We start from the raw sequence: 45,775 nt of genomic DNA, 5'->3' as shown, positions 1-45,775 counted from the left end.
GCCCGAAACAAACGTAGGAGCGAGCGCAGCTCGCGATGCGCCGCGCGGGCGGCGCTCGATCTCACAGGCGCTGCATACCTTGTGGCAAACACCTGTCAGCCCTGATGCAATCCCTGTGGGAGCTGGCTTGCCTGCGATGGGCTGAGCAGCAGCCCCGATCAGTGTGGCATCACCCTCAAGTAAGCAGCATCAGGCACCAAGAGCGGCCGTAGGGTGCGAAGGCACCGCCGCCAGCCTCAGGCCAACGCCCGCTGCACCTCGCCAACCGTGCTCGCCAGGCTGCTCAGGTGCAGGCTCAGTACCCGCTCGACAGGCGCCTGGTCCAACGGCCAGTGCAAGGCGATGCTCCCGGCCAGGCGGCCTTCGGCATGCACGGGCAAGGCAATGGCGCGAATCAGGTGCGGCAGGCGTACCGGGTACTCCCAGTGGCCCTCGGTGCGCTGGCCGAAACCTTTGTGTGCCTCTTTCTCGATATCGCGCAGCAACGCATCGTCCCCCAGCCGCGCATCGGCCGCCAGGCGTTGCACCTCCTCCAGCCCCAGCTCACCCAGGCAGGCGCGGCCCATCGCCGAATGGAACAAGCTGGCATGATGGCCGACGATCTGGCAGGTATGCGGGTAACGCTTGCGCAGGATCTGCGGAATGGCGCTTTCCATGACCTCCAGCCGCTGACCATCGAAACACGACAGGTCCACCACCAACCCGGTACGTTCGCTCAACTCCAGCAGCATCGGCGCGGCGCGTTCCACCAGGCGCCGCTTGAAGCGCAACTGGCGGTCACCGTACAAGCGCCGCGAGCACAGCCGATAGCGCCGGTCGCTGAGGCCGCGATAAACCCAGCCCTGCACCTGCAAAGTAGCAAGCATGCGCGACACCGTGGCCTTGGGCAGTGTGGTCAGGTAATGCAGTTCTTCAAGGCCCAGTGCCTGGTGCTCGCCCAGCAGGTCGACGATGGCCAGCGCCCGCTCCACCGAACGCACGCCGCCACCTTCTGCCGTGATGCCCATGGGGATGACCTCCTGGTTGCCAGATGGTCAGCATAGCCAGCAAAAAGCGCGCCTGGCCAGCACCTCATGGCGCCTGCAGGCTGGGCGGCGGGCAACGTTGCACCCAGCCGGTAAGTTGTTCATGGGCATAGGCCAACTGCAACACGGCATGGTCTGCCTGGGCCGGGCCAATGATCTGCAAGCCCATGGGCAAGCCGCCAGGGTTGAAACCGATCGGCACGCTCATGCTCGGCAAGCCGGCCAGGGTCGGCCCGATCACCACTTCCATCCAGCGGTGGTAGGTATCCATGGGCCGCCCGCCTACCCGCTGCGGCCATGGCAGGCCTGCATCGAAAGGGAACACCTGGGCCGATGGCAGCAGCAGGAAATCGTGATGCTCGAACAGCTCAGCCATGGCGCGGTACCAGTCACTGCGGTCCAGCGAAGCCTGGTACAGCGCTGCAGCACTCAACTGCAAGCCGCCTTCCACCTCCCACTGTGCTTCGGGCTTGAGCAGTGTGCGCCGGGCCGGGTCGGCATAGGCTGCGCTGAGGCTGCCATGCACCAGGAAGTGGCGGTGCGTGAGCCAGCACTGCCACAAGCGAGCCAGGTCGAATGCCGGTTGGCAGGCCTCGACCCGGCAGCCCAGCTCGGCGAAATCGGCCAAGGCCGATTCGCACAGGCTCATCACCCCGTCATCCATCGGCAGGTAGCCGTTGTAGTCCCCCAGCCAGCCCACCCGTACGCCGCGCAGATCACGTTGCAAGCCGGCGGCGAAATCGCGCCGGCCTTCGCTCAGCGCCAGCGGTGCCCGCGCATCTGCCCCGGCCTGAACCGATAACAGCCGGGCCACATCGGTCACGCTGCGGCCCATCGGCCCCTCGGTGGCCAACTGCTGCACGAACAATTCCGGCGCAGGGCCGTGGGGCACCCGCCCCTGCGAGGGGCGCAGGCCGAACACGTTGTTGAACGCCGCCGGGTTGCGCAACGAGCCCATCATGTCGCTGCCGTCGGCCACCGGCAGCAGGCGCATGGCCAGTGCCGCCGCCGCGCCACCGCTGCTGCCCCCCGCCACCCGTGTCGGGTCGTAGGCATTGGTGGTGGTGCCGAACAAGATGTTGTAGCTCTGCGACCCCAGGCCGAACTCGGGCACGTTGCTTTTGCCCACGATCAAGGCGCCACTGGCCCGCACCCGCGCCACACTGATCGCGTCGTGCTGGGGAACCTGGTCGGCGAACAGCGGCGAACCGAGTGTGGTACGCAGCCCGGCCGTGGCCGCCAGGTCCTTGATGGCCTGGGGCATGCCATGCATCCAGCCGCGTGAATGGCCGCGGGCCAGTTCGCGGTCACGTTGGTCGGCCTCGGCCAGCAGTGCCGCGGCCGGGCGCAACGAGACCAGCGCATTGACCCGTGGGTTGCACCGCTCGATGTGCACGAGGTAGGCCTGCATCACCTCGCGACACGACAGCTGGCGGGCGTGTATGGCGTGGGACAAGGCTTCGGCGCCGAGGGCGACAATGGGGTCGATGACAAGCGGCTTCACGGTTTCACTCCAAGGTTGAAGGCGGCCCGGTTGCCCGCCCGGGGTGCGTCTTTCAGGCAGTAGGTAGCCAACAAGGTCAGCAGGCAGGCAAACAGTACATAGAACGATGGCGCCACCGGGGTTCCCAGCGCCTGGGTCAGCCAGGTCACGATCAACGGGGCAAAGCCACCGAATACCATGACGGCCACGTTATAGGCCACCGACACGCCGGTGGAACGCACCTCGACCGGGAACTGCTCGGCCAGGGCAGTCGGCGCCGGGCCGAAGAGGCCGCCGATGGCCGTGCACAGCAGCAATTGCATGACCAGAAGGCGCCCCATTGATGCTGCGCGGCCTGTACTTCACCAGCGCCCTGCAGACCGGGCAACAACTGGGGCACGTGTACGAAGACGCCATCGCCGACGAATTCGCCTTGCAGGCGGCCGAAGATGGCCAGGCCGAACAGGCTGGCACGGCAGCGGGCAACCGCAGCTACTTCATTACCGACACCTTCCGCCGGGTCATTTTCCCCGACCGTGACCTGAGCCTTTATCACTCGCGCCAAGGCCGCCAAGCTGGGCTCAGCCCGCTGCTGCTGGGCCTGGCCGTTGCCGCCGGCGTGCTGCTTGTCAGCTGGCAGGCAGTGTCGTTCGTCAACAATCGCCAATGGCTAGACAATCTGCGCCTGCAGCTGGCACAGATAGGCCAGGCCGAAGACAGCCAGCAGCAAATGGCCGCGGGCAAAGGCCTGCAAGTGCTGCGCGAGCAGATGGCCACTGTCGAGTCGCATCGCACACAAGGCGTGCCGCTGCGCCTCAGCGCCGGCCTGTACCACGGTGAGGCGGTTGACCAGGTGACCCGCAGCGCGTATCTGGCGCAATTGCGCAGCCAGGCCCTGGAACCGATCGCCCGTAGCCTGCAAGTGCAAATGCGCGCGTTCAATACCTTCGCCGCGGGTATCAACCAGTCACTGGAGTTCACCCCGGCCCCGCCGAAAAAGCGCAACGCCAAGCCATTGGCCCCAGCGGTTGCAGCCAAAGCGCAGGCCGCGCTGGCCAACACCCGCGCAGGCGCCCATGCGGCCAAGGCCAACCTGGCCACAGCCAGCGATGCCGCCGAGCTGTCCGCGACAACCGGTGGTCTGTCGTTGTCCGAAGAGATGCTGGGGCGCCTCGACGAGCAGCAAGTCGCCTCGATCATCGACGCCTACAACACGCTCAAACTGTACCTGCTGCTGACGGCACCCGACGCCCACCCAGACCCGGCCTTCATTGCCGCAAGCCTGCCACAGGCCTGGGCCGCGGCGGCCGGCGAAGGCACCCCCGCCAGCGCCGACGTGATCGGCGCAAACACTCCGCTGTACGTGCAGTTGCTGGAACAGGGCCAGGCGCCCTCACTGCCACGCAACGACCAACTGATCAACGAAACCCGGCAGAACCTCAAGTCGTTCATGATTTCCAGTTCGCTGGTCGATCGCGAATACCTGCGCCTGCAACTCGAATCCAGCCGCCAATTCCCGGCGCTGAGCCTCAACGACCTTGTGCCTCAACCTGGGCGCGCACTGCTGTATGGGTCGGCCGGGGTACCTGCGATCTATACCCGCCAAGGCTGGGATACGTTCGTCAAGCCTGAACTGATCAAGCTGGTATCGAGCAACTTGCGCAACGAGTCCGATTGGGTACTGGACGGCGACGGCGGCGATGCCCTGGTGCAGAAGGCCAACTTCGTGCGCGAATTCATGAGCCGCTACAAGCGCGATTACACCCAAGCCTGGTACAAGATGGTCAGTAGCGTGGGCGTGCGCCACTTCGCCGACCTGGCATCGGCGACCCAGCAGTTGGGGCTTTTGAGCGACGTTCAGCACTCTCCCGTGAAGAACCTGCTGCAGGCTGTGAACGACAATACCCAGTGGGACCTGCCGGTCAAACGCGAAGTACCGTCGGCCGGCACTGGTCGTGATGACGGTTTCTGGAGCAAGGTTACCGGGCTGTTCGACGCCAACGACAGCCTGCCTGCCAACGTAGCCCCGGCCCTGCCGGCGGTGGACGATGGCAGCCTCGCCAAGCGCTTCGAACCGGTTGCCCGGGTATTCGCCCAGAACAACGCCGAAGGCGCCGACAGCACCATCATGGACCGCTATCTGGCGGCGCTGCGCAAGCTCAAGGTCCGCATGAACAACATCCAGCGGTCGCAGGATGTCGGCAAAAGCAGCAAGCAGCTGATCAGCGAAACCCTGGAAGGCCAGCCAAGCGAGGTCACCACGGTACGCAATTACGTGGAAACCAGCGTCGACACCAGCCAGGACAGCCTGTCGCGTTCGCTGCAAGGCTTGTTCAACCTGCCGATCCAGTACGCCTGGGCGACCTTGCGTGACCCGGCCGGCCAGCAGATCGCCAAAGCCTGGGCGCAGCAGATCGCCAAGCCCTGGCAGCAGGTCATGGCGCACCGCTACCCGATTGCCGGTGGTAGCCGCAACGAAGCCTCGGTCAAAGACCTGCAACGTTTCGTAGACCCGGACTCGGGGCTGCTGCCGGCCTTCAAACGCAACGAAATCGGCAACCTCGCCGGCGGCGAAGGTCTGGGCGTAGGTGATGGCAAGGCACCGGCGTTGGTCAACCCTGGCATGCTCAACAGCATCGACCGGGCCAGTTCGGTAGGCCAAGTGATCGCCAGCCTGTCAGACCGCGACAACGGCTTTGAAATCATGCTGGAGCCCTCGGCCAACTTCACCGACATCGTGTTCACCCTCGATGGGCAGGAACAGCACTACCGCAACGGCCGCAGCAGCTGGAGCCGCTTCGCCTGGCCAGGCACCAGCAACGCCCCGGGCGCTCGCCTGGATGTGGTAACGCTCAGTGGCGCACGGGTAACGGTGTTCGACTTCCCCGGGCGTTGGGGCCTGCTGCGCATGAACGAAAGCGCCCGCGTCGACGACCTCGACGGCATCCAGCAGCGCTTCAGCTGGAACACCGCCAATGGCCGTGTGAGCCTGGTGGTGCGCAACTTCGGTGGGGTAAAACTCACCGACCTGAGCCAGGTCAAGGCCCTAAGCGCACTCAACGACAGGAGTGCCCAATGATCGGCTGCTTCGGCAAACTGCCATCGAGCGCAGACTTCGTCAGCCTGCATGGCGCGGCGGAGGAAGTCTGCGAATTCGACAGTTGGCTGCAGACCTCGCTGGCGGCCATGCGCCACCGCGAAGACTGGCAGGCACTGTTCGATGGGTTGCCGATGTGCTTCTTCACATACCGCGCACGCAATGGCAACTGGCTGCTGGGCGGGCTGTTGAGCTCGCGTGACGCCAGTAACCGGCGCTATCCGTTCTTCATCTACCAACTGCTCAAGGGCAAGGAAGGCATGGCCCTGGGCAACCCATTCACCTTGGGCGAGCTGTTCTGCGCACAGATAAAGCCTTTGCTGCACCAGGCCGTGCAAGGTGCCGACGGCACCCGCCTGTTCGAACGGGTCAAGGCCTTGCGCCCCCTGCAAGCCCAGGACCTGGACCTGTTCCGCCGGGTGCACGCCAAGTTCCTGCGTGACTTCAGCTTCACCGATATCGCCCGTGCACTGCACGGCTCCTGGCCAGGTTTCGACAGCGCCGCCGCTTTGACACGGCTGCGCGCATGCCGGCCGGCGCTGCACAGTGACTTCGAGGGTGGCATTGAGTTGCCCCTCCCCGCTGAGCGCGGTTTGAAAAACCCTACAGCCGATCTGTGGCTGACTTGGCTGTGCCACATGAACGGGCAGCCAGATACGCCAGCCGTGAGCCTGCTGGCAGACGATTTCATGCACCCGCGCCTGTTCTGCTTCCCGTCACGCCACGCCAGCAGTGCCTATCGCCTGCTCTGCGGCTGTGCCGAAGCCCAGCAGCATCTGGCGCTACTGGGCCCTGCGGCATCGGCCCGCGGCCAACACGACTTCGATCTACCCCTTGAACGCGTTATCGAGCAATTCGTCGATGCGCTGGATGCGACGCCTGTATGAACAAGATCAAGTACTACTGCCTGCGTTACCAACCCTATCTGCTGGGGGTGGCGTTTTTCCTGGTGATCTTCCTGGTATGGGCGATCGGCAGCGCGTTGGGCTTCGCTTCGCTGCACAGCCTGTTGGCTGGCATCGGGGCTTTCCTGCTGCTGTCGGCGGGCTACGTCCTGCTGCTGTACCGTGGCGCCGGCCAGCATCACAACCTCGAAGGCTTGCTGCGCGACGACGCCGACCAGGCTGTACTCAATGCCACGCCGGCCGACCGCGAGGAGGTCAGCCTGTTGCGCGAGCGCCTGCTGCAGGGCATCGAGCGCCTGCACAAGAACACGCCACGCGGCACCTCTGCCAAAGACGCCCTGTACGCGCTGCCCTGGTACCTGGTGATCGGCCAGCCCGCCGCTGGCAAGAGCACCATGATCCTGCAGTCCGGCCTCAACTTCCCTTACGCCGAGCGCGAAGGTGCACGCGTCGCAGGGTTGGGTGGCACGCGCAACTGTGACTGGTTCTTCAGCTCTGAAGCGGTGCTGCTGGACACTGCCGGGCGCTACATGAACAGCCCGGAAGAGGCCGGCAAGTGGCGTGGCTTCCTGCAGTTGCTGCGCCAGCACCGGCAACGCCGCCCGCTCAACGGTCTGATCGTCAGTGTCAGCATCGCCGACGTTGTGCACGGCTCGGCCGAAGACCAGCAGCGGGTGGCCAAGCGTTTGCGCGAACGCATCCAGGAAAGCTGCGCCTTGCTGGAAGTGCGCCTGCCGATCTACCTGGTATTCACCAAGTGCGACCTGATACCCGGCTTCACGCCCTTCTATCGCCAGCTGGATGAGGCCGCGCGCGGCGAAGTGATGGGCAAGACCTTCGCGCACAAAGGCTACGAACAGGCGGACTGGGGCCAGCGTTTTGGCCAGGCGATGGACGACCTGACCCGCTACTGGCAGCAGGTTGCCAGCCAGCAACTGGTGCAGCAGGACATTCAGGTAACGCGGCAAAACGACGCCGCTTACCGCTTCCCGCTGGAGCTGGCCGCAATCAAGCCACGGCTGCAGGCGTTCGTCGACAGCCTGCTGCGGGCCAACCCCTACCAGAATGCCGAAATGCTGCGTGGCTTCTACTTCACTGCCGCCTTGCAGGCCGATGAAGCGCTGTGGGGCAGCCATGGCCAGCATGTTGCCGAGCGTTTTGCCCTGGAACACGGCGAGGGGGCGGTCAGCGCAGGCAGCCAGCCTGCGCCGCTGTTCATCAACAGCCTGTTCCGCAAGGTCATCATCCCCGACCAGCACCTGGTGGCGCTGTACACCAGCAACCACCGCGAGCGCCGGCGCAAGGCCGCCTGGGTGGCCTGTGCCAGCCTCGCCGGGTTGTTGCTGTGCAGCCTGTGGGGCTGGTCGTACCTGAACAACCGTGCGGTGCTGGGCAGCATCGCGAGCGAGCTGGCCGAGGCCAAGCGCCAGGACCAGGCTGCCGATGGCCAGTACGCCGCCTGGCGCAGCCTGGACCGCCTGCGCTTCTGGGCCGCCCATTACTACCGGCAGCACCGTGAGCAGGGTGTACCGTTCAGCCTGCGTCTGGGCCTGTACCAGGGCCATCAGGTTGAGCCGCTGCTGCGCGACCGTTACTTCACCACCCTGCAGCAGGTGATGCTCAAGCCCACCGCAGACAACCTCACCCGCACGCTCTACCTGCTGACCACGCTCAAGGTCTACCAACGCAATACCCGCGAATTGCAACCGGTGAGCGGCGTGGACAGTGTGGAGGCCGAAGCCCTGCCACATGACAACCGCGCCCAGTCGATCGCCGATTTCGGCAAGGCGACACTGGACACCTACGTGATGCTTTCGCCCGCCCAGCGGGAGCAGGCCGACCCGGCGTTTCTCAAGGCGCACCTGCCCGACTACTGGTACCCGGCCATCGCTCGGCATACCGGCCACAGCCTGTCCGAGGCCAACCAGGGCAAGGGCGACCAGGACTACCTGTACGCCAGCCGGCAGATCACCTTCTATGCCGACCAGATCCGCGAAACGGATGTGCCGCGCATTCTCGACAACGCCTTCCTGATTTCTAGCTCGCGCAACTACATCGACAGCCTGCGTGCCCAGTCGCTACGCGCGATAGAGACCATCACGCTGGAATCGGACACCTTGTTCGCCTTTGGCCGGGCAGATTTCCAGAGCCTGAAAAGCGAGGGCCAGAACCAACTCAGTGCCATCGCCAGCAAACTGTTGAACACGCCCAATATCGGCAAGATCGTCATCTCCGGCCACGCCGACCAGCTCGGTGACAGCCAGAGCAACCTGCAGGTATCGAAACAACGGGCGCAAACCATTCGGACTTATCTGGTCGGCAAGGGCGTCCCAGCCGAACTGGTGGTGGCCCAAGGCGAAGGCAGCCGTAAACCGTTGGTCAACTGTGACATGCAACAGGCACGGGCCCAGTTGATCAAATGCCTGGAGCCCAACCGCCGGGTAGAAATCGAAGTGCGCGGGCTCAACTGAGCGCGCGCCGCACCAACCGGCTACCCGGGCTCACAGGAGGAGCACCGGGTGGCGGCACGCTACCTCTGCCGCCCTGTTGGCGAGGTAAAAAACCAAGGGTCGCATGAGCAACCCTTTACCAGTTGTTAATGGAGAGTTTCACAATGGCATTTGACGCGTATATCCAAATCGACGGCATCCCAGGCGAAGTACTGGACGAAAAGCACAAGGACTGGATCGAAGTGCTGGGCTACGAGTACGGCGCCACCCAGGCGACCTCGGCGACTGCCAGCTCCTCGGGCGGCGCGTCGTCCGAGCGTGTTGCCCTGAGCGACTTCAAGATCCGCAAATCGGTCGACAAGGCATCGGCCAAACTGTTCGAGCACTGCTGCACCGGCAAACACATTGCCAAGCTGAAGCTCAACGTCAACCGCGCCGGTGGTGACAAGGTCACCTACCTGACCATCGACATGGAAGAAGTCGTGGTGTCGTCGGTCAGGTTCGTTGCCGGTGGCAACCAGGCCGGTGAAGACAAGGCGGTCAGCGACCTGCCGATCGAAGAAATCACCTTCAACTTCGCCCGCATCAAAACCACCTACACCCAGCAGAACCGTACCGACGGCCAGGCCGGCGGCAACATCGTCGGTGGCTGGGACCGCACCGCGAACAAAGTCTTCGCCTGATTACCTGCATGCCCAGGGCCGCTTCAGCGGCCCATCCTTCACAGTGTGCCAGCCAGCCTGGCACGCTGTTCACTAGCCAGAACCTGAGTGCTTTATGCCTGACATTCTCAATGACCTCTCGCTGGCCGCACTGGTCGCACCCATCGAAGGTGGCAGTGGCGAAGACTTGAGCTTCTCTGCGTTGTTCGACCAGATCAAGGAGGCGCGCCGGGCCGACCCGGACTACCTGACCCAGGGCGACTGGCAAACCGATTTGAAAACCGCCGACTGGGAGCAGGTGATCAACTTGTCTGCCCAGGGCCTCGCCCAACACAGCAAGGACCTGATGCTGGCAGCCTGGCTCAGCGAAGGCCTGGCCCAGCGCGCGCACTTCGAAGGCATCACCTTCGGCCTGGTACTGACTGAACAGTTGCTGCAGGCGTTCTGGGAAAACTTGTACCCAACCCTCGAAGAGGGCCTTGACGAGCGAGCGGCCCGGTTGTCCTGGCTCAAGAGCACACTCACCGACATCGCCGGTGGCTTGCCCATCACCCAAGGGCAGAATTTTGGCGTGTTGCGTTACGACGAATCACGTCTTGTGGAAAACCTGGCCCTGCGCGACACCAAGGCCATGCAGACCGCATTGAACGAAGGCAAGATCAACGCCGAGATATTCCAGCGCTCGGTGGCGCTGTCCGACACCGAATACCTGCGCAACAAGGCGCTGCAGATCAACGACAGTCTGCAAGCCTGCAAACGCCTGCAGGCCACTGCGGAGCAACTGTTCGGCCACGAGGCACCGAGCTTTGCCAGCCTCGCCGACATGCTGACCCGGGCCAGCCAGCTGGCTGAAAAACTGCTGAAAGACCGTGGTGTCGAGCTGCAGCCGCCAGCCCCCGTGGTCGACGAACCCGAAGCCAGCGTCGCGCCCGTCGAACAGGCAGGTGAAGCCATGAACACTCCCGCCCAGTCCACTGCGCCTGCGCCCATGCGTACCACCCCGCTGACCCGGGACGAAGCCTTCAGCATGCTGGCCGGCATCGCCCAGTTTTTCAAACAGACTGAACCGCAAAGCCCGGTGCCGTATCTGATAGAACGTGCCATCAAGTGGGGCAACATGCCGCTGGAAGGCTGGCTGAGCGATGTGATCAAAGACAGCAATGTGGTGGACAACATTCGCGACGTACTTGGCACCCGCGAACCGAAACCCTGACCCACGTCAGCGACAATGCTGCTACCGTGAGCTTCCCGTACCGCCAAGGAAAGCGCCATGCCGCCACGTTCCACTCCCCCCACCGGTTTCGTTCGTGTCCGTGGTGCCCGCGAGCACAACCTGAAAAATATCGACGTGGATATTCCGCGCGATGCGCTGGTGGTGTTCACCGGAGTGTCCGGCTCGGGGAAATCCTCACTGGCGTTCTCCACCCTGTACGCCGAAGCCCAGCGCCGCTATTTCGAATCGGTGGCACCCTACGCGCGGCGCCTGATCGACCAGGTGGGTGTGCCGGATGTGGACGCCATCGAAGGCCTGCCCCCGGCAGTTGCCTTGCAGCAGCAACGGGGCACGCCAAGCGCCCGTTCTTCGGTAGGCAGCGTGACCACATTGTCCAGCTCCATCCGCATGCTCTATTCACGCGCGGGGCAGTACCCGGCAGGCCAGGCCATGCTGTACGCCGAGGACTTTTCGCCGAACACCCCGCAGGGTGCCTGCCCGCAGTGCCACGGCCTGGGCCGCGTCTACGAGGTGAGCGAGGCGACCATGGTGCCCGACCCGTCACTGACCATCCGCGAACGCGCGATCGCGGCCTGGCCAATGGCCTGGCAAGGGCAAAACCTGCGCGACATCCTGGTCACGTTGGGGTATGACGTGGACATACCCTGGCGCGACCTGCCCCAGGCCCAGCGCGACTGGATCCTGTTCACTGAAGAAACGCCCACCGCACCGGTCTATGCCGGCCTGACCCCGGCGCAAACCCGCCAGGCCCTCAAGCGCAAGCTGGAGCCCAGCTACCAGGGCACTTTCACGGGTGCCCGGCGCTATGTCATGCATACCTTCATGCATTCGCAAAGTGCACAGATGCGCAAGCGCGTCGCCCGGTACATGCGCCCCAGCGCCTGCCCGCTGTGCCACGGCAAACGCCTGAAGCGTGAAGCGCTGGGCGTGACCTTTGCCGGGCTGGACATCGCCGAGCTGTCGCAGTTGCCGCTGCAAGCGCTGGCCGAGGTGCTGCGCAAGGTCGCGGCAGCGGGCTACCTGGAGCCACAGCAAAGCCAGCTGACCCTGGAAAAGCGCCTGGCCGCGCAGCGCATCGCCCATGAACTGCTGGAGCGCATCGACACCCTGCTCGAACTGGGCCTGGGCTACCTGGCCCTGGAGCGCAGCACGCCCACCTTGTCATCTGGCGAACTGCAACGTCTGCGCCTGGCCACCCAGCTGAATTCGCAGCTTTTCGGCGTGATCTACGTACTCGACGAACCCTCGGCCGGGCTGCACCCGGCCGACAGTGAAGCGCTGTTCCAGGCACTGCAACGGCTGAAGCAGGCGGGCAACTCGGTGTATGTGGTGGAGCACGACCTGGACACCATGCGCCGGGCCGACTGGCTGGTGGATGTAGGCCCCGCCGCCGGCGAGCACGGGGGTAGCATCCTGTACAGCGGGCCCCCGGCGGGGCTGGCCAAGGTCGAGCAGTCCTGCACCCGCGCCTACCTGTTCGGCGCCCAGGCCCAGGCCCCGCGTGCGCCACGCCAGCCCCGTGGCTGGCTGAAGCTGGAAGGCATCAGCCGCAACAACCTCGACAACCTCAGCGCAGCATTTGCGCTGGGCTGCTTCACGGCGGTAACGGGTATTTCCGGTTCGGGCAAGTCGAGCCTGGTCAGCCAGGCCCTGCTGGAGCTGGTGGGCGCGCACCTGGGCCATGCCGAACAAGGCGACGAGCCTGAGGAGCAGAGCCTGGAAGACGAACCGCAACAGACCAGCAGCGGCCATGTCAGCGCCGGGCTCGAGGCTATCAAGCGCCTGGTGCAGGTAGACCAGAAGCCGATCGGGCGCACGCCGCGCTCCAACCTGGCGACCTACACCGGGTTGTTCGACCATGTACGCAAGCTGTTTGCCGCCACCGAACAAGCCAAGGCGCAGGGCTTTGACGCCGGGCGCTTTTCCTTCAACGTGGCCAAGGGCCGCTGCGCCAATTGCGAAGGCGAGGGTTTTGTCAGCGTCGAGTTGCTGTTCATGCCCAGCGTGTACGCACCCTGCCCGACCTGCCACGGTGCGCGCTACAACCCCGAAACCCTGGCGGTCAGCTGGCAAGGCATGAACATTGCGCAAGTGCTGCAACTGACCGTCGACCAGGCCCTGCAGGTGTTTGCCGAACAGCCTCCGGCCCGGCGGTGCCTGCAGGTGCTGCAAGACATCGGCCTGGGTTACCTGCGCCTGGGCCAGCCGGCCACCGAGCTGTCCGGGGGTGAGGCGCAACGCATCAAGCTGGCGACCGAACTGCAACGCATGGCCCGGGGCGCGACCCTGTACGTGCTGGATGAGCCGACCAATGGCCTGCACCCACAAGACATCGACCGGCTGCTGGTGCAACTGAACCGCTTGGTCGAGGCTGGGCACAGCGTGGTGGTGGTGGAACATGACATGCGGGTGGTGGCGCAGAGTGACTGGGTGATCGATATTGGGCCAGGTGCCGGGGCTGCCGGGGGCAAGGAGGTGGTCAGCGGAACGCCGCAAGTGGTGGCCAACTGCAAGGAAAGCCGCACGGCGGCGTTTCTGGCCAAGGCATTGTAAGGGCATGTACCCGCACTTTTGTACATTGCCAGTTCTGCAACCCGGGGCATAGAATGCGATCAATTCCTAATTGCACCTATTTCCCGGAAACCCGCGCCCCATGCCGCCCGCCGACCCCACCCTCAACCTGCACGTTCAGACGCTGTACACCGAGCACCACGGCTGGCTGCAGGGCTGGCTGGGGCGCAGGCTGGGTAATGCCTGCGATGCGGCTGATCTGGCCCATGACACCTTCCTGCGCCTGCTCAGCCGTCAGGGCAACAGCTATTTCGGCGGTGAGCCTCGGGCATTGCTGACGCACATTGCCAAGGGCCTGGTGATAGACCGCTGGCGTCGCCAGGATGTCGAACGGGCGTATCTGCAGGCCATCGCGCATCTGCCCGAACCAGAAGTGCCGTCGGCCGAGACCCGCTGGATGATCCTCGAAACGCTGTACCGCATCGACGCCATGCTGCGCGAGTTGCCGGCGCGGGTTCGCCACGTATTCCTGCTGTCGCAACTGGACGGGCTGACCTACGCGCAAATCGCCGAACAACTGCAGGTTTCGCTGGTGACCATCAAGCGCGACATGCGCACCGCCTTCCTCGCCTGCCTGAGCATGGACGAATGAGGCCACCTATCGACCCACTGATCCTCGGCGAGGCCGCTGACTGGCTGGTGCAGCTGCAGTCGGGCGCAGCCACCGACGATGACCATCGCGCCGTCCAGGCCTGGTGCCAGCGCAGTAGCCAGCATGCCCTGGCCTGGCAGCGCGCCGAGGCCATCCTCGGTGAGTTTCGCCGCCTGCCTGCGCCGGTTACCGGGGAAACCTTGCGCCGGCTCAGCCGCCAGGGTGCGGTCAGCCGCCGCCAGGCCCTGCAGCGTCTGGGGATGTGGCTGCTGGCGGCACCAGCAGCCTGGATGGCCTGGCGCGAGGCACCCTGGCAGCAATGGGCCGCCGATGCCCGCACGGCGGTTGGCGAACAACGCTCACTGACACTGGCCGACGGCAGCCACGTACTGTTGAACACCCACACCGCCATCGATATCCGCTTCGATGCCCGGCAACGCCGTATCGCCTTGCTGGCAGGCGAAGTGCTCGTGACCAGCGCCAACGACCCGGCAACCCCGCCGCGCCCGCTGGTGGTGACCACCCCGCAGGGCCATGCGCGGGCGCTGGGCTCGCGCTTCAGCGTACGTATCGACGGCGCACTGACCCGGGTAGCGGTGTTGCAGGGCACCGTCGCCAACCGCCCGCTGCACGCCGCCGCCAGCGTGCAACTCAAGGCGGGCGAGCGCACCGCGTTCGGTGCCGACCGGGTACTGCCCGCCACCCCGCTGGAAAACGGCGACCTGGCCTGGGAACACGGCATGCTGCTGGCGCGCGACATGCGCCTGGCCGACCTGTTGCAGGAGCTGGGCCGCTACCGCCCGGGCGTGCTGCGCTGCCACCCGGCGGTGCGCGGCCTGAAAGTGTCTGGCGCCTTTCCGGTGACCGATACCGATGCCAGCCTGCGGCTGCTGGCCGACACCTTGCCGGTAACTGTCCAGGGCCTGACTCGCTATTGGGTGACGGTCGAGCCCCTGAGCTGACCCGGGCTCAGCGCACACGGGAATCAACGACAGGCTTTTTGATACCTTTTCCGGCGTCGTCCGGTGATCAGTGCAGAACCTCCCTTTTCTGCACCTACAGGACCCTCGCCCAATGCCCCATTTGCCTTTCAAGGCACTGAGCCTTGCCATCGCCATGGCCGCCCTGGCACCAGCGGCGATCGCTGCCGACGCCACCACCCGCGACTATCACCTGGCCGCTGGCCCACTGGCCGATGTGCTGGCACGCTTCGCCGCCAATGCCGGGGTGCCCTTGTCATTCGACCCGGCGCTGCTTCAGGGCAGGCAAAGCCAGGGCCTGCAGGGCAGTTTCAGTGTGCCGGAGGGTTTTGCTCGCCTGCTGGCCGGCAGTGGCTACAGCGTGATCAGCACCGGCAGCGGGGGCTACACCCTGGCGCCGGCAGTGGACCTGGGCAGTGCCCTGGAGCTGGGCGCCACCACCATCAACAGCAACCTGGCCGCCAGCGGCGATACCTGGCAAGGCGGCCAGGTGGCGCGTAGCGCACGCCTGGGTGTGCTTGGTGAACAGTCGACCAGTGATGTACCGTTCAGCGTCACCAGCTACACCGCCAAGACCATTGCCGATCAACAGGCGCGTACCCTGGGTGATGTGTTGCTCAATGACGCGGCAGTGCGCCAGTCGGCAGGCTTTGGCAATTTCTCGCAGGTGTTCACCATCCGCGGGCTGCCACTGAGCACTGACGACATCAGCTACAACGGCCTGTACGGCGTGCTACCGCGGCAGATCATCACCACCGAAGCACTCGAGCGCGTTGAGGTGTTCAAGGGCCCGAACGCCTTTCTGAACGGCGTCGCCCCCCAGGGCAGCGGTATTGGCGGTGCGGTCAACCTGGTTCCCAAGCGTGCCGCAGACACGCCAACCCGCCACGTCAGCCTCGATTATGCCACCGGCGCCAATGTCGGCGGCCACCTGGACCTGGGCCAACGGTTTGGTGAAGACAACCGCTTCGGCGCCCGTATCAACCTGGCCCAGCATGACGGCGGCACGGGTGTGCACGACGAAGCGCAGCACGCCACCTTGGTAGCTGTAGCCCTGGACTACCGGGGCGAACGCCTGCGCCTGTCCACCGACCTGGGTTACCAGAAAGAACGCATCAACCAGGGCCGGGCGGTGATCTACCCAACCGGCAGCAAAGTGCCCCATGCCCCCTCGGCACGCGACAATTACGCCCAACCGTGGACCTGGTCACAGCTGGAAGACACCTACGGCATGCTCAACGCCGAATACGACCTCAACGATAACTGGGTGCTTTATGCCGGTGCCGGGGCCAAGCACACTCGCGAAAACGGCGAATACTCCTCGTTGTACGTCAGCGACGCCAACGGTACTGCGCGGGGTGGCTACCTCTATTCACCACACGATGAAGACAACAAGAGCGCCATGGCCGGCATCAATGGCCAGTTCGCCACGGGGGCGGTCAGCCATCGGCTCAACGTCGGGCTTTCGGGCATGTGGGGCGAACAACGTTCGGCTTACGCCGCAGTTGCTGCTGCAAACCGCTATGCCACCGACCTGTACCACCCGGTCAAGGTGCCGCGCCCGACCAATACGTACACGGGCAGTGACCTGCACGACCCGCGTATCGTGGGCAAGAACCGGGTCAAGAGCGTGGCGCTGTCCGACACCCTTGGCTTTGTGGATGACCGTGTGCTGCTGACCCTGGGCGTGCGCCGGCAATCGATCGGTGTCGACGGCTGGTCTACCGCTAGCGGTGAGCGCAACGCCAACTATGACGAGTCGGTGACCACGCCGGTCTATGGCCTGGTGCTCAAGCCGTGGGAGCATGTGTCGTTCTACGCCAACCGCATCGAGGGCCTGGCACAAGGCCCCACTGCCCCGTCGAGCGTGACCAATGCCAATGAAGTGTTCCCGCCCAGGCGCAGCAAGCAGGTCGAGGCCGGGGTCAAGCTGGACTGGGACAGCTTTGGTGCAACGCTTGGCCTGTACCGCATCGAGCAGCCCAACAGCACCACGTTCCGCAGCGCCGGTGCCGAGCGCGACACCTTCAGCATGGACGGCGAGCAGGTCAACAAAGGGGTGGAATTGAATGTGTTCGGCGAGCCGGTGCACGGCTTGCGCCTGCTGACCGGTGCAGTGTTCATGCACACCGAGCTCAAGAACACTGCCAATGGCGCCAACGACGGCAACCGTGCGCCGGGCGTGCCGCGCTTCCAGTACAACCTGGGCGCGGACTGGGACGTTCCAGGCATCGCCGGCGCGGCATTGAATGCGCGGGTGTTGCGTACCGGCGGCCAGTACGTCAATGCCAGCAACAGCCTGAACATCCCGGCCTGGACCCGGGTCGACCTCGGCGCACGTTACCGTTTCAAGGTGGATGAGCAGTGGGTGACCTTGCGGACCAACCTGGAGAACGTCGCCAACAAGGCCTATTGGGCGTCGGCCTCGACCACCAACAACTACCTGACCCAAGGCACACCACGGGTGCTGCGCTTGTCCGCCAGCGTAGACTTCTGACGCCCCCGTCAGCCAGCAGCCCCGGCCCTTTAGCGGGTAAACCCGCTCCCTTGTGGGAGCGGGCGTGCCCGCGAACACCGGCGCAGCCGGTGCCAGCCACCGCGTCGGGTTCGGTGCCACCCGCGAATACAGTGCTACCGGCAACGCACAATATGCTCAAAACCAAAGCCTGCACCTAGCAGCACCAAGCGCCGCTCAAGTACAGTCTGCCCCATGGACAAATACGCCCCACACGCGTGGCTACCCCACGAAAAACCCACCCTGCCAGGCTCCCCTTCCACGCCTTTGCATTCGCCAGCCAAACGCCTGGCGTATGGCGTGGTCGGCCTGCTGGTAGCCATTACCGGTGGCTTGGGCAACGCGCTGGTCACCGCCAACCTGATGTTCCTGCAAGGCGCGCTAGGTGCAACCACGGCGGAAATGGCCTGGCTGCCAGCGGCCTACGTGATGACCAACGTGTCCATGAACCTGCTGTTGGTGAAATTCCGCCAACAATTCGGCTTGCGCGCCTTCACCGAGGTGTTCCTGGTCCTATACGTCCTGGTCACCTTCGCCCACCTGCTGGTCAACGACCTCAACTCGGCCATCGCCGTGCGCGCGGCCCACGGCATGGTGGGGGCGGCGCTCAGCTCGCTGGGGCTGTACTACATGATCCAGGCCTTCCCCGCCCAGTGGCGGTTGAAGGCCATGGTACTGGGCCTGGGCGCTTCGCAGCTGGCATTACCCCTGGCGCGGATCTTTTCCGAAGACTTGCTGCAGATAGCCGAATGGCGCGGGCTGTACCTGTTCGAGCTCGGCCTGGCCCTGGCGGCACTGGGCTGTGTCCTGCTGCTCAAGCTACCGCCCGGTGACCGCTTCAAAACCTTCGAGCCACTGGATTTCCTGACCTTCACCCTGATGGCCAGCGGTACCGCCCTGCTTTGTGCCGTGCTGTCGCTGGGGCGCATCGACTGGTGGCTGGAGGCCCCATGGCTCGGCGTGGCGCTGGCGGCATCGATTGCGCTGATGCTCAGCGGCCTGGCCATCGAACACAACCGCCGCAACCCGTTGCTGATGACCCGCTGGCTTGGCAGTGGCGCCATCATCCGTCTGGCCCTGTGCGTGGTGCTGATCCGCATGGTCACCTCGGAGCAATCCACAGGCGCGGTAGGCTTCCTGCAGGCCTTGAACATGAGCAGCGAGCAGATGCGCAGCCTGTACTGGATCATGCTGCTGGGTGCCGTGGCGGGCCTGGCCAGCAGTGCCCTGACCATAAACCCCAACCACCTGATCATCCCGCTGTTCGTGTCCTTGCTGGCCATGGCCGTCGGTGCATTCATCGACAGCGGTTCCAGCAACCTCACGCGCCCGGCACAAATGTACTTCAGCCAGTTTCTGCTGGCCTTTGGCAGTACCTTCTTCCTGGGGCCGTCGATGGCCCTGGGTATCAGCCATGTGCGCGCCAACCCCCGTAACCTGGTCAGCTTTTCGGTGCTGTTCGGCATCTGCAACAACGTTGGCGGCCTGGTTGGCGCGGCACTGCTCGGCACCTTCCAGACCTGGCGGGAGAAGTTCCACTCCAGCCACCTGATGGACCACCTGAGTTATTTGGAACCACTGGTCAATGCCCGCGTACAAAGCGGTGCAGCAGCCTACAGTGGCATCCTTGCCGACCCGGCCCTGCGCACCGAAGCCGGCATGCGCCTGCTGGCCACGGCCGCCAGCCGCGAAGCCAATGTCATGGCCTACAACGATGTGTTCGTACTGATCGGCAGCATCGCCATACTGACCATGATCTGGATCTGCATCCGTAGCACCTGGCTCTGGTACTCGAAACGCCAGGCCACCACCACCGACTCCACCCCCGGCGTGCCCACCCGATGACCGACGACACCCGTACCACGACCACCACCGCCATCGCCGAAACCCCGGAAGGCACAACGCCGCCCAGCGAGCCGGGTAGCCCGGTACGCACGCGGCGGGTGCGGTTGCTGTCCTCGATCTGCTTTGCCGCCGTGGCCCTGGCAGGTGTTCTGCTGGTGCTGTATGCCTGGCGCCTGCCGCCCTTCAGCAGTGCCATCGAAAGCACCGAAAACGCCCTGGTGCGCGGACAGGTCACCCTGATCGGCCCCCAGCTCAGTGGTTACATCGTCGACGTGCCCGTGCACGATTTCCAGTTCGTCAAGGCCGGCGACCTGCTGGTGCAACTGGACGACCGTATCTACAAGCAGCGCCTGGCCCAGGCCCTCGCCCAGTTGCAGCAGCAACAGGCAGCCCTGGCCAACAACCTGCAACAGCGCAAGAGCGCCGAAGCCACCATTGCCCAGCGCCAGGCCGCCATTGGCGATGCCCAGGCCCAGGCGGCCAAAGCCAAGGCCGACCTGCGCCGTAATCAGGCGCTGGTCAGCGACGGCTCGGTTTCCCGCAGTGAACTGGACGTGACCCGCGCCAACGAGGCAGCTGCCGTCGCCAGCCTGGCCCAGGCCAAGGCCGCGCTGGAAATCGCCCGCCAGGACCGGGAGACCGTGGTGGTCAACCGGGCTGCGCTCGAAGCGGCCGTGGAAAACGCCAAGGCCGCCGTGGAGCTGGCGCGCATCGACCTCGACAACACCCGGGTTACCGCCCCGCGTGACGGCCAACTGGGGCAGATCGGCACGCGCCTGGGTGCTTATGTCAATTCAGGTGCACAGTTGATGGCGCTGGTGCCCGACACCCTGTGGGTCATCGCCAACATGAAGGAAACCCAGATGGCCAATGTGCGCATCGGCCAACCCGTGAGCTTTACCGTGGACGCGCTGAACCACCTGAAGCTGTACGGGCACGTGCAGCAGATTTCGCCGGCCACCGGTTCGGAGTTCGCCTTGCTGCAGGCCGACAATGCCACCGGCAACTTCGTCAAGATCGCCCAGCGGATACCGGTACGGATCACTGTGGATGCCGACCAGCCACCCGCCCGGCAGCTGCGGCCGGGGATGTCGGTGGTGGTCAGTATCGATACCCGGGTGCAGCCTTAGCTGCCGGGCGCAGTTGCCTGGCTGCCTGCGGCGTCTCGTCGCAGGGCCAGGCCCCTTGGGCAAACCCTCGCAACCCCGTAGAATCGCGCTTCCTTTTCGCCCGTCGCCGTCAACGGTGGCAACCAGCAGCAATGACAGAGTCCGTGCCTGAACACATGCCCACCATGTGAAATAGGCTCAACCCTCCCCGCCCGGCCCCATCCCCTCCGGCCCAGCGGTTGAGTCTTGCCCAGGTCGCATCCGTGCAGCTACTCGCCCCTTGCGGGGTCGAGCCGGTGTGCGCGTCCGAAAAGGCGCTCATTCCGCTCATCCAACCAGAGGTACCTATGTCTCCGCGTTTGCTGGCCATGGCGCTGGCGCCCCTGCTCGGGCTGTTCATCATCGCCCTGGGCAACGGCTTCATGTCTTCCCTCACCACCCTGCGCCTGGGCGCTGCCGGTGAGTCTGCCACCACCATTGGCATCGTTTCGTCGACCTACTTCATCGGCCTCACACTGGGCGCCATCTTCAACGACCGGCTGATCCTGCGCATCGGCCACATTCGCGCCTATACCAGCTTCGCCTCGCTGATTGCCGTGACCATCTTGCTGCAGGGCTTGTTCTACGACGTGACCTGGTGGTCGGTGCTGCGCCTGATCAACGGCTGGGCCGCCGTGGGCGTGTTCCTGGTGATCGAAAGCTGGCTGCTGCTGGCCGGCGACGCGAAAATCCGCGGCCGCCTGCTGGCGCTGTACATGATCGCCTTCTATGGCGCCGGGGTCATCGCCCAGGCCGGCCTGGGGGAGATCACCCAGTTGGGCGATACCGCGCCGTTCATGCTGGCCGGCGTGCTCGCCGCGCTGTCGGTGCTGCCCATCGTGATCCTGCCGCGGGTATCGCCCTTGCTGGAGCAGGTCGAACCCCTCAAGCCCCGGCAGTTGCTGGGCGTGGCCCCCTCGGGCCTGGTGGGTTGCTTCGGCTCGGGCGTCGCCATCGCCGGCATCTATGCCCTGCTGCCGCTGTACCTGCAACGCATCGGCCTGGAGGTGGGCGAAGTCGGCAACATGATGGCCTGGGTCATCCTTGGCGCCATGCTGTTGCAGTACCCGGTCGGGCGCTGGTCGGACCGCAAAGACCGCCTGGACGTACTGCTGGCGCTGGCCGCCTTGTGCGTTGTGCTGTCACTGGTCACGGTCTTCCTGCCCTCGGACTCGTTCCTGCTGCCGGCCATGCTGTTCCTGTTGGGCGGAGGCGTGTTCACCCTGTACCCGGTCGCGGTCAGCCATGCCGCCGACCGCGCACCGTCCGATGCGCTGGTGCCGATGATCCAGGGTTTGCTGCTGATCAACTCACTGGGCTCGGCCATGGCACCGGTGGCCATTTCGCCGATGATGACCGAGTTTGGCGAGGCCGGACTGTTCTGGGCGTTTGCCGTGGTCAACCTGGCGATGCTGTGCTTCTTCATGTGGCGCCGTGGCAAGCGCCCGGCGGCAGAACACCCGGCGCCCTTCGCCGCCTCGACCACGTTCTCGCCCACCGGTGCCGAACTGCGGGTAACCGAAGACCTGATGCATGCCGCGCAAGAGCATCCGCCGCTGGAGCCCGCCGACCCTGCACCGGCTGCCCAGAGCCAGGCCCACTGAGCCAACGGGCTGCCATGCAGCCCGGTTGTCTACCCCACCAACCCTCGCACACAGAAGTACAGGATCGACGGCCCCATCAGGCACCCCAAGCCGGTATGGAACGTGGCGGTCAGTGCCCCATAAGGCACCAGCCGCCGGTCCGTCGCCGCCAACCCGGCGGTCACACCCGACACAGTCCCCGCCAAACCGCCGAACACCATTGCCGAGCGTGGGTTGTCCAGCGCCAGCAAACGGGCCGATACCGGGGTGAATACCATCACCAGAATCGCCTTGATCAAACCGGTGGCGATCGACAGGGCCATCACGTCCGAACTGGCACCCAGCGCCGCGCCGGTCACCGGGCCGACGATGTACGTCACGGCGCCGGCACCAATAGTGGTCATGCTCACCGCGTCGCGGTAACCAAAGGCGTACGCCACGCCCGCCCCGACAATGAATGGCAAGACCGTGCCGAGCAGCAGCGCCACCGCGCCGATCATCCCGGCACGGCGAGCCTCGGTGGCCTGCACCTCGAACGCCGTGGCAACGATGGCGAAGTCGCGCAGCATGGCCCCGCCCATCAGGCCGATGCCGGAAAACAGCGCCATGTCGGCCAGGCCTTTCTGGCCGCCTGTGAGGGTGCCGCCCACCCAGGCCAACACCAGCCCGATGACAATGGCGATGGCCGAGCCGTGCACGCGGCCGAAGGTCAGGTACCTGGACAACAACACCGACAGCCACATGATGCCGCCCACCACCGCGAAGGCAGTGATCAGGCCGTTATGTTCCAGGGCATTATCAATGATCGGCCACATGTTCAGCGCCCTCCTGCAGGGGCAGCATGCCCATTGGCCTGGGGTGGCGCCTCGACCGCTGGGAGCGGTTCGCCGCGGTGGCTGCGGCTGATCAGTGCAATGGTCGCACCGCACACCAGCACCGCACCTATCGCAGCCAGCAGCGCCACCGGCCCGCCGTGCAGGGCAGTGACCACGTTCTGTTGCGCCGCCATGGCCACCACGACCGGAATGTACATGGCCCCCCAGAAGCCCACACCGAACTCGCACTCCTTGCTCATGCCACCGTGACGGTGCATGTAAAGGCGTGCGCAGATCAGCAGGATCATGGCGATGCCGACCCCGCCTACATTGGATTTGACGCCCAGCAGTACGCCCAGGAAGTCGCCGACGATAACCCCAGCCAGCGTACAGACTGCCAGCAGTGCCACACCATAGATGATCATTGTTGTTGTCCTCAGGTAGTGTCGAAGTTGCTTGTTGTTGTTCTTCGCCATCGGTAAATCCGCAAGCGCCGCACTGGCTTCGTTAACGGGCGTAGCCCGTGCCAGCTGGCGAGCTGCCCGCCATCATCGCCGGTCCGCCACCTCCTGGCGCAGCAGCGCATCCAGGCTGTCCCATCGGGTGCCTTCCACCGCCAGCACCCTGCCCTGTTCGAACACCGGCCGGGCCAGGCCGCTGAGCGTGCTGCCAGGCGGCATTTCCAGGTGCAGGCGCACGCCGCGTTCATAGGCATTGCGCAACGCTGCCCGCCAGTCCACCCGGCGCGCCATGTTGCCGGCCAGATCGTCGCGCAGGCGCTGCGGGTCGACTATCACCCGTGCGCTGCTGCCACTGAGGTAAGTGATACGTGGCCGCTGCAGTTCGACCGCAGCGAAGGCCGCAGCCAGCTCTGCTGCCGGGCCAGCCAGCAACGGGCAATGCGATGGCACGCTGACTGCCAGCCGGCGCGCGATGCCCCTGCCCAGGCTTCGCGCGCGGGCCGCCACCGCCGCCATCGCCGTTTCGCTGCCGGCAATGACGATCTGCTGCTCGCTGTTGAGGTTGGCGACATACACCTCGCCGCCCACCTCGCCCAGCAAGCGCTCGACACTGGCCAGCTCCAGGCCACTGAGCGCAGTCATGCCATAGCCACGCGGATAAGCCCGTTGCATCAGTTCGCCGCGCAGGGCAACCAGGCGCACAGCGTCGGCAAAGCCCAGAGCACCGGCCACCACTGCCGCCGGGTAGGCGCCGACCGACAAGCCCGCCACGCAATCCGGCCCTGGGCTGCGCTGCATCAACCAGCGCGCCCAGGCCACGCCACTGAGCAGCAGGCACAGCTGCACGGCGCGGGTCGACTGCAGGGCGTGCTCGCTGTCCAACGCCAGTGCGTTCTGGCCAAGGGCATCGCTGGCCTCTTCCAGCACCGGCGCGCTGCCTTCGGGCAGGCGCTGCAACATGCCGACCTGCTGGGCACCCTGGCCCGGGAACGCGAACAGAGTGCTCATGCGGCACGCTCCCGTACAGCCCACGGGTCTTCGCACAGGCATGGCCCCACGGGCGACTTGAGCAACACGCGCTGGGCGAAACCGGCCCACTCGCGCAACGCCACAGCACCGCCCGGGGTTTCCAGCTGCGCATCGATACGGCATGGCGCGCCGTCCAGCATCGCCAACAGCGTGCGGGCCTGTATACGCGCCAGCGGTTGCGGCGTGCGTACCAGTATGTCCAGGTCGCTGTCGGCGTGCAGCACGTCGATACCCGTTGCAATCTGGTAACCCACGCCACCTGTCGGCCCCCAGGCCAGGCCGCAGGCATCGAGCATTGGCGCTACCCAGGCCAGGGCCTGCAATGCTGGCCAGGCGCGCTGTGTTGGCCGCTGCAAGGCTTCGGGGGCCTGCTGGCGTTGAATGTCGCCAACCCGCATCAACGCTGCCAGGCGCTGCGCCCGCCCTTGGCCACGCACGCCCACGGCGACCCAGCCGGCGTCACACACCGCGCGGCGCACGACCACCGGCTGGCCGCCGGCCAACACTTCCCGTGCCCACAGCGGCGCGTCGGCCGGCAGGGCCGAAGTGGGCATGCCCCACAGCAGGTCATGGGGGCGTGGCGCGTTCACCTCAGGCACCCTGCCATTGGCGGCGCAGTTGCTCACGCACTTGCCGCGAGGCACTGCGGTGTTCGCCCGCCAGCCGCGACGACAGGTCGGTCGAGCTGCCAATATCGCGGACCGCGTCGGCAAGGCAGGCACGCACCCGGGCAATGTCGGCGCTGCCAGGCGCTTCGGCGTTGGCCACCGTCAACCGACGCCACAGCAGGCCCAGTGACGCATAGCTGGCCAGGTCATAGGCCATGGGCGGCACCTCGGCGGCCAACGCTTCCAGTTGCTCGACACTGCGCAGGGTAATCCGCGCGGCTGCCGCCTTGCCCATGGCATGCACCATTACCCCGGCATCGTCCAGGGCGATCAGGCGCTGGGCCTGGTAGCCGTGGGCAAGAAAAGCGCCAGACATGGCCTTGCCGACCAGCAGCCCGATTACCGGGTGACCGGCCAGCCGGGCCTGGGCGTAAGCCTGCACAGCGCCAGCCAAGGCCTGATGGATACCCAAGGCCTCCTCACGGCGACCGTAGGCCTGGCTGGGCACATCGATTACCGCGACAATTGCGCGCTTGTGCCCCTGGCTGTCAGCGTCGACCGCGTCGCTCACGGCCTTGGCCAGGCCCCAACCCTCCAGCAGGCCGACTTCGCCCCCGCGGGCGCGGGGGAACGGATTGGCGGGGTCGGGGACCACGGCGATAAAGCGCGCCAGGCGGTTGTCCAGTTCGCCATCGATAACCTGCAACGACGCCGGGTAGCCCGGCAAGGGTTGGCCGCCCGCCAGGCCCGGCAACCAGTTCATGGCACGGTTCATTGGGCTTCTCCTTGGTAAAGGGCACGCACAGCGGCAGCGTCCAGTTGCGGGCACTCGGCGCCCAGCCGGGCCAGGCGCTCGAGGTACCAGGCGTGTTGCCGGGCGCGGTCAGCGCCAGGCGAGTCGAGCAGTTGCAGCAGGCAGTCGCGCAGCGCCTGGATGTCATCGGCCACATAGCCATCGACCAGCCCGCTGGCATGGCGCTGTTCGCCGCCGCTCAGGCTCCAGATGAACGGCCGGTCCTTGGCGTCATACTCGGCAATGCCGGCTTCCTGTTCGATGACCTGAGGCCCGATGAGGCCCAGGCGGGCCTCGCGGGTGACCAGTAAATGGCTGCACAAGCCAGCGGCGATCGACATGCCGCCGAAGCACCCGACGGAACCTGCAATCAGCCCGATTACCGGCTGCCAGGCCCGCAGTTCGACAATCGCCGCCTGGATTTCGGCAATCGCTGCCAGGCCAAGGTTGGCTTCCTGCAACCGCACACCGCCGGTTTCGAGCAGCAGCACTGCACACGTGGGGATGCCATTGCGGTTGTCTTCGATGGCCAGCTCCAACGCCCCGGCAATCTTGGCGCCGCCCACCTCGCCCATGCTGCCGCCCTGGAAGCCGCCCTCGATAGCGGCGACCACCGCATTGCGCCCGTTCAGCGTGCCTTTGGCGATGACCACGCCGTCGTCAGCCTGCGGCACGATGCCCTGCAAGGGCAGCCAAGGCGACATCAGCCGGTCGAAGGGGCCGAGCAGCTCGCGGAAACTGCCCGGGTCGAGCACGGCGCGGGCGCGCTGCCGGGCACCCAGTTCTACGAAGCTGCGGCTTCGCAGCAGACGTGCGGTGTCAGTCATGGGCGATCTCCTCGAAGCCTTGTTCCAGGCGCAGGCGGACCACCCCCGGGGTGGCGCCGAAGTCATGAATGTCGATGTTCACGGCCGGCCAGGCGCGGCCCTCGAACAGGCGCTGGAACAGTTGCGCCCAGCGCGCGGCGCTGCCATCGACCGAAGTCACCACCTGGATCTGCAGGTGGCCGGCGGTGCCGGGTTCGATCAGTACTTCAAGGTCGCCGGAGCTGACACAGCCCACCAGCGTGCGGCCACGCCCCGGTTCGGCGGCGGGGAAATCGAAGGTCAGGGTTTCCATGTCACAGGCTCCCGGCTTTGTCGAGGAACAGGCAGGCGGCCAGTAGATCGGCGGCGCCGCCCGGTGAGGCGTTCAGCTGCAGCAGTTGCTGGTCCAGCGCACGCAGGTGGCGGCGCCCGGCCAGGGTGGCACTGCCCCCGGCACCCAGTACCGCGCGGGCGCCCTGCTGCACGGCGGCCAGCCCGGCAGGGCCGCTGCGCCACAGCACACAGGTATCGCTGAGCACGGCCATGATGGCGAGCAAGGCATCGAGCCGGGCGTTGGCCTCACTGGCACCGCTGGCACGGCTGCATTGCAGGTGTGGCAAGCCGTGGCCGATAACCGCAGGGAAGCCTTGTTGGGCCTGTTCGCGGGCACCGCTGCGGCCATAGCGCTGGCGCACCTGCAGGCCATGGCTGTGCTGCTGCGGCATGGCCGGGTCGTCGAACAGGGCGATGCGCCCGGCCCGAACGGCCACCGTGCTGGCGTCGGCATCGGGGTCGAGGGCCTTGGCGGCGACCAGCAGGCCCAGGGCCCAGATTGCGCCGCGGTGGGTGTTGACCCCATGGGTCGCGGCCAGCATCGCGGCTTCGCCTTCACGGCCGAGCTGGCCCAAGCTGGCGCGCAGGGGTTGGCCGATGGTGCCAATGGTTTGCGCGGCTGCAGCCATGTTGCGCAGGCAGGGCCACAGGGCCAGGGCCGAGGCGTGCATCAGGGCCAGGGTCATGTCGGTGTGAGCGCCGTTGCTGCGGCGGTCGACCAGGCCGGGTTTGGGGGACAGCTCGGCTTCGTCGATCAGGGCTTCCACGGCCAGGTCGGCCAGGTGGTCTGGCAGTTGAATCCGGGTTGTGTGGGCTGGCCTCTTCGCGGGTAAACCCGCGCCCACAGGGGCCGTAACAGGTTCAAGGCGCAAGTCGTGTGCTTTCATCACCAGCTCCTGAACCGTGCCGGCGGGTTGTACAGGCCGCCGGACCATTCAACCAGGTCGGCAACGCTGCGCGCTGCCAGCAGCTCGCGGCTGGCGTCGGTGCGGCGGATGCCCAGGTCTTCGGGCAATGCGACCAGGCCTTGCTGGCGCAGGCGCGCAGTGTCTTTCGGGTCATGCCGCAGGCCGATGGCGGTAACCCCGGCCACAGCGGCAATCATCTGCTGGCGCTCTTCCAGGCTGCGGGCCTTGTACAGGTAGGCAATGCCCTCTTCGGTCAACAGGTGGGTAACGTCGTCACCGTAGATCATCACCGGGGCCAGCGGCATGCCGGCCTTTTTCGCCACGGCCACCGCATCCAGGGTTTCCACGAAGGTCGGTTTGCCGCCTTCCTGGTAGGTTTCGACCATCTGCACCACCAGCTTGCGGCCGCGCTCCAGCAGGGTTTGCGGCACGGTCATGTCGAGCCAGGCCGGCGTTGCATGGCGCCGGCCCCGGGGGTCGTGGCCCATGTTCGGCGCCCCGCCAAAGCCGGCCAGGCGGCCGCGGGTGACTGTCGACGAATGGCCATCGCCGTCTACCTGCAGGGTCGCGCCAATGAACAGGTCCACGGCGTACTGCCCGGCCAGCTGGCACATCATGCGGTTGGAGCGCAGCGAACCGTCACGGCCGGTGAAGAACACATCGGGCCGCTGGGCGATGTAGTCCTCCATGCCCAGCTCGGTGCCAAAGCAATGCACGCTTTGCACCCAGCCGCTTTCGATAGCCGGGATCAGCGTAGGGTGCGGGTTGAGGGTCCAGTTGCGGCAGATCTTGCCCTTGAGCCCCAGCGACTCGCCGTAGGTGGGCAGGATCAGCTCGATGGCAGCGGTATTGAAGCCGATGCCATGGTTCAACGACTGCACCTGGTGTTTTTCGTAGATGCCGCGAATGGCCATCATCGCCATTAGCACATGCACTGGCTTGATGTGACGTGGGTCGCGGGTGAATAGCGGTTCGATGTAGAAAGGCTGGTCGGCAACCACCACGAAATCGACCCATGACGCCGGGATATCGACCCGCGGCAGGTCATCCACACGGTCGACCAGCTGGTTGACCTGGGCGATGACGATACCGTCGCTGAACGCGGCCGGCTCCACCAGCGCCGGGGTGTCTTCGGTGCTGGGCCCGGTGTACAGGTTGCCTTCACGGTCGGCCATGAAGCCTGCCACCAGGGTCACGTTGGGGATCAGATCGACCAGCAGCCGCGAGTACAACTCGATATAAGTGTGGATCGCGCCGACTTCGAGCAAGCCGTCTTCAAGCAACTGGCCAATGCGCAGGCTTTGTGGCCCGGCGAAGGAAAAATCCAGCTTGCGGGCGATGCCGCGCTCGAACAAGTCCAGGTGCTCTGCACGGCTGACGCTGGGCATGATCATGTGCAGGTCGTGCAGGCGCCCAGGGTCGACCTTGGCCAGCGAACGCGAGAGGAAGTCGGCCTGCTTCTGGTTGTTGCCTTCCAGCACCACCCGGTCGCCGGGGGCCAGCAACAGCTCCAGTGCTTCGACGATACGCTCGCTGGGCAGCACCGCACCGTCGGCAAGGTGGCAGACCTGATCGAGGCGGCGTTGCTTCTCGGCACGCCGTCGCGACCATTGCGGCGGTGGATTCTGTGTTGTTGTCATGGTGACTCCACGGGTTCGCTGTCGTGGGGTCACCTTAGGGCGGGGGCCAGCCGGGCATCAATCAAGCTCGGCGCTGGATCATTACGCTAAGGTTAATGATCGTGATTCTGGTGGACCAAAACACCAAGAACATCGGCGCCCATCCACCATGCCAGCCCGGTAAACCTCAAACCTTGCTAGAGTGGCAACACTGCCAGGCACGCAAAAATGCAGATTCCCCCTGCAGATTTGTCGATTGTACAAGGCAAATTCGCATGCAAGGATCGCCAGATCCTCCAGCGAAATCCAGACTTCACTTGGAAAATCAATAACAAAGCAGGGAGAAGGCAATGACTGCGCACGCTTATACCTCAGCCACCGACCATGTACTGGCCGAGGTCCGCAACCAGGTCGGCCACCTGACACTGAACCGCCCCGCCGGCCTCAATGCCCTTACCCTGGACATGGTCCGTAGCCTGCGCCACCACCTGGAACAGTGGGCCCGGGACCCGCACGTACGGGCGGTGGTGCTGCGCGGTGCAGGCCCCAAGGGTTTTTGCGCCGGTGGCGACATCCGTTCGCTGCACGACAGCTTCAAGGCCGGCGATACGCTGCATGAGACCTTTTTCGTCGAGGAGTATGCCCTCGACCTGGCCATCCACCGTTACCGCAAACCGGTGCTGGTGCTGATGGACGGCTTCACCCTCGGCGGTGGCATGGGCCTGGCTCAGGGCTGTGACCTGCGCGTGGTGACCGAGCGCAGCCGCCTGGGTATGCCTGAAGTCGGCATTGGCTATTTTCCCGACGTGGGCGGCAGTTATTTTCTGTCGCGCCTCCCTGGCGAGCTGGGCATCTACCTGGGTGTGAGCGGCGCACAGGTGCAGGCCGCCGACGCGCTGTATTGCGGCCTGGCCGACTGGTACCTGGCCAGCGACCAGCTCGCCGCCCTGGATCAAGGCCTGGACCAGCTGATTTTCGGCGACCACCCGCTCAAGGACCTGCAGGGCCTGCTGGCCAGGCTCGGTAGCCAGGTGCTGGAGGATGCCCCGCTGGAAAAACTGCGCCCGGTCATCGACCACTTCTTCGCCCTGCCCGACCTGCCGGCCATCGTCGAGCAATTGCGCACAGTCAGCATTGGCGACAGCCACGCCTGGGCCACGGCCACCGCCGATCAGCTGGAAAGCCGCTCACCGCTGGCCATGGCCGTTACGCTGGAGATGCTGCGCCGGGGCCGCCAACGGGACCTGGAGGCGTGCTTTGCCATGGAGCTGCACCTGGACCGCCAGTGGTTCCAGCATGGCGATATCATCGAAGGCGTACGCGCCCTGATCATCGACAAGGACAAGCAACCGCGCTGGAACCCACCTACCCTGGCTGCACTGCAACGCCAGCGGGTCGACCAATTCTTCGAAGGCCTGTGAGCCCGGGAGTACACCGATGCAAGACCTGGAACTGAGCGAAGAACAGATCATGATCCGCGACATGGCGCGCGATTTTGCCCGTGGCGAAATCGCCCCGCACGCCCAGGCCTGGGAAAAGGCCGGCTGGATCGATGACGACGTGGTACGCAAGATGGGCGAACTGGGCCTGCTGGGCATGGTCGTGCCCGAAGATTTTGGCGGCAGCTACACCGACTACGTCGCCTATGCCCTGGCGGTAGAGGAAATTTCCGCCGGTTGTGGCGCCACCGGGGCGATGATGAGCATTCACAACTCCGTGGGTTGCGGCCCGCTGTTGGCATATGGCACGGCCGACCAACAGCAGCAATGGCTGCCACGCCTGGCCACGGGTGAAGTGATCGGCTGCTTCTGCCTGACCGAGCCGCAAGCCGGCTCCGAGGCGCATAACCTGCGGACCCGCGCAGAGTTGGTAGACGGCCAATGGGTAATCAATGGCGCCAAGCAGTTCGTCAGCAATGCCCGGCGTGCCGGCCTGGCGATCGTGTTTGCGGTAACCGACCCGGACCTGGGCAAAAAGGGCCTGTCGGCCTTTCTGGTGCCTACCGACAACCCGGGCTTCAAAGTCGACCGCAGCGAACACAAGATGGGCATCCGCGCCTCTGATACCTGCGCGGTCACGTTCGACAACTGCCGTGTACCGGCCGCCAACCTGCTGGGCGAGCGCGGCAAGGGCCTGGCCATCGCCTTGTCCAACCTTGAAGGGGGCCGGATCGGTATCGCCGCGCAAGCGCTGGGCATCGCCCGTGCGGCGTTCGAAGCAGCGCTGGGTTATTCACGGGACCGTGTGCAATTCGGCAAGCCGATCAACGAGCACCAGAGCATCGCCAACCTGTTGGCCGACATGCAGGTGCAAGTAAACGCTGCGCGGCTGCTGATTTTGCATGCTGCGCGCCTGCGCAGCGCCGGCAGGCCGTGCCTGTCAGAGGCATCCCAGGCCAAGCTGTTCGCCTCGGAAATGGCCGAACGGGTGTGCTCGATGGCGATCCAGGTGCATGGCGGCTACGGCTACCTGGAAGACTACCCGGTAGAGCGTTACTACCGCGATGCCCGGATCACCCAGATCTACGAAGGGTCGAGCGAAATCCAGCGCATGCTGATTGCGCGGGAGCTGAAGCACTACACGCTTTAGTAGGTCGACGACCGGGCCCTGGCGCCAGGCTCTGCCCACCTAGCGCCAGTAGCGGGCGTCGTCCACCAGCTCGGCGTGCCTTTCGAACAGCGCTGGCAACTGCTCCTTGAGGTAGTCGATCCAGGTACGCACCTTGGCATCCAGGTAGTGCCGTGACGGGTAAATTGCATACAGCGCACTCTCGCGCAGCCGATACGGCGCCAACAGGCGGCACAGGCGCCCCTGCCCGATCGCCTGGCTGGCGGTGTAGAACGGCAACAGGCCTATGCCCATGCCCAACTCGCTGGCCACCAGCATGGCATCGGCAACATTGGTGGAGAAACCGTCCTTCGGTACGATCACACACTGGTCGACACCCTGCGGGAACACCCAGTCACCTTCGTACAGGGGGTACGACATGCGCAGGCAACGATGGCCGTGCAAGTCTTCGGGGCTTTCCGGTACGCCATTGGCTTCCAGGTAGGCCGGGGCCGCGCAGGGGATACTGAAGATATTGCCCAGCGGCACCGCGATCAGCTGCGAATCGGGCAACGCGCCGTCAACGGTAATCACCACATCATGCCCTTCGGCCAGCGGGTCGGGGTTGCGCTGTGACAGGGTCAGCTCGATCACCACCTCCGGGCACAACGCGTTGTAGCCGGCCACCAGCGGCATCAGCAACAGCCCCAGGCCATGGGGACAGTGCAGGCGTAACCGCCCACGCGGCGTCAGGTGCGCACCACGGGCCTCGCCCACCGCTTCTTCGGTCAGCAGCATGATCTGCCGCGCCCGCTCGAGAAACCGCTCGCCGGCCTCGCTCATGCGCAAGCGCCGGGTGGTGCGGTGCAACAGGCGGGTCTGCAACTGGTTTTCCAGCTCCGCCACGATGCGCGAAACCTGTGCCGCAGAGATGTCCAGGGCGTTGGCGGCCGCCGCGAAGCTGCCGCATTCCACCACACGGGCGAAGGTACGCATGGCATGCAGCATGTCCATGAAAGTGAGCTCCTTACTGGGTGTTATTGTTACGTTAAAGGCAGGAATCTATAACGACTTAGCCCATTTATTGTGTAAGGCCTTTGAATACATCCTTAGTCATACATTGTAAAAGGAGCCAGCCATGAAACCCTCCCTCGCTGTAATCGCCATTTCCGCTGCCTTGGCTTCGTGCGCAGCCCTCGCAGCCACGGACAACGATCAGCCAGCCAGTAGCAACTATGCATACGGCATGGACCTGGATGTGGCCAAAGTGATTTCCATCACCCCGCCCAGCAACGTTGGCGACTGCCAGATCGGCACCGCTCACATGGTGTACCTCGACCACCATGACCAGAAGCACGAAATCAGTTACCGCGAGATGAGCAACTGCCCACAACAGTGACTCACGCCAGCAGCTGCGTTATCCAGCCCACCTGCTGGTTGAAGTCGTCTATCTTCGCCTGCGGCACAGCGCCCCGGGCCCGCTGGAAATTGGCCAGGGTGTGCTGCTTCTGGCGCAGCATGCGCTGCCATTTACCCAGGAACGCCGCGCTTTTTTCCTGCATCAGCAACGGCCCGAAGTACAGCTGTTGAGCGGTGTACACCGCCCTACCCGGCTCGGCGACGATGATCTCGTAGTCGAAGCGGTTTTCCCGCAGCAGTTCCTCGTGGACGATCCGGTAGCCATTGCCGGCCAGCCACTGGCGTAGTTCGCGCTCACCGCCGTTGGGCTGCATTACCAGGCGGGTGACGCCGGCCAGGCGCTGCGGGCCTGCCTGCAGGATGGCGCACATGGTGTCGCCGCCCATGCCGCACAGGCTGACCACCGTGATACGGTCCTGTGGCTCGATGGCTGCCAGGCCATCGGCCAGGCGCACGGCCACAGAGGCCTCCAGGCCGTTGCGGCTCACCGTGCGCTGGGCCGAGGCGAACGGCACCTGCGCCACCTCACCGGCCACCCCGGCCTCGATCACCCCGCGCAGCATCAACGCCACCGGCAGGAAGCCGTGGTCCGAGCCAATGTCGGCCAGGCGCGCGCCCTGCGGCACATAGGCAGCCACGCGCTCCAGGCGCCGGGACAAAGTCTGTTCGTTCAACGTAAACCTCTGGTCTGGCAATCGGCCGCGATTTTGCCGGTGAACGCCGCGCTTTACAAACGCCGGGGTGCGCTCGACCGGTGCGTTGCGCTCGCGTAGGCTTGCCGTTTCCTTCCGTTGCAAGGCAAACCACACCATGGCTCAAGCTGACATCATCTATACCCCCGACCCGGACGCCGACTCGATTTCTTCCGACGTCGCCGAGTACAACGGCGTGCTGGTCACCACCCAGATCCCGACCCGTGCCGACGGCAGCCTGGAGCTGGGTAACATCGTCGCGCAAAGCGAGTGCACCCTGCAGGCCTTGAAAGTGGCGCTGGAAAAAGCCGGCAGCGGCATGGACCGCGTGCTGCATCTGACCATCTACCTGACCGACATGGCCGACCGCGCGGCATTCAACGAAGTGTACCAGCGCTTCTTCAGCAAACCCTGGCCGGTACGTGCCGCCGTTGGGGTGGCCGCCCTGGCGTTCGACGGCATGCGCGTCGAAGTGACGGCGATGGCCGCCAAGCGCTGACCGACCGACGTTGCCGCCCCCTCGCACCCTGGCTGCACACCTTCGGGCAGCCCAAGGGTGCCGCCAGCCCGTTTCGCCGCTACAATGCGCGCCTAACCCGTGACAGCCCGAAAATACAACGACATGTCCCTTCCAAAGAACCAGCTGGAACTGCTCAGCCCTGCGCGTGACGTGGCCATCGCCCGTGAGGCGATCCTGCACGGCGCTGATGCCATCTACATCGGCGGCCCAAGCTTCGGCGCGCGCCACAATGCCTGCAACGAAGTCAGCGACATTGCCGAACTGGTCGAGTTCGCCCATCGGTACCATGCGCGCGTGTTCACCACCATTAACACCATCTTGCACGACAACGAGCTGGAGCCGGCGCGCAAGCTGATCCACCAGTTGCATGACGCCGGTGTCGATGCACTGATCGTGCAGGACCTGGGGGTGATGGAGCTGGACATCCCGCCGATCGAGCTGCACGCCAGCACCCAGACCGACATTCGCACCCTGGAGCGGGCGAAATTCCTCGACCAGGCCGGTTTCTCGCAACTGGTGCTGGCCCGCGAGCTGAATTTGCAGCAAATCCGCAGCATCGCCGCCGAAACCGACGCGGCCATCGAGTTCTTCATCCATGGTGCACTGTGCGTGGCATTTTCCGGCCAGTGCAACATCTCCCACGCGCAAACCGGGCGCAGCGCCAACCGTGGCGACTGCTCGCAGGCCTGCCGCCTGCCCTATACCCTCAAGGACGACCAGGGCCGCGTGGTCGCGTTCGAGAAACACCTGCTGTCGATGAAAGACAACAACCAGACCGCCAACCTGGCCGACCTGGTCGATGCCGGCGTGCGCTCGTTCAAGATCGAAGGGCGTTACAAGGACATGGGCTATGTGAAGAACATCACGGCCCACTACCGCAAGGAACTGGACGCCATCCTGGAAGGCCGCCCGCACTATGCCCGCGCTTCCAGCGGGCGCACCGAGCACTTCTTCCTGCCCGACCCGGACAAGACCTTCCACCGCGGCAGCACCGACTACTTCGTCACCGACCGCAAGGTCGATATCGGCGCGTTCGACTCGCCAACCTTCACCGGCCTGCCGGTGGGCGTGGTGGAAAAGGTCGGCAAGCGCGACCTGCACGTGGTGACCGACGTGCCGTTGACCAACGGCGACGGCCTGAATGTGCTGGTCAAACGCGAAGTGCTGGGTTTTCGCGCCAACATCGCCGAGCCCCGCGGCGAGTTTGAAGAAGACGGCCAAACACGCTACCGCTACCGCGTCGAGCCCAATGAAATGCCCGAAGGACTGCACAAGCTGCGCCCCAACCACCCGTTGTCGCGCAACCTGGACCACAACTGGCAACAGGCCCTGCAGCGCACGTCCTCCGAACGCCGGGTGGGCGTGGAGTGGCACGCGGTGCTGCGCGAGCAACGCCTGCTGCTGACCCTGAGCAGCGAGGAAGGGGTCAGTGTGCAGGTAGCCCTGGAGGGCCCGTTCGGCGTCGCCAACAAGCCCCAGCAGGCACTGGAGCAACTGCACGACCTGCTCGGCCAGCTGGGTACCACTATGTACCACGCCGACCGTATCGAGCTGGACGCCCCGCAGGCGTACTTCATCCCCAACTCGCAGCTCAAGGCCCTGCGCCGCGAGGCCATCGAGGCACTGACCGCCGCGCGGGTACAGGCCCACCCACGCGGCGCGCGCAAGGCCGAGACCACGCCGCCGCCGGTGTACCCCGAGTCGCACCTGTCGTTCCTGGCCAACGTGTACAACCAGAAGGCTCGCGACTTCTACCACCGCCATGGCGTGCAACTGATCGACGCCGCCTACGAGGCCCATGAAGAGCACGGCGAGGTGCCGGTGATGATCACCAAGCACTGCCTGCGTTTCAGCTTCAACCTGTGCCCCAAGCAGGCCAAGGGTGTCACCGGCGTACGCACCAAGGTCGCGCCCATGCAGCTGATTCAGGGCGACGAGGTACTGACGCTGAAATTCGACTGCAAGCCGTGCGAGATGCATGTGATCGGCAAGATGAAGAGCCATATCATCGACCTGCCGACACCGGGCAGCGCGGTCGCACAAGTGGTTGGGCACATCAGCCCCGAAGACCTGCTCAAGACCATCCCGCGAGGGCCGCATTGAGGGGTTCGGCCCTGGGTGATGTTCGCCCAGGTGCCGTGGCGTAACGCTCAGCGTATCTGGTGCTTGTGCAACAAGCGGTAGAACGTCGGCCGCGAAACACCCAGCACCTTGGCAGCCATGCTCAGGTTGTCACTGTGCCGGTTGAGCACATCGCACAAGGCCTGGCGCTCGGCGCGGTGCTTGTATTCTTCCAGGGTGCCTAACGGCTGCTGTTCCTGGTCGTGCAACTGCAAGCCCAGGTCCTGCGCCTCGATCTGCCGCCCTTCGGCCAGCACCAGCCCGCGGCGTACGCGGTTGGCCAGCTCGCGAACGTTCCCCGGCCAGTCATGGTGGCCCATGGCTGCCAAGGCGTCTTCACTGAAGGAGCGCGGCCGGCGCCCGGTTTCCAGGCTGTAGAAATGGGCAAAATGGTTGGCTAGCATGGACAAGTCGCCGTGCCGGTCGCGCAGCGGTGCTGTCACCACCTGCAATACGTTCAGGCGGTAATACAGGTCTTCGCGAAAACGCCCCTGCTCAATGGCCCGTTCCAGGTCCACGTGGGTCGCCGCCAACACCCGCACATCCACCGGTATTGGCTGGCTGCCGCCTACCCGCTCGATGTGCTTCTCCTGCAAAAAGCGCAGCAGGTTGGCCTGCAGTTCCAGCGGCAAGTCGCCAATTTCGTCCAGGAACAAGGTGCCGCCGTGGGCCGCTTCGATACGGCCGACCTTGCGCTGGTGCGCCCCGGTAAAAGCGCCTTTCTCGTGGCCGAACAATTCGGACTGGATCAAATGCTCAGGGATGGCGCCACAGTTGATGGCGATGAACGGCTGATCACTGCGCTGCGACTGGCGGTGCAGCGTGCGCGCCACCAGCTCCTTGCCAGTGCCGCTTTCACCGCGGATGAGCACAGGTGATTCGGTAGGCGCCAGTTTGCCCAGCAGCTTGCGCAGTTCGCGAATCGGCCGGCTGTCACCGAGCAACTCGTCGTTCGCTTCATCGACCTTGACCGCACCCTTGCCGCGCAGGCGCGCCATGCCGAACGCCCGGCCCAGGGTGACCTGCACCCGCGAGACGTCGAACGGCAAGGTGTGGAAGTCGAAAAACCACTCACATACAAAGTCACCGAAGGCTGGCATGCGCAGTTGGTCGGCGCTCAGCACGGCGATCCACTCGGTGTTGCTGCGCTTGATCATGTCCTTGACCGCGTCCGGGTGCCGCAGGTGCGCGGCCTGCAAGCGCAGCAGGCCCACATCGCAGGGGTGGTCCAGTGCGGCGGCGAGCATGCAGCTGTCGACATCCCAGCCGGCGTTGCGCAGGCCCGGCAATAGGCGGTGGCAATCGTCGCAGGGGTCGACGATCAGCAAACGGCGTTGCGCGGCAGGCTGTTGCATGACCGATCCTTGGCGCCATTGTTTGATTTTTTTAAAGTAAAACAGCAAGTTGTGGCGCCCGTTTAACAGTAGCAACGAAGTTGACACTGCCCAGTACCGTCCGTCTGCCGACGCATTTTTTTACAAACGCCCACGGGAATTTTCGCACTTTAACGACATCACATGGCGGCGCAGGGAATAACGGAGATAGCCCTGGCAAAAAATTTATTCGCAATGTGTGACTTGCTACCGCACAGCGAGCATCAGTACACATAACCCCGCGCTGCACTTCGCGCACCTGAGGCGACTTTTAAGCAACGCGGACTTACTTCGCTGTTTGGGACCATAGAGAGACCGAACCATGAATGCCCCGCTCCGTGTCAACGAAGCACTGCTGATTGCCGACCACGCCTTCGAACCCTTCCAGTGCGTAGCCTGGGATGCCCCCAATGGCACTGGTGAACTCAGCCTGGCAGTGATCGACCGGACCAACACCCGCATTGGCGCCAAGCAGGTGTCTTCGCGCATCTACTCCGACCCCGCGCAGTGGGCCAGCCTGATCGAGGAAGTGCGCGCCGAATTGTGCGAAAAAGGTTACGACCTGCAACCGTGGTCGATGCCTAAATAATACCGGCGCCTATAACAAGTGCGTGCAGCGCCACGCACTTGTGCAACTTTCATCGTGCAGGCCTGACAACTTTGTCACTTGCGACATTGTGCCGCAGTGCCCCTCTTCAATACGCCAGCTTGAAGTGGTGCAAGTGCTGATAATCCGCGTGCAATTGCTCGGCCAGGCGCTGGGCACGCCCTAGCCGTACCGGTGCCAGTTCCATGTCCACCAACAGCGTGGCACAAGGCATGGGTTGGACCGTGTTGCTGTGCTGCACGCGCCCATCGGTAAACACCAGGCAGCGCAGCACTTCTTGCGGGTGTGCCCGCTGGCGTACCTGCAGCCAATGCCGGGCCTGCTCCAGGGCTGCGAACAGTGGCGTGCCCCCGCCAGCCCCCAACGCCTGTAGCCATGGCTGCAAGGCCGCCGACGCCTTGAGGCCATGGCGCTGCCACTGCGGCGTGCGCCCGCTGGCCGTGAGCAGCGCCAGGCGAGCACGCTGGCGATAAGCCTGATCGAACAGTGCTGCCAATACCCCCTTGGTTTGCGCCAGGGCCTGGTGGCGGCGGGTTGAAGCCGACGCATCGACGATCACCAGCCACAGTTCGGCAGGCCTGGCCCGGCGTTGCTGCCAGCACAGGTCCTGGCGCTGGCGTGGGCGCCCCTTGAGCAAGGTCGGCAGCCAGGCGACCCGACCTGCCAACGCGTCGCGTGCGCGCCCCCGGCTGGCACCGTGCTGCTTGCCTGCACCCGCCTTGGCATCCCCCCCTATGGCGTGTGGCTGGGGAGGGCTCAGGGCTTTTTTGCCCAGTTTGGCACCTCGCGACGGGCGCCACTGGCCACCGGCTGCGCGGGCAATGCACCCCAATCGCCCTGCCCGCCTTGTTCACCAGGGTTGCTGCCGGCCGGCTGTTCGGCCTGTTGCGGGGGGGCTGGCGGATTGGCCTGTGGCGCCACCCGGCGGCGATGGCGCAAGGCAAATTCGGCTACGGCCTCCACGTCGGTTTCTTCGATGGCTGCACCACCGCGCCAGGCACAGTGGGCGCGCGCCGCGCGCAGCCAGACCAGGTCGGCGCGCAAGCCATCCACGCCAGCAGCAAAACAGCGCTCGGTGATCCAGGCCAGTGCCTGGTCGTCCAGCGCAATGCCCGCCAGCACATGGCGCGCCGCCTGGCAGCGCTCGCGCAACTGCGCCTGCGCCTGCGCCCATTGCGCGCAAAAAGCCTGCGGGTCATGGTCGAAGGCCAGGCGCCGACGGATGATCTGCTGCCGGGCCGCAGGTTCGGGCAAACCTTGCAGGGCCACATTAAGGCCGAACCGGTCGAGCAACTGCGGGCGCAGTTCGCCTTCTTCCGGGTTCATGGTGCCGATCAGCACGAAGCGGGCGCTGTGGCGGTGCGAGATGCCGTCGCGCTCGACGCGGTTGGTACCGCTGGCGGCCACGTCAAGCAACAGGTCGACCAAAGTATCTGGCAGCAGGTTGACTTCATCCACATACAGCACGCCGCCATCGGCCTGGGCCAGCACCCCTGGGGAGAACTGAGCCTTGCCCTGGCCAAGCGCGGCGTCGAGGTCCAGGGTACCGACCAACCGTTCCTCACTGGCACCCAGCGGCAGGGTCACGAACGGGCCCTCACCCAGCAGGTCGGCCAGGCCACGGGCCAAGGTGCTCTTGGCCATGCCGCGCGGGCCTTCGATGAGCACGCCGCCGATTTTCGGGTCGATAGCCGTCAGGCACAGGGCCAGCTTCAGGTCCTCGGCACCCACCACGGCCGCCAGCGGAAATTGTACGGGTTCACTCATGTCAAGCCTGTTCCTCGCCGTCGAGCAGTTGCTCCTCAAGCGCTTCGCGGTAGTCACCAGGCGCTTGCCACAGGCCACGTTGCTGGGCCTCCAGCAGGCGCTCGGTAAGGTCACGCAAGGCCTCGGGGTTGTGCTCGCGCATGAAGTCGCGGGTGGCCGGGTCGAGCACATAGGCGTCGGCCAGCCCCTGGTAATGATGGTCGTCGATCAGGTGCGTGGTGGCGTCGAAGGCGAACAGGTTGTCCACCGTCGCCGCCATCTCGAAGGCGCCTTTGTAGCCATGTCGCTTGACCCCATCGATCCACTTGGGGTTCAGCGCACGGGCGCGGATCACCCGGTTCAGCTCTTCTTTCAAGGTGCGGATGCGCGGCCGGTCCACCTGGCTGTGGTCACCGTGGTAACTGGCCACGCCGGCCCCGCCCAGGGTTTCCGAAGCCGCCAGCATGCCACCCTGGAACTGGTAGTAGTCGTTGGAATCGAGCAGGTCGTGCTCGTGGTTGTCCTGGTTTTGCAACACCGCCTGGACCTTGGCCAGGCGCTGGGCGAACTGGGCGCGGGCCGGGGTGCCGTCATCGCTGCCGCCGTAGGCATAGCCGCCATAGTTGAGGTAGACCTCGGCCAGGTCTTCGCGGCTGTGCCACAAGCGGCCGTCGATGGCATTCTGCACCCCGGCACCGTAGGCGCCGGGTTTGGCCCCGAACACCCGCCAGCCAGCCTGCCGAGCGGCCTGTTCGGCGCTTGCACCCTGGGCCTGCAGCGCAGCGCGCTCGGTGCGTACACGGGCAGCCAGGGGGTTGAGGTCGTCGGGCTCGTCCAGCGCCGCCACCGCTTGCACCGCGGCATCGAACAGGCGGATCAGGTTGCCGAAGGCATCGCGGAAGAACCCGGAAACGCGTAAGGTCACGTCCACCCGTGGGCGGTCGAGCAAACTCAGCGGCAAGATCTCGAAGTCATCGACCCGTTGGCTACCGCTGGCCCACACCGGCCGCACGCCCATCAGCGCCATGGCCTGGGCGATGTCGTCGCCGCCGGTACGCATGGTAGCGGTACCCCACACCGAAAGGCCCAACTGGCGCAGGTGGTCGCCATGGTCCTGCAGGTGGCGTTCAAGAATCAGGTTGGCCGAGGCGAAGCCCAGGCGCCAGGCCGTGGTGGTAGGCAGGTTGCGCACGTCCACGGTGAAGAAGTTACGGCCGGTGGGCAGCACATCGAGGCGGCCACGGCTGGGCGCGCCACTGGGCCCGGCCGGCACGAAGCGCCCGGCCAGCGCCGCCAGCAAGCCCTGCATTTCTGCGCTGCCGCAGGCATCCAGGCCCGGCGTCACCTCCATGCACAGGGCTTGCAGCACCGCATGCACGGGGTGCCATGCGGCACTGTCAGGTAGCTGGGCAGTGCCGGCCAGCGCCTGCTCGATCAGGTGTAGCGCCAACAGTTCCAGGCGCTCCCGCGTATCGCCACAGGTGCGCCATGCCGCGCTGCTTACCGCTTGCAACGCCTCGGGGCGGGCGCCCTGCCACGGCTGGCCGAGTTCGCAATCCAGCGGGTCGAAGCCGGGTACCAGCGCCTTGGCCAAGGTGCGTAGCAGGCTGGCATTGCCGCCTCGGCCATCGCCGCGCTCGACCCTGAGCAACGCCAGCAGCGTATCCAGCCGCAGGCGCCCGGCAGGCGATTGGCCAAACACATGCAGGCCGTCGCGGATCTGCGACTCCTTGAGGTCGCACAGGTAAGTGTCCAGGCGCGGCAGCCATACGGCAGCATCGTCCAACTGCCCCTCCAGCTGCAGCTCGCGGTCGATATGGTTGGCCTTGACCAGTTCGAGGATGTCGCGCTGCAACTCGCGTGCCCGCCGAGGGTCGAGCAGTTGCGCCTCATAGAACTCGTCGGCCAGTTGCTCCAGGTGGCGCAACGGCCCGTAAGTCTCGGCACGGGTCAGCGGTGGCATGAGGTGATCGATGATCACCGCCTGGGTACGGCGCTTGGCCTGGGCGCCCTCACCGGGGTCGTTGACGATGAACGGGTAGATGTTCGGCAGCGGGCCGAGCAAGGCGTCCGGCCAGCACTGCGCCGACAGCCCTACGCCCTTGCCTGGTAGCCATTCGAGGTTGCCGTGCTTGCCAACGTGTATCACCGCGTCGGCAGCGAAGGCATGGCGCAGCCAGAAGTGAAACGCCAGGTAACCATGTGGCGGCACCAGGTCGGGGTCGTGGTAGACCGCGCTGGGGTCCACCTGGTAGCCACGTGCCGGCTGGATGCCGACAAAGGTCAGGCCAAACCGCAGGCCGGCGACCATCAGCCGGCCACTGCGGAACATCGGGTCCTGCTGGGGTGCCCCCCACCGTTCCAGTACCGCCTGGCGGTTGGCTTCGGGCAGGCGCGCGAACGCAGCCTGGTAGTCGGCCAGGCTCAAGCTCTGGGCGCAAGGGCGCTGGTCGAGGTGGTCGAGGTCGTTGGTCACGCCACCGAGCAACTGCTGGATCAGCTGCGTGCCACTGCCCGGCAGGTCGGCCACCGGGTAGCCTTCGGCCTGCAAGGCCTTGAGGATGTTCAGGGCCGCAGCGGGCGTATCCAGGCCAACACCGTTGCCAATACGGCCATCCCGGGTCGGGTAATTGGCCAGCACCAGGGCCACGCGCTTCTGCCCATTGGGCAGGCGCGCCAGCTCTACCCAACGGCGCGCCAGCTCGGCGACGAAGTCCATGCGTTCGGGGTGGGCGCGGTAGCACACCACGTCCGACTGGCTGCGCTCGCTGCGCCAGGCCATGTCCTTGAAACTGACCGGCCGGGTGATGATGCGCCCGTCCAGTTCGGGCAAGGCAATGTGCATGGCCAGGTCGCGCGCACCCAGGCCCTGCTCGCTGGCTTCCCAGCCGGGCTGGTTGTCCTGCGCGCAAATGGCCTGCAACACCGGGATATCACGGCGGAACGGGCGCAGGTTGGGGCGTTCGGGGCTGGACAGGGCAAAACCGGTGGTGTTGACCAGCACCTCGGCGCCGACCTCGTCCAGCCAGGCTTCGACCTGCTCCAGGCAGGCGCTTTCCTTCAGGCTGGCCACGGCGATCGGCAATGGATTCAGACCGGCCGCCTGCAGGCGCTGGCAGAACACGTCGATGAACGCGGTGTTGGCCGCTTGCAGGTGCGAGCGGTAGAACAGCAGCGGCGCTACCGGGTTTTCGGGGTGCCACTGCGGGTACCAGTCCTCCAGCGCCGCGCTGCCCTTTTGTGGGTGGTACACCGCCGTGCGCGGCAACGGCTGCGGCTCGTCCCAGGCATAGTCGCGGCCCAGCCACTGGCTGGCTAGGCAGTTGAACAGGTTGATGGCGTTGGCCTTGCCGCCTTGGCGCAGGTAGTGCCACAGGCGTTCGGCCTGCGCGCCGGTGACGTTGCCCAGGCTGGTCAGTTCCGGGTCCGGGCGGTCGTCGCCCGGCACCAGGATCAGTTGCACGCCACGGGCCGCCAGTTCGACCAGTTGTTCTATGCCATAGCGCCAATAACCGACGCCACCGTGCAGCGACACCAGGATGACCTTGGCATGGCGCAGCACCTGGTCAACGTACAGGTCGACCGAGGCGTGGTTCTGCACCTGCATCGGGTTGGCCAGGCGCAGACTGGGGAAGCCTGCGGGCAATTGCTCGGCCGTGTCGGCCAGCAATGCCAGGTGAGAATCGCCGCTGCAGAGTATCACCAGTTCGGCGGGTGTCTGGCCAAGGTCGGCGATGCTGTCATCCGGCACAAAGCCGCCGGGCTGGGTCCGCAGCAGGTGCATGGGTCAGGCGCCCAAGGCCTGGCGCAGGCGCGCTTCCAGCTGGGCCGCATCAAGGTCCTGGCCGATCAGCACCAGGCGGGTGATGCGCGGCTCGTCGGCACGCCAGGCACGATCGAAGTGCTTGTCGAAACGGGTACCCACGCCTTGCACCAGCAGGCGCATCGGCTTGCCCGGGATGGCAGCGAAGCCTTTGGCACGCAGGATGCCGAACTCCACCACCAGCTGGCTCAGGGCATCGAGCAGCAGGCTTTCGTCGGCTTCCGGCAGGTCGATGGAGATGGAGTCGAAGGCGTCGTGGTCATGATCGTCATGGTCGTCGCCGTCGTGGTGCGAGTCGTGGTGGGTACGGCGGCCATCGATGTGCGCCTCGGACTCGGCGCCCACGCCCAGCAGCACTTCCAGTGGCAGCTTGCCGCTGCTGGCTTCGACCACTTTCACTGCGGCGGGCAGTTCTTCGGCGACTTCGGCACGCACCTTGGCCAGGCCTTCGGCGTCGATCAAGTCAGCCTTGTTCAATACCACCAGGTCAGCGCTGGCGAGCTGGTCGGCGAACAGCTCATGCAGGGGCGACTCGTGGTCCAGGTTGGGGTCCAGCTTGCGCTGCGCATCGACCTGGTCCGGGTAGGCGGCAAAGGTGCCGGCAGCCACCGCCGGGCTGTCGACCACGGTGATCACGGCGTCGACGGTGCAGGCGTTGCGGATTTCCGGCCACTGGAAGGCCTGCACCAGCGGTTTGGGCAGGGCCAGGCCGCTGGTCTCGATCAGGATGTGGTCCAGGTCGCCACGGCGTGCCACCAGCTCGCGCATCACCGGGAAGAATTCTTCCTGCACGGTGCAGCACAAGCAGCCGTTGGCCAGCTCGTAAACGCGGCCGGTGGCCTCTTCTTCAGTGCAACCGATGCTGCATTGCTTGAGGATTTCGCCATCGATGCCCAGTTCGCCGAACTCGTTGACGATGACCGCGATGCGGCGGCCCTGGGCGTTGTCGAGCATGTGGCGCAGCAACGTGGTCTTGCCCGAGCCGAGAAAGCCGGTAACGATGGTAACGGGGAGCTTGGCCAGTGTTTTCATGTCGCAGTGCCCTTGGCAGTATGGCGCGGGCATGCAGGACGACAGCCACCGGCCAGGCCGGCCGGGCTTGTTCGCCACCGGATCACCCCGCCCGGTTGAAAGTCGAAAACGTGACGAGGCAGGTCTCCTGGCTTGCACCGTTCCAGTTGCCTGCCACGGCAGCAGTCTGGCGGGATGACGCCTTCCCGCGCGTTGGCGCAGTGGCTGTGTCGATCCGTTGTCGGCGCTTACAGTTGCGGGGGCAGCCGCGGCTTGTACCGCGTTCCCGTCTTAGCTTCGGCCTGGCCGAAGAACCTCGAAGTGGCAAGGCTACGCAGTGGTTGGCGGGTGGTCAACCGGTGGCTCGCCTCGATTCTTTCAGCGCCTGTGAGATCGAGCGCCGCCCGCGCGGCGCATCGCGAGCTGCGCTCGCTCCTACGTTTGTTTCGGGCCA

General features: G+C 65.4%; 35 protein-coding genes, 2 pseudogenes and 1 riboswitch. Of the genes and pseudogenes, 18 read left to right on the top strand and 19 right to left on the bottom strand.

What is annotated here, in order from left to right:
- Positions 1–236: 236 nt before the first annotated feature.
- The 3 genes and pseudogenes from EGJ22_RS17695 to EGJ22_RS17685 form a co-directional block, all read right to left on the bottom strand.
- Positions 237–1,007: an IclR family transcriptional regulator gene (locus tag EGJ22_RS17695; protein ID WP_029886042.1), complete on the bottom strand. Its 771-nt coding sequence runs from the start codon at positions 1,005–1,007 to the stop codon at positions 237–239.
- Between the two features lie 64 nt (positions 1,008–1,071).
- Positions 1,072–2,529, bottom strand: coding sequence for an amidase (locus EGJ22_RS17690; RefSeq protein ID WP_029886043.1), 1,458 nt, complete (start codon positions 2,527–2,529; stop codon positions 1,072–1,074).
- Positions 2,526–2,858, bottom strand: a pseudogene (locus EGJ22_RS17685) (MFS transporter); the annotation flags it as partial. The pseudogene EGJ22_RS17685 and the gene EGJ22_RS17690, both read right to left, overlap by 4 nt.
- Here EGJ22_RS17685 and EGJ22_RS17680 point away from each other — a divergent pair.
- The 12 genes and pseudogenes from EGJ22_RS17680 to EGJ22_RS17625 all read left to right on the top strand — a co-directional run.
- A pseudogene (locus EGJ22_RS17680) lies at positions 2,840–5,587 on the top strand (ImcF-related family protein); the annotation flags it as partial. The pseudogenes EGJ22_RS17685 and EGJ22_RS17680 overlap by 19 nt on opposite strands.
- A complete protein-coding gene (gene tagF, locus EGJ22_RS17675) occupies positions 5,584–6,492 on the top strand; it encodes a type VI secretion system-associated protein TagF (RefSeq protein ID WP_029887854.1) in 909 nt (302 codons plus the stop codon). The pseudogene EGJ22_RS17680 and the gene tagF, both read left to right, overlap by 4 nt.
- Complete coding sequence (gene tssM, locus EGJ22_RS17670) at positions 6,489–8,981, top strand: type VI secretion system membrane subunit TssM (RefSeq protein WP_029887855.1); 2,493 nt, start codon at positions 6,489–6,491, stop codon at positions 8,979–8,981. Before tagF ends, tssM begins: the two co-directional genes overlap by 4 nt.
- 143 nt (positions 8,982–9,124) lie before the next feature.
- Positions 9,125–9,643, top strand: a complete 519-nt coding sequence (locus EGJ22_RS17665) for a type VI secretion system tube protein Hcp (RefSeq protein WP_029887856.1) — start codon at positions 9,125–9,127, stop codon at positions 9,641–9,643.
- A 94-nt stretch (positions 9,644–9,737) separates the two neighbouring features.
- A complete protein-coding gene (gene tssA / locus EGJ22_RS17660; protein ID WP_029887857.1) occupies positions 9,738–10,835 on the top strand; it encodes a type VI secretion system protein TssA in 1,098 nt (365 codons plus the stop codon).
- A 57-nt stretch (positions 10,836–10,892) separates the two neighbouring features.
- Entirely contained in the window at positions 10,893–13,409 is a 2,517-nt protein-coding gene (locus EGJ22_RS17655) for an excinuclease ABC subunit UvrA (RefSeq protein ID WP_029887858.1), read from the top strand.
- 100 nt (positions 13,410–13,509) lie between these two features.
- Positions 13,510–14,019, top strand: a complete 510-nt coding sequence (locus EGJ22_RS17650; protein ID WP_029887859.1) for a sigma-70 family RNA polymerase sigma factor — start codon at positions 13,510–13,512, stop codon at positions 14,017–14,019.
- The gene (locus EGJ22_RS17645) at positions 14,016–14,981 is read left to right on the top strand and encodes a FecR domain-containing protein (protein WP_064314482.1); all 966 of its coding nucleotides are present in this window, start codon (positions 14,016–14,018) and stop codon (positions 14,979–14,981) included. Before EGJ22_RS17650 ends, EGJ22_RS17645 begins: the two co-directional genes overlap by 4 nt.
- A 112-nt stretch (positions 14,982–15,093) precedes the next feature.
- Positions 15,094–17,496 carry a TonB-dependent receptor gene (locus EGJ22_RS17640; RefSeq protein ID WP_125920319.1) on the top strand — a complete coding sequence of 801 codons (2,403 nt, stop codon included), beginning with the start codon at positions 15,094–15,096 and terminating at the stop codon, positions 17,494–17,496.
- 213 nt (positions 17,497–17,709) lie between these two features.
- Entirely contained in the window at positions 17,710–19,359 is a 1,650-nt protein-coding gene (locus EGJ22_RS17635) for an MFS transporter (RefSeq protein WP_029887240.1), read from the top strand.
- Entirely contained in the window at positions 19,356–20,489 is a 1,134-nt protein-coding gene (locus tag EGJ22_RS17630) for an HlyD family secretion protein (RefSeq protein ID WP_029887239.1), read from the top strand. Before EGJ22_RS17635 ends, EGJ22_RS17630 begins: the two co-directional genes overlap by 4 nt.
- A 326-nt stretch (positions 20,490–20,815) precedes the next feature.
- Positions 20,816–22,111 carry an MFS transporter gene (locus EGJ22_RS17625; RefSeq protein WP_009686723.1) on the top strand — a complete coding sequence of 432 codons (1,296 nt, stop codon included), beginning with the start codon at positions 20,816–20,818 and terminating at the stop codon, positions 22,109–22,111.
- A 29-nt stretch (positions 22,112–22,140) separates the two neighbouring features.
- On the opposite strand, the gene madM is transcribed toward EGJ22_RS17625, so the two are convergent.
- From madM to mdcA, 9 genes are all read right to left on the bottom strand, one after another.
- On the bottom strand, positions 22,141–22,905 hold the full coding sequence (madM, locus tag EGJ22_RS17620) for a malonate transporter subunit MadM (protein ID WP_009686722.1): 765 nt from the start codon (positions 22,903–22,905) through the stop codon (positions 22,141–22,143).
- Positions 22,906–22,907: 2 nt separating this feature from the next.
- Positions 22,908–23,330, bottom strand: coding sequence for a malonate transporter subunit MadL (madL, locus tag EGJ22_RS17615; protein ID WP_009686721.1), 423 nt, complete (start codon positions 23,328–23,330; stop codon positions 22,908–22,910).
- Between the two features lie 123 nt (positions 23,331–23,453).
- Entirely contained in the window at positions 23,454–24,374 is a 921-nt protein-coding gene (mdcH, locus tag EGJ22_RS17610; protein ID WP_029887238.1) for a malonate decarboxylase subunit epsilon, read from the bottom strand.
- Positions 24,371–24,985, bottom strand: a complete 615-nt coding sequence (locus tag EGJ22_RS17605; RefSeq protein WP_029887237.1) for a malonate decarboxylase holo-ACP synthase — start codon at positions 24,983–24,985, stop codon at positions 24,371–24,373. Before EGJ22_RS17605 ends, mdcH begins: the two co-directional genes overlap by 4 nt.
- A 1-nt stretch (position 24,986) precedes the next feature.
- Positions 24,987–25,778, bottom strand: coding sequence for a biotin-independent malonate decarboxylase subunit gamma (gene mdcE, locus EGJ22_RS17600; RefSeq protein ID WP_029887236.1), 792 nt, complete (start codon positions 25,776–25,778; stop codon positions 24,987–24,989).
- Positions 25,775–26,623 carry a biotin-independent malonate decarboxylase subunit beta gene (locus EGJ22_RS17595; RefSeq protein WP_029887235.1) on the bottom strand — a complete coding sequence of 283 codons (849 nt, stop codon included), beginning with the start codon at positions 26,621–26,623 and terminating at the stop codon, positions 25,775–25,777. Before EGJ22_RS17595 ends, mdcE begins: the two co-directional genes overlap by 4 nt.
- Positions 26,616–26,915 carry a malonate decarboxylase subunit delta gene (locus EGJ22_RS17590; protein WP_009686716.1) on the bottom strand — a complete coding sequence of 100 codons (300 nt, stop codon included), beginning with the start codon at positions 26,913–26,915 and terminating at the stop codon, positions 26,616–26,618. The genes EGJ22_RS17595 and EGJ22_RS17590 overlap by 8 nt, the downstream gene beginning before the upstream one ends.
- Before the next feature lies 1 nt (position 26,916).
- Entirely contained in the window at positions 26,917–27,822 is a 906-nt protein-coding gene (locus EGJ22_RS17585) for a triphosphoribosyl-dephospho-CoA synthase (RefSeq protein WP_029887234.1), read from the bottom strand.
- Complete coding sequence (mdcA, locus tag EGJ22_RS17580) at positions 27,822–29,483, bottom strand: malonate decarboxylase subunit alpha (protein ID WP_029887233.1); 1,662 nt, start codon at positions 29,481–29,483, stop codon at positions 27,822–27,824. The genes EGJ22_RS17585 and mdcA overlap by 1 nt, the downstream gene beginning before the upstream one ends.
- Positions 29,484–29,812: 329 nt before the next feature.
- Between mdcA and EGJ22_RS17575 the strand changes: the two genes are divergently transcribed.
- Together EGJ22_RS17575 and EGJ22_RS17570 are read left to right on the top strand one after the other, a co-directional pair.
- Entirely contained in the window at positions 29,813–30,883 is a 1,071-nt protein-coding gene (locus EGJ22_RS17575; RefSeq protein ID WP_029887232.1) for an enoyl-CoA hydratase/isomerase family protein, read from the top strand.
- A gap of 16 nt (positions 30,884–30,899) precedes the next feature.
- The gene (locus tag EGJ22_RS17570) at positions 30,900–32,051 is read left to right on the top strand and encodes an acyl-CoA dehydrogenase family protein (protein WP_029887231.1); all 1,152 of its coding nucleotides are present in this window, start codon (positions 30,900–30,902) and stop codon (positions 32,049–32,051) included.
- Between the two features lie 39 nt (positions 32,052–32,090).
- Here EGJ22_RS17570 and EGJ22_RS17565 read toward each other — a convergent pair whose 3' ends face one another.
- On the bottom strand, positions 32,091–33,023 hold the full coding sequence (locus EGJ22_RS17565; RefSeq protein WP_029887230.1) for a LysR family transcriptional regulator: 933 nt from the start codon (positions 33,021–33,023) through the stop codon (positions 32,091–32,093).
- A gap of 124 nt (positions 33,024–33,147) precedes the next feature.
- Here EGJ22_RS17565 and EGJ22_RS17560 point away from each other — a divergent pair, with 124 nt between their 5' ends.
- Positions 33,148–33,408, top strand: coding sequence for a DUF2790 domain-containing protein (locus EGJ22_RS17560; RefSeq protein ID WP_029887229.1), 261 nt, complete (start codon positions 33,148–33,150; stop codon positions 33,406–33,408).
- Between the two features lies 1 nt (position 33,409).
- On the opposite strand, the gene EGJ22_RS17555 is transcribed toward EGJ22_RS17560, so the two are convergent.
- Positions 33,410–34,102 carry a tRNA (adenine(22)-N(1))-methyltransferase TrmK gene (locus tag EGJ22_RS17555; protein ID WP_029887228.1) on the bottom strand — a complete coding sequence of 231 codons (693 nt, stop codon included), beginning with the start codon at positions 34,100–34,102 and terminating at the stop codon, positions 33,410–33,412.
- A 136-nt stretch (positions 34,103–34,238) separates the two neighbouring features.
- Here EGJ22_RS17555 and EGJ22_RS17550 point away from each other — a divergent pair, with 136 nt between their 5' ends.
- Both EGJ22_RS17550 and EGJ22_RS17545 read left to right on the top strand, forming a co-directional pair.
- Entirely contained in the window at positions 34,239–34,619 is a 381-nt protein-coding gene (locus EGJ22_RS17550; RefSeq protein ID WP_029887227.1) for a RidA family protein, read from the top strand.
- A gap of 123 nt (positions 34,620–34,742) precedes the next feature.
- The gene (locus EGJ22_RS17545; RefSeq protein ID WP_029887226.1) at positions 34,743–36,743 is read left to right on the top strand and encodes a U32 family peptidase; all 2,001 of its coding nucleotides are present in this window, start codon (positions 34,743–34,745) and stop codon (positions 36,741–36,743) included.
- 47 nt (positions 36,744–36,790) lie between these two features.
- Here EGJ22_RS17545 and EGJ22_RS17540 read toward each other — a convergent pair whose 3' ends face one another.
- Positions 36,791–38,116 carry a sigma-54 dependent transcriptional regulator gene (locus tag EGJ22_RS17540; RefSeq protein WP_029887225.1) on the bottom strand — a complete coding sequence of 442 codons (1,326 nt, stop codon included), beginning with the start codon at positions 38,114–38,116 and terminating at the stop codon, positions 36,791–36,793.
- Between the two features lie 340 nt (positions 38,117–38,456).
- Here EGJ22_RS17540 and EGJ22_RS17535 point away from each other — a divergent pair, with 340 nt between their 5' ends.
- On the top strand, positions 38,457–38,723 hold the full coding sequence (locus EGJ22_RS17535) for a hypothetical protein (RefSeq protein ID WP_009686703.1): 267 nt from the start codon (positions 38,457–38,459) through the stop codon (positions 38,721–38,723).
- Positions 38,724–38,829: 106 nt separating this feature from the next.
- On the opposite strand, the gene EGJ22_RS17530 is transcribed toward EGJ22_RS17535, so the two are convergent.
- From EGJ22_RS17530 to cobW, 4 genes are all read right to left on the bottom strand, one after another.
- Positions 38,830–39,408: a VWA domain-containing protein gene (locus EGJ22_RS17530; protein WP_064314484.1), complete on the bottom strand. Its 579-nt coding sequence runs from the start codon at positions 39,406–39,408 to the stop codon at positions 38,830–38,832.
- Positions 39,409–39,497: 89 nt separating this feature from the next.
- Entirely contained in the window at positions 39,498–40,508 is a 1,011-nt protein-coding gene (locus EGJ22_RS17525; RefSeq protein ID WP_029887955.1) for an ATP-binding protein, read from the bottom strand.
- A gap of 1 nt (position 40,509) precedes the next feature.
- Positions 40,510–44,271, bottom strand: coding sequence for a cobaltochelatase subunit CobN (cobN, locus tag EGJ22_RS17520; protein ID WP_029887954.1), 3,762 nt, complete (start codon positions 44,269–44,271; stop codon positions 40,510–40,512).
- Between the two features lie 3 nt (positions 44,272–44,274).
- Complete coding sequence (gene cobW / locus EGJ22_RS17515; protein ID WP_029887953.1) at positions 44,275–45,342, bottom strand: cobalamin biosynthesis protein CobW; 1,068 nt, start codon at positions 45,340–45,342, stop codon at positions 44,275–44,277.
- 99 nt (positions 45,343–45,441) lie between these two features.
- Positions 45,442–45,655, bottom strand: a riboswitch (cobalamin riboswitch).
- Positions 45,656–45,775: the final 120 nt, after the last annotated feature.

The organism is Pseudomonas sp. p99-361, assembly GCF_003935475.1.
In the GTDB taxonomy this organism is placed as follows: Bacteria; Pseudomonadota; Gammaproteobacteria; order Pseudomonadales; family Pseudomonadaceae; genus Aquipseudomonas; species Aquipseudomonas juntendi.
Note: the sequence above shows the minus strand (reverse complement) of the source record. Positions and strands in the feature narration are given on the sequence as shown.

Excerpts from the sequence above, each read along its gene's own strand:
- EGJ22_RS17570 (WP_029887231.1), top strand. The coding sequence starts at position 30,900 with ATGCAAGACCTGGAACTGAGCGAAGAACAGATCATGATCCGCGACATG.
- cobN (WP_029887954.1), bottom strand. The coding sequence starts at position 44,271 with ATGCACCTGCTGCGGACCCAGCCCGGCGGCTTTGTGCCGGATGACAGC.
- EGJ22_RS17645 (WP_064314482.1), top strand. The coding sequence starts at position 14,016 with ATGAGGCCACCTATCGACCCACTGATCCTCGGCGAGGCCGCTGACTGG.
- EGJ22_RS17540 (WP_029887225.1), bottom strand. The coding sequence starts at position 38,116 with ATGCAACAGCCTGCCGCGCAACGCCGTTTGCTGATCGTCGACCCCTGC.
- tssA (WP_029887857.1), top strand. The coding sequence starts at position 9,738 with ATGCCTGACATTCTCAATGACCTCTCGCTGGCCGCACTGGTCGCACCC.
- mdcE (WP_029887236.1), bottom strand. The coding sequence starts at position 25,778 with ATGAACCGTGCCATGAACTGGTTGCCGGGCCTGGCGGGCGGCCAACCC.
- EGJ22_RS17545 (WP_029887226.1), top strand. The coding sequence starts at position 34,743 with ATGTCCCTTCCAAAGAACCAGCTGGAACTGCTCAGCCCTGCGCGTGAC.
- EGJ22_RS17625 (WP_009686723.1), top strand. The coding sequence starts at position 20,816 with ATGTCTCCGCGTTTGCTGGCCATGGCGCTGGCGCCCCTGCTCGGGCTG.
- EGJ22_RS17640 (WP_125920319.1), top strand. The coding sequence starts at position 15,094 with ATGCCCCATTTGCCTTTCAAGGCACTGAGCCTTGCCATCGCCATGGCC.
- EGJ22_RS17650 (WP_029887859.1), top strand. The coding sequence starts at position 13,510 with ATGCCGCCCGCCGACCCCACCCTCAACCTGCACGTTCAGACGCTGTAC.
- EGJ22_RS17575 (WP_029887232.1), top strand. The coding sequence starts at position 29,813 with ATGACTGCGCACGCTTATACCTCAGCCACCGACCATGTACTGGCCGAG.
- EGJ22_RS17550 (WP_029887227.1), top strand. The coding sequence starts at position 34,239 with ATGGCTCAAGCTGACATCATCTATACCCCCGACCCGGACGCCGACTCG.
- mdcA (WP_029887233.1), bottom strand. The coding sequence starts at position 29,483 with ATGACAACAACACAGAATCCACCGCCGCAATGGTCGCGACGGCGTGCC.
- EGJ22_RS17585 (WP_029887234.1), bottom strand. The coding sequence starts at position 27,822 with ATGAAAGCACACGACTTGCGCCTTGAACCTGTTACGGCCCCTGTGGGC.
- mdcH (WP_029887238.1), bottom strand. The coding sequence starts at position 24,374 with ATGAGCACTCTGTTCGCGTTCCCGGGCCAGGGTGCCCAGCAGGTCGGC.
- EGJ22_RS17565 (WP_029887230.1), bottom strand. The coding sequence starts at position 33,023 with ATGGACATGCTGCATGCCATGCGTACCTTCGCCCGTGTGGTGGAATGC.
- EGJ22_RS17525 (WP_029887955.1), bottom strand. The coding sequence starts at position 40,508 with ATGAGTGAACCCGTACAATTTCCGCTGGCGGCCGTGGTGGGTGCCGAG.
- madM (WP_009686722.1), bottom strand. The coding sequence starts at position 22,905 with ATGTGGCCGATCATTGATAATGCCCTGGAACATAACGGCCTGATCACT.
- EGJ22_RS17665 (WP_029887856.1), top strand. The coding sequence starts at position 9,125 with ATGGCATTTGACGCGTATATCCAAATCGACGGCATCCCAGGCGAAGTA.
- madL (WP_009686721.1), bottom strand. The coding sequence starts at position 23,330 with ATGATCATCTATGGTGTGGCACTGCTGGCAGTCTGTACGCTGGCTGGG.
- EGJ22_RS17695 (WP_029886042.1), bottom strand. The coding sequence starts at position 1,007 with ATGGGCATCACGGCAGAAGGTGGCGGCGTGCGTTCGGTGGAGCGGGCG.
- EGJ22_RS17635 (WP_029887240.1), top strand. The coding sequence starts at position 17,710 with ATGGACAAATACGCCCCACACGCGTGGCTACCCCACGAAAAACCCACC.
- EGJ22_RS17560 (WP_029887229.1), top strand. The coding sequence starts at position 33,148 with ATGAAACCCTCCCTCGCTGTAATCGCCATTTCCGCTGCCTTGGCTTCG.
- EGJ22_RS17630 (WP_029887239.1), top strand. The coding sequence starts at position 19,356 with ATGACCGACGACACCCGTACCACGACCACCACCGCCATCGCCGAAACC.
- tssM (WP_029887855.1), top strand. The coding sequence starts at position 6,489 with ATGAACAAGATCAAGTACTACTGCCTGCGTTACCAACCCTATCTGCTG.
- EGJ22_RS17590 (WP_009686716.1), bottom strand. The coding sequence starts at position 26,915 with ATGGAAACCCTGACCTTCGATTTCCCCGCCGCCGAACCGGGGCGTGGC.
- cobW (WP_029887953.1), bottom strand. The coding sequence starts at position 45,342 with ATGAAAACACTGGCCAAGCTCCCCGTTACCATCGTTACCGGCTTTCTC.
- EGJ22_RS17595 (WP_029887235.1), bottom strand. The coding sequence starts at position 26,623 with ATGACTGACACCGCACGTCTGCTGCGAAGCCGCAGCTTCGTAGAACTG.
- EGJ22_RS17535 (WP_009686703.1), top strand. The coding sequence starts at position 38,457 with ATGAATGCCCCGCTCCGTGTCAACGAAGCACTGCTGATTGCCGACCAC.
- EGJ22_RS17655 (WP_029887858.1), top strand. The coding sequence starts at position 10,893 with ATGCCGCCACGTTCCACTCCCCCCACCGGTTTCGTTCGTGTCCGTGGT.
- tagF (WP_029887854.1), top strand. The coding sequence starts at position 5,584 with ATGATCGGCTGCTTCGGCAAACTGCCATCGAGCGCAGACTTCGTCAGC.